The 46,037-nt window shown below is 73.3% G+C and carries 42 protein-coding genes; 12 read left to right on the top strand and 30 right to left on the bottom strand.

The window, feature by feature from the left end:
* Positions 1 to 260 precede the first annotated feature (260 nt).
* Positions 261 to 1,418: an adenosine deaminase gene (locus ABTY20_RS22215; protein WP_351998751.1), complete on the bottom strand. Its 1,158-nt coding sequence runs from the start codon at positions 1,416 to 1,418 to the stop codon at positions 261 to 263.
* 113 nt (positions 1,419 to 1,531) lie between these two features.
* Between ABTY20_RS22215 and ABTY20_RS22210 the strand changes: the two genes are divergently transcribed.
* Positions 1,532 to 2,293, top strand: coding sequence for an alpha/beta hydrolase (locus ABTY20_RS22210; RefSeq protein WP_351998750.1), 762 nt, complete (start codon positions 1,532 to 1,534; stop codon positions 2,291 to 2,293).
* An 84-nt stretch (positions 2,294 to 2,377) separates the two neighbouring features.
* Here ABTY20_RS22210 and ABTY20_RS22205 read toward each other — a convergent pair whose 3' ends face one another.
* Positions 2,378 to 3,340 carry a LysR family transcriptional regulator gene (locus ABTY20_RS22205; RefSeq protein ID WP_351998749.1) on the bottom strand — a complete coding sequence of 321 codons (963 nt, stop codon included), beginning with the start codon at positions 3,338 to 3,340 and terminating at the stop codon, positions 2,378 to 2,380.
* A gap of 63 nt (positions 3,341 to 3,403) precedes the next feature.
* Here ABTY20_RS22205 and ABTY20_RS22200 point away from each other — a divergent pair, with 63 nt between their 5' ends.
* A complete protein-coding gene (locus tag ABTY20_RS22200; RefSeq protein ID WP_351998748.1) occupies positions 3,404 to 4,711 on the top strand; it encodes an MFS transporter in 1,308 nt (435 codons plus the stop codon).
* Between the two features lie 130 nt (positions 4,712 to 4,841).
* A complete protein-coding gene (locus ABTY20_RS22195; protein ID WP_351998747.1) occupies positions 4,842 to 5,858 on the top strand; it encodes a sigma-70 family RNA polymerase sigma factor in 1,017 nt (338 codons plus the stop codon).
* On the opposite strand, the gene ABTY20_RS22190 is transcribed toward ABTY20_RS22195, so the two are convergent.
* Positions 5,742 to 6,140, bottom strand: coding sequence for an STAS domain-containing protein (locus ABTY20_RS22190; protein WP_502991858.1), 399 nt, complete (start codon positions 6,138 to 6,140; stop codon positions 5,742 to 5,744). The two genes, ABTY20_RS22195 and ABTY20_RS22190, sit on opposite strands and share 117 nt — an antisense overlap.
* A gap of 136 nt (positions 6,141 to 6,276) precedes the next feature.
* Here ABTY20_RS22190 and ABTY20_RS22185 point away from each other — a divergent pair, with 136 nt between their 5' ends.
* Entirely contained in the window at positions 6,277 to 7,197 is a 921-nt protein-coding gene (locus tag ABTY20_RS22185) for an AEC family transporter (protein WP_351998745.1), read from the top strand.
* Position 7,198: 1 nt separating this feature from the next.
* On the opposite strand, the gene ABTY20_RS22180 is transcribed toward ABTY20_RS22185, so the two are convergent.
* The 13 genes from ABTY20_RS22180 to ABTY20_RS22120 form a co-directional block, all read right to left on the bottom strand.
* Entirely contained in the window at positions 7,199 to 7,783 is a 585-nt protein-coding gene (locus tag ABTY20_RS22180; protein ID WP_351998744.1) for a Uma2 family endonuclease, read from the bottom strand.
* 95 nt (positions 7,784 to 7,878) lie between these two features.
* Positions 7,879 to 9,156, bottom strand: coding sequence for a thymidine phosphorylase (locus ABTY20_RS22175; RefSeq protein ID WP_351998753.1), 1,278 nt, complete (start codon positions 9,154 to 9,156; stop codon positions 7,879 to 7,881).
* A gap of 90 nt (positions 9,157 to 9,246) precedes the next feature.
* Positions 9,247 to 9,660, bottom strand: a complete 414-nt coding sequence (locus ABTY20_RS22170; RefSeq protein WP_351998743.1) for a cytidine deaminase — start codon at positions 9,658 to 9,660, stop codon at positions 9,247 to 9,249.
* On the bottom strand, positions 9,657 to 10,931 hold the full coding sequence (locus tag ABTY20_RS22165) for an ABC transporter permease (RefSeq protein WP_351998742.1): 1,275 nt from the start codon (positions 10,929 to 10,931) through the stop codon (positions 9,657 to 9,659). The genes ABTY20_RS22170 and ABTY20_RS22165 overlap by 4 nt, the downstream gene beginning before the upstream one ends.
* Complete coding sequence (locus tag ABTY20_RS22160; RefSeq protein WP_351998741.1) at positions 10,928 to 12,052, bottom strand: ABC transporter permease; 1,125 nt, start codon at positions 12,050 to 12,052, stop codon at positions 10,928 to 10,930. The genes ABTY20_RS22165 and ABTY20_RS22160 overlap by 4 nt, the downstream gene beginning before the upstream one ends.
* Entirely contained in the window at positions 12,052 to 13,629 is a 1,578-nt protein-coding gene (locus ABTY20_RS22155; protein ID WP_351998740.1) for an ABC transporter ATP-binding protein, read from the bottom strand. The genes ABTY20_RS22160 and ABTY20_RS22155 overlap by 1 nt, the downstream gene beginning before the upstream one ends.
* 200 nt (positions 13,630 to 13,829) lie before the next feature.
* The gene (locus ABTY20_RS22150; RefSeq protein WP_351998739.1) at positions 13,830 to 14,879 is read right to left on the bottom strand and encodes a BMP family lipoprotein; all 1,050 of its coding nucleotides are present in this window, start codon (positions 14,877 to 14,879) and stop codon (positions 13,830 to 13,832) included.
* Between the two features lie 269 nt (positions 14,880 to 15,148).
* Entirely contained in the window at positions 15,149 to 16,201 is a 1,053-nt protein-coding gene (locus tag ABTY20_RS22145) for a BMP family lipoprotein (protein WP_351998738.1), read from the bottom strand.
* Between the two features lie 382 nt (positions 16,202 to 16,583).
* On the bottom strand, positions 16,584 to 17,813 hold the full coding sequence (locus ABTY20_RS22140) for a M20 family metallopeptidase (RefSeq protein ID WP_351998752.1): 1,230 nt from the start codon (positions 17,811 to 17,813) through the stop codon (positions 16,584 to 16,586).
* Positions 17,814 to 18,399: 586 nt separating this feature from the next.
* Complete coding sequence (locus tag ABTY20_RS22135; protein WP_351998737.1) at positions 18,400 to 19,464, bottom strand: hypothetical protein; 1,065 nt, start codon at positions 19,462 to 19,464, stop codon at positions 18,400 to 18,402.
* A 49-nt stretch (positions 19,465 to 19,513) separates the two neighbouring features.
* A complete protein-coding gene (locus ABTY20_RS22130; RefSeq protein ID WP_351998736.1) occupies positions 19,514 to 20,452 on the bottom strand; it encodes an N-acetylneuraminate synthase family protein in 939 nt (312 codons plus the stop codon).
* A 12-nt stretch (positions 20,453 to 20,464) separates the two neighbouring features.
* Positions 20,465 to 21,682, bottom strand: a complete 1,218-nt coding sequence (locus ABTY20_RS22125; protein WP_351998735.1) for a cytidylyltransferase domain-containing protein — start codon at positions 21,680 to 21,682, stop codon at positions 20,465 to 20,467.
* A gap of 32 nt (positions 21,683 to 21,714) precedes the next feature.
* Positions 21,715 to 23,055, bottom strand: coding sequence for a DUF6716 putative glycosyltransferase (locus ABTY20_RS22120; protein ID WP_351998734.1), 1,341 nt, complete (start codon positions 23,053 to 23,055; stop codon positions 21,715 to 21,717).
* A 198-nt stretch (positions 23,056 to 23,253) separates the two neighbouring features.
* On the opposite strand from ABTY20_RS22120, the gene ABTY20_RS22115 reads away from it, so the two are divergent.
* The 7 genes from ABTY20_RS22115 (at position 23,254) to ABTY20_RS22085 (ending at position 30,649) form a co-directional block, all read left to right on the top strand.
* On the top strand, positions 23,254 to 24,240 hold the full coding sequence (locus tag ABTY20_RS22115; RefSeq protein ID WP_351998733.1) for a glycosyltransferase family 2 protein: 987 nt from the start codon (positions 23,254 to 23,256) through the stop codon (positions 24,238 to 24,240).
* A complete protein-coding gene (locus ABTY20_RS22110; RefSeq protein WP_351998732.1) occupies positions 24,240 to 25,568 on the top strand; it encodes a polysialyltransferase family glycosyltransferase in 1,329 nt (442 codons plus the stop codon). The genes ABTY20_RS22115 and ABTY20_RS22110 overlap by 1 nt, the downstream gene beginning before the upstream one ends.
* Before the next feature lie 137 nt (positions 25,569 to 25,705).
* The gene (locus tag ABTY20_RS22105) at positions 25,706 to 25,870 is read left to right on the top strand and encodes a hypothetical protein (RefSeq protein WP_351998731.1); all 165 of its coding nucleotides are present in this window, start codon (positions 25,706 to 25,708) and stop codon (positions 25,868 to 25,870) included.
* 51 nt (positions 25,871 to 25,921) lie between these two features.
* Positions 25,922 to 26,935 carry a glycosyltransferase family 2 protein gene (locus tag ABTY20_RS22100; protein WP_502991859.1) on the top strand — a complete coding sequence of 338 codons (1,014 nt, stop codon included), beginning with the start codon at positions 25,922 to 25,924 and terminating at the stop codon, positions 26,933 to 26,935.
* A 3-nt stretch (positions 26,936 to 26,938) separates the two neighbouring features.
* A complete protein-coding gene (locus ABTY20_RS22095) occupies positions 26,939 to 28,294 on the top strand; it encodes a polysialyltransferase family glycosyltransferase (RefSeq protein WP_351998729.1) in 1,356 nt (451 codons plus the stop codon).
* A 174-nt stretch (positions 28,295 to 28,468) separates the two neighbouring features.
* Complete coding sequence (locus tag ABTY20_RS22090) at positions 28,469 to 29,557, top strand: acyltransferase (protein ID WP_351998728.1); 1,089 nt, start codon at positions 28,469 to 28,471, stop codon at positions 29,555 to 29,557.
* 165 nt (positions 29,558 to 29,722) lie between these two features.
* Positions 29,723 to 30,649: a class I SAM-dependent methyltransferase gene (locus ABTY20_RS22085; RefSeq protein ID WP_351998727.1), complete on the top strand. Its 927-nt coding sequence runs from the start codon at positions 29,723 to 29,725 to the stop codon at positions 30,647 to 30,649.
* Between the two features lie 529 nt (positions 30,650 to 31,178).
* On the opposite strand, the gene leuE is transcribed toward ABTY20_RS22085, so the two are convergent.
* From leuE to ABTY20_RS22070, 3 genes are read right to left on the bottom strand one after another with little or no spacing between them, the layout of a single operon-like run.
* Positions 31,179 to 31,829 carry a leucine efflux protein LeuE gene (leuE, locus tag ABTY20_RS22080; RefSeq protein ID WP_351998726.1) on the bottom strand — a complete coding sequence of 217 codons (651 nt, stop codon included), beginning with the start codon at positions 31,827 to 31,829 and terminating at the stop codon, positions 31,179 to 31,181.
* Between the two features lie 44 nt (positions 31,830 to 31,873).
* Entirely contained in the window at positions 31,874 to 32,152 is a 279-nt protein-coding gene (locus ABTY20_RS22075; RefSeq protein ID WP_351998725.1) for a Uma2 family endonuclease, read from the bottom strand.
* An 18-nt stretch (positions 32,153 to 32,170) separates the two neighbouring features.
* Positions 32,171 to 33,769, bottom strand: a complete 1,599-nt coding sequence (locus ABTY20_RS22070) for an acyl-CoA mutase large subunit family protein (protein WP_351998724.1) — start codon at positions 33,767 to 33,769, stop codon at positions 32,171 to 32,173.
* Between the two features lie 324 nt (positions 33,770 to 34,093).
* On the opposite strand from ABTY20_RS22070, the gene ABTY20_RS22065 reads away from it, so the two are divergent.
* Positions 34,094 to 34,933 carry a L,D-transpeptidase family protein gene (locus ABTY20_RS22065; protein WP_351998723.1) on the top strand — a complete coding sequence of 280 codons (840 nt, stop codon included), beginning with the start codon at positions 34,094 to 34,096 and terminating at the stop codon, positions 34,931 to 34,933.
* Between the two features lie 198 nt (positions 34,934 to 35,131).
* Here ABTY20_RS22065 and ABTY20_RS22060 read toward each other — a convergent pair whose 3' ends face one another.
* The 11 genes from ABTY20_RS22060 to ABTY20_RS22010 all read right to left on the bottom strand — a co-directional run bounded on the left by ABTY20_RS22060 (position 35,132) and on the right by ABTY20_RS22010 (position 45,921).
* Positions 35,132 to 35,809: a hypothetical protein gene (locus ABTY20_RS22060; protein ID WP_351998722.1), complete on the bottom strand. Its 678-nt coding sequence runs from the start codon at positions 35,807 to 35,809 to the stop codon at positions 35,132 to 35,134.
* 386 nt (positions 35,810 to 36,195) lie between these two features.
* Positions 36,196 to 36,870 (bottom strand): RNA polymerase sigma factor, encoded by a 675-nt coding sequence (locus ABTY20_RS22055; RefSeq protein WP_351998721.1) that lies wholly within the window; start codon positions 36,868 to 36,870, stop codon positions 36,196 to 36,198.
* Between the two features lie 415 nt (positions 36,871 to 37,285).
* The gene (locus tag ABTY20_RS22050; RefSeq protein ID WP_351998720.1) at positions 37,286 to 38,923 is read right to left on the bottom strand and encodes an NADase-type glycan-binding domain-containing protein; all 1,638 of its coding nucleotides are present in this window, start codon (positions 38,921 to 38,923) and stop codon (positions 37,286 to 37,288) included.
* A gap of 3 nt (positions 38,924 to 38,926) precedes the next feature.
* On the bottom strand, positions 38,927 to 39,490 hold the full coding sequence (locus ABTY20_RS22045) for a phage tail protein (protein WP_351998719.1): 564 nt from the start codon (positions 39,488 to 39,490) through the stop codon (positions 38,927 to 38,929).
* A complete protein-coding gene (locus ABTY20_RS22040) occupies positions 39,487 to 41,448 on the bottom strand; it encodes a putative baseplate assembly protein (protein WP_351998718.1) in 1,962 nt (653 codons plus the stop codon). The genes ABTY20_RS22045 and ABTY20_RS22040 overlap by 4 nt, the downstream gene beginning before the upstream one ends.
* Positions 41,448 to 41,870 carry a GPW/gp25 family protein gene (locus ABTY20_RS22035; RefSeq protein ID WP_351998717.1) on the bottom strand — a complete coding sequence of 141 codons (423 nt, stop codon included), beginning with the start codon at positions 41,868 to 41,870 and terminating at the stop codon, positions 41,448 to 41,450. Before ABTY20_RS22035 ends, ABTY20_RS22040 begins: the two co-directional genes overlap by 1 nt.
* A complete protein-coding gene (locus ABTY20_RS22030) occupies positions 41,867 to 42,187 on the bottom strand; it encodes a PAAR domain-containing protein (RefSeq protein WP_351998716.1) in 321 nt (106 codons plus the stop codon). The genes ABTY20_RS22035 and ABTY20_RS22030 overlap by 4 nt, the downstream gene beginning before the upstream one ends.
* Before the next feature lie 41 nt (positions 42,188 to 42,228).
* Complete coding sequence (locus tag ABTY20_RS22025) at positions 42,229 to 44,058, bottom strand: VgrG-related protein (protein WP_351998715.1); 1,830 nt, start codon at positions 44,056 to 44,058, stop codon at positions 42,229 to 42,231.
* The gene (locus ABTY20_RS22020; protein WP_351998714.1) at positions 44,055 to 44,777 is read right to left on the bottom strand and encodes a CIS tube protein; all 723 of its coding nucleotides are present in this window, start codon (positions 44,775 to 44,777) and stop codon (positions 44,055 to 44,057) included. The genes ABTY20_RS22025 and ABTY20_RS22020 overlap by 4 nt, the downstream gene beginning before the upstream one ends.
* Before the next feature lie 59 nt (positions 44,778 to 44,836).
* On the bottom strand, positions 44,837 to 45,262 hold the full coding sequence (locus tag ABTY20_RS22015) for a phage tail protein (protein ID WP_351998713.1): 426 nt from the start codon (positions 45,260 to 45,262) through the stop codon (positions 44,837 to 44,839).
* A 29-nt stretch (positions 45,263 to 45,291) separates the two neighbouring features.
* Positions 45,292 to 45,921 (bottom strand): hypothetical protein, encoded by a 630-nt coding sequence (locus ABTY20_RS22010; RefSeq protein WP_351998712.1) that lies wholly within the window; start codon positions 45,919 to 45,921, stop codon positions 45,292 to 45,294.
* Positions 45,922 to 46,037: the final 116 nt, after the last annotated feature.

Below are 46,037 nucleotides of genomic sequence, written 5' to 3'. Positions count from 1 at the left end.
TGGCGCGAGAGCGTGGTGTGACGGTGTTCATGGTGCTGCAGGCGGCGCTGGCGGTGACGTTGTCGCGGCTGGGTGCGGGTACGGACATCCCGAACCGAGGGTCCTGGCAGCAGACTGCTTCATGAAGTGCGTCCTCGCGTCGGAGTACGGGGGTGAGCGGTGCCGTGAACGTAGACACGGGACCCCTCCCGCCGCAAACACGGACGTACGGACGCAGAGCGGGGGGCCGTCGGCGTCCGGATCTCCCGAGGACGCCGCTGTCAGCTCCCCGCTGCCGGAGAACCGCTGGTGGAAGCCGTCTGGCGGAACAGCCATGCGGATTTCAGTTCGGCGTACCCGGGCTTGATGACGTCATTGATCATGGCCAGCCGTTCATCGAAAGGGATGAACGCCGACTTCATCGCATTGACGGAGAACCACTGCAGGTCGTCGAGCGTGTACCCGAAGGCCTCGACCAGGTGCTCGAACTCCCGGCTCATGCTGGTGTGGGACATCAGGCGGTTGTCGGTGTTCACCGTGGCCCGGAAGTGCAGCCGGCGCAGCAGGCCGATCGGATGCTCGGCGTACGAGGCGGCGGCCCCGGTCTGCAGGTTGGAGCTCGGGCACAGCTCCAGCGGGACGCGCTTGTCCCGGACGTAGGAGGCGAGCCGGCCGAGTTCCACCGTGCCGTCGTCGCGGACCCGGATGTCGTCGATGATCCGCACCCCGTGCCCGAGCCGGTCGGCGCCGCACCACTGCAGCGCCTGCCAGATGGACGGCAGCCCGAACGCCTCGCCGGCGTGGATGGTGAAGTGGTTGTTCTCCCGCTTCAGGTACTCGAAGGCGTCGAGGTGCCGGGTGGGCGGGTAACCGGCCTCGGCGCCCGCGATGTCGAAGCCGACGACGCCCAGGTCCCGGTAGCGGTTGGCGAGTTCGGCGATCTCCAGGGCGCGGGCGGCGTGCCGCATCGCGGTGAGCAGGGCGCCGACCCGGATGCGGTGGCCGTTCTCCCGCGCCTTCCGCTCCCCCTGCCGGAAGCCCTCGTCGACCGCCTCGACGACCTCCTCGAGGGTCAGCCCGCCCTCGAGGTGCTGCTCGGGCGCGTAGCGCACCTCGGCGTAGACGACACCGTCCTCGGCCAGGTCCTCGGCGCACTCGGCGGCGACCCGGACGAGGGCGTCGCGGGTCTGCATGACCCCGACGGTGTGCGAGAACGTCTCCAGGTACCGCTCCAGGGAGCCGGAGTCGGCGGCCTCCCTGAACCACAGGCCGAGCTTGTCGGGGTCGGTCTCGGGGAGCTGGAGGTACCCGCTCGCGCGGGCCAGGTCGACGACGGTGCCGGGGCGCAGGCCGCCGTCGAGGTGGTCGTGCAGCAGAACCTTGGGCGCCCGGCGGATCTGCTCCGTCGTCGGGGTGTTCGCGGTGGTCTGGCTCGTCATTTCCGCACTCTAACTCCTACGCGCGTAGATCACATGGTGGACACAGGGGCCGATATCCAACGGTGACCGCACGGCCGGGTGGAGTACACCCGTACTTCTGAGAATGTTCTGCCATGGCACAGGAAGCGACGCCGGTGCGCACGGCCCGGCTGGGGAGGACGCTCGGCCCGGAGCCGGGGGCGGTGAGCGGAGTGGTGCTGCTGCTCCCCGGCGGCGAGGAGGTGTCCGCCCGCAGACCGTCCGCCGTCATGGCGGCCGCCTCCGTACGCGCCGTGGGGCGCCGCCTCGCCCGCGCGGGCCGGGACGAGAGCCTCGCCGTCCACGTCGTCCACTACCGCTACCGGGGCTGGAACGGCAGCGAGGCGCATCCGGCTCGCGACGCCGCCTGGGCCGCCGACGAGGCCGTACGGCGCTACGGGGACGTGCCCGTCTGCCTCGCCGGGATCGGCATGGGCGGCAGGGCCGCGCTGCGCGCGGGGGGCCACGAGGCCGTCAACTCCGTGTTGGCGCTCGCTCCCCGGCTGCCGGACGAGGACGTGGCGGCGCCACCCGAACCGGTGAAGCAGCTCGTGGGGCGGCGGGTGCTGATCGTGCACGGCACGAACGACGCGCGGAGCGACCCCGAACTGTCGTTCCGGCTGGCGGCGCGGGCGAAGAAGGCGAACCGGGAGGTGTGCCGGTTCGAGGTCCACGCGGACGGGCACGGCTTGAGCCAGTACCGGGAGGAAGTGCTGGCGCTGGCGGAGGACTTCGTGATGGGGGCGCTGTTCGGGCGGGCGTTCTCGCGGCCCGTCCAGGACGCCCTGGCGGCGCCTCCGCCGCTGGGGCTGCGGATGCCGCTCGCCGCGGGGTTCGGAAAGTCCCTGCGGCGGTAGCGCCGGCGGGGTCCGTGTCGTGCGGCGGCCGCGGGCCGTCGGCGGCCGGCCACCCCTCCCCGGGCCGGGAGCGGTCGCCCCTCCTCACCCGGGAAGCAGGGAGCCCCTCTTGGAGAGCAGGAACTTCTTGAAGGCCGCCACCGGGGGTGTGTCCGGGTGGCCGGCCAGCCAGGCCACGCCGATCTCCCTGGCCGCCCTGGGGGCGGTGACCGTCAGCTCGACCACTCCGGGGCGGGGGAAGGCCGGCGGGGGGAGGAGGGCCACGCCCAGGCCCGCCGCCACCAGGCCGCGCAGGGTTTCGGCCTCCTCGCCCTCGAAGGCGATGCGGGGTCCGAATCCGGCCTGGGCGCAGAGGTCGTCGGTGATGCGGCGCAGGCCGTACCCGGGTTCCAGGGTCACGAAGTTCTCCTCGGCGGCCTCCGCGAGGCGGATGCGGCGGCGGTCGGCGAGACGGTGGTCGGCGGGGACGACCAGGCGCAGCTTCTGCTCGTCGAGACGGCGGGCGACGAGGTCGGGGGCGTCGGGCACCGGGGAGGTCAGGCACAGGTCGAGTTCGCCCGCGCGCAGGCGCTCCAGCATGGCCTCGCCGTAGTTCTGGACCAGGCTGAAGCGGATGCCCGGGTGGTCGGCGCGGAAGGCGTGCAGCAGGCCGGGCACGGTCTCGGCGCCCATGGTGTGCAGGAAGCCGAAGGCGACCTTGCCGGTGGCGGGGTCGGCGTCGGCGCGCACCTCGTCGGCGGCGCGCCGGATCTCGGCGAGGGCGCGCTCGACGGAGGTGAGGAAGGTGCGTCCGGCCGGGGTGAGGGAGACCGTGCGGCCGTGGCGGGCGAACAGCTCGACGCCCAGGTCCTGTTCCAGGCGGACCATCGCCCGGGAGAGGGTCGACTGCGGGACCTGCATCTCCTGGGCGGCGCGGGTGACGTGCTCGGTGCGGGCGACGCCGGCGAAGTGGGCGAGGCGCGGGGCCAGCAGTCTCGACATGTCTTCCGTGACGCGTGTGTCACTGGTCCGTGACAGCCGACCCCGTGACCTGTGCTGATGCTCCATGGGAACGATTATGGGCATTCCGTGCATTGGACGGATGAGCGGGGGCGTCCGTAGCTTCGAGGCATGACTCCCGCCAGTACCGGGGCGTCCACCAGGGTGGGCGCCGTCGTATCCGTTCCTCCGACCCCTTCCGCCGCCACCCGGCCCGTCCCCGGCGCCGCCCGCGAGTCCCGGATGTCCCCGGGCGGGCCCGGCTACCGCCGGATGAGTCTCGCCCTGTTCCTCGCGGGCGTCGCGACCTTCGCGCTGCTGTACTCCACCCAGGCCCTGCTGCCGCTGATCTCCGGTGACTTCGCGGTGAGCGCGGGCGACGCGAGCTGGACGGTGGCGGCGGCGACCGGTGGGCTGGCGCTGTTCGTGCTGCCGATGAGCGCGCTGTCCGAGCGCTACGGGCGGCGTGCGGTCATGACGGTCTCGCTGGCCGTCGCGGTGACGATCGGGCTGCTGGTGCCGTTCGCGCCGTCGCTGGGCGCGCTGGTGGCGCTGCGGGCGCTGCAGGGTGCGGCGCTGGCCGGGCTTCCGGCGTCGGCGACGGCGTACCTCGCGGAGGAGGTCACGCCGAAGGCGCTGGTGACCGCGATCGGGCTGTTCGTCGCCGGCAACAGCGTCGGCGGGATGAGCGGCCGGGTGATCACCGGATGGGTGGCGCAGGAGTGGGGCTGGCGGGTCGCCGTCGGGGCGATCGGCGTGGTCGCGGTGGGGTGTGCGGTGGCGTTCCGGCTGCTGCTGCCGGCGCCTCGGCACTTCCGTCCGGGCTCGCTGCGGCCGCGGGTGCTGGCGCGCACCGTCCGCGGCCACCTCGCCGATCCGCTGCTGCGGCGGCTGTACGCGATCGGCGCGCTGTTCATGACGGTGTTCGGCGGTGTCTACACGGTCATCGGGTACCGGCTGACCGGGGCGCCGTTCTCGCTGCCGCAGGGCATCGTGGGCTCGATCTTCCTGGTGTACCTGGTGGGCACGGTCTCGGCCTCGGCCGCCGGACGGCTGGTCGGGCGGCTGGGCCGTCGGGGCGCGCTGTACGCGGGGGGCGGGACGACCGCGGCGGGGCTGCTGCTGTCGCTGGCCGGGTCGCTGCCGGTGGTGCTGCTGGGGCTGGTGCTGATCACGGCGGGGTTCTTCGCGGGGCACGCGGTGGCGTCGTCGGCGGTCGGGAAGACGGCGACGGTGGGGCGGGCGCAGGCGTCGGCCCTGTACCAGTCCGCGTACTACGTCGGGTCCAGCGCGGGCAGCACGGTGGGCGCGCTCGCGTTCCACGCGGGGGGCTGGGCCGGAACGGTGGGGGTCGGGCTGGTGGCGGTGGCCGGGGTCGTGGCGATCACCCTGGCCGGGACGCGGGCGGCGGCGCGGGCGGCCGTGGCCCGGCCGGCCTGATCCTCCTCGTCCCCGCTTCCGCGCCGGCACTCCTGAACTGCGCGTTCGTCCGCCGGAGGGCCGTTGTCAGTGGGCTGCGGTAGCTTCCGAAGTGGTGGACCACGACGACACCACATGGGGTGGGTGGACGATGACGAACGGCACCGCGACGACGACCGACCTGGACGCCAGGCTGGAGGCGCACCGGGTCGAACTGACCGGGTACTGCTACCGGATGCTCGGCTCCTCCTTCGAGGCGGAGGACGCGGTGCAGGACACGATGATCCGGGCGTGGCGCAGCTACGACAGGTTCGAGGGCCGCTCCAGCCTGCGCTCCTGGCTGTACCGCATCGCGACCAACGTCTGCCTGGACATGCTGACGGCGGGCAACAAGCGGGCGAGGCCGATGGATCTGACCGAATCCACCCCCCTGGCGCGGGCGGCCCTCTCCCCCCGCCCGGACAGCACGTGGCTGGAGCCGATGCCCGACTCCCGGGTGCTGCCCACGCCCGCCGATCCGGCGGAGGCGGCGGTCGCCAAGGAGTCGGTGCGGCTCGCCTTCATGGCCGCGCTGCAGCAGCTGCCGGCCAAGCAGCGGGCGGTGCTGATCCTGCGCGAGGTGCTGGCCTGGAAGGCGAGCGAGGTCGCCGAGCTGCTGGACACGTCGGTCGCGTCGGTCAACAGCGCGCTCCAGCGGGCCCGGGCGACGCTCGCCGAGCGGCGGCAGCCGGGCGCCGACGCGTCGGTCTCCGACCCGCTGGACGAGGAGCAGCGGAAGCTGCTCGAGCGCTATGTGGCGGCGTTCGAGGGGTACGACATGTCGGCGCTGACCGCGCTGCTGCACGAGGACGCCGTCATGACGATGCCGCCGTTCGACCTGTGGCTGACCGGCACCGAGGACATCACGGGCTTCATGACGACACTGGGCGCCGCCTGCGCGGGTTCGCGGCTGATACCGGTGGAGGTCAACGGACTGCCGGGGTTCGCGCAGTACAAGCCCGACCCGGAGGCCGGCGGCTTCACACCGTGGGCGGTCCAGGTGCTGGAGATCTCAGACGGCCGGATCACCGGGTTCCACTGCTTCCTCGACACCAAGCGGTGGTTCCCGCTGTTCGACCTGCCCCTCCATCTCGAAGCGGAGGCCGACCAGGTCGAGCAGGGCGCATAGCGCCGGGGAGGGATCGCGCAGCCGTATCCGGCCCCCGGCCCGGCGGGCGGTGAGCTGGAGCCGGGCGAGCAGGTTCACGGCGGCGAGACCGGCCGGCCCCAGCCCGGCGACATCGCACACGACCACCCGGCCGGAGCCGCCGCCACCGCCGCTGTCCATCAGCGCCCGCAGCGCGTCGCAGGGCCCGCTCACCCCGTCCGGGGCGAGGGGGCCGCTGAGCACGAGTACGGGCGGTGTCATGGCGTCCACGACCGGTAGACCGGGCGACGGCGCGCAACTCATCGCGACGTGTCGCGGGACCGGCGCCGCAAGGATCACATTGACCCGGGCACGACCCTCCCCGGAGGGTTGGGTGTATGTGCCATAGATCGTCCCCGCCCCCGGTGTCCGGTGCCCTTCGCGTCCGTGGGGAGCTGCCGTGCAGGGGGTGCTGAGCGGGTTCCTGGTGATCGCCGTCGTCATCGGCGTCGGCTACGTCATCGGCCGCCGGGGGCACCTCGGCGCCCAGGGCCGCGAGGTCCTGACGAAGCTGGCGTTCCACGTGGCGTCCCCGGCGCTGCTGTTCACCACGCTGGCCCGGGCCGACCTGTCGGTGGTCTTCTCCGGCCGGCTCCTGGTCACCGCGCTGAGCACGGCGGCGGTGGCGGGCGTCTTCGTCGCGGTGGGTGTCGTACGGGGCTGGGGCGTGGGCCGCACCACCATCGGCGCCCTGTGCTCCAGCTACGTCAACTCCGGCAACCTGGGGATCCCGATCGCGGTGTACGTGCTGGGCGACGCCTCGCTCGTGGCGCCGGTGCTGCTGTTCCAGCTGGTCGGGGTCACCCCGGTCGCGCTGACGATCCTCGACCTGTCGACGGCGGGCGGGAGGCAACCACTGTGGCGGCGGATCCTGACCCCGTTGCGCAATCCGATCGCGGTGGGGTCGCTGGCGGGGGTGGCGGTGTCGGCGGCCGGGATCGAGATACCGGGCCCGGTGTGGGACCCGGTGACCCTGATCGGCAACATGGCGGTCCCCGCCGTGCTCCTCGCCTTCGGCATCTCGCTGCGCGGCAGCACGCTGCCCCTGCGGGGCGGTGACCGTGGTGCGGTCCTGCTCGCCGTGGGGCTGAAGGCGGTGGGCCAGCCGCTGGCCGCCTGGGCGCTGGCGGTGGGCGTCTTCGGCCTGCGCGGCGCGCACCTGCTGGACGTGGTGGTGACCTCGGCCCTCCCGGCCGCCCAGAACCTCTTCACGTACGCGAGCAGCTACCGGGTGGGCGAGAAGCTGGCCCGGGAGGCGATCCTGGTGTCGACGGTGGTGTCGGTGCCGGTGCTGGTGGTGGTCGCGGCGTTGCTGGGGTGAGTCAGGTCTCCGGGAACTCGCTGGTGTCGATGACGAGGTCGAAGGGGGCGGGGAGCTTGATCGGCTCGCCGAACTTCGCGGTGCTCAAGGGACGGTAGACGTCATCCTTCGGTTCGCCGTAGAGCGTCGCGGTCGGGCCGTCGGGGGCCCACCGGTCGACGAGGAGGTACAGCGGGATGCCCGCGGCGGCGTAGGCGGCGGGCTTGCCGACGCGGTCGTCGCGGGCGTTGGACTTCGAGGTGACCTCGACGACCAGCTCGGCGAGGGCCGCGGGGATGTGGGTGTCCGATTCCGTGTGGTCCCGCCTCGGGGCCACCACAAGATCTGGAATGAGCATGCCCATCCGCGAGGGCACGGCGATCGCCAGCGTCTGGAAGATCCCCCAGTCCGGTGGAATCAACGAGTAGAGGCGACGCTGAATACTTTCCGCGATCAAGTTGTGACGGTAAGCGGGAGCGGGTGACACGGTGATGATCCCCTCGATGATCTCCACCTTGCTGCCCTCGGGCCATTCCATCTCCTCCCAGAACCGGACGAGGTCGTCCCAGTTCTGGTCGGGCTCCTGGCTCACGGTGAGTGCGCTCATGGCGGTCTCCTATCGGTGCGTCACCGAGCACAGCATGCCGAACGGGACCGGTGGGGGTCCACCGGTCCCGTTCACCCGATCAGGGAAACCGCAGGTCAGGCGATACGTTCCAGCACGACCGGCGTGGCGGAGAAGTCCGTGCCGGGGGCCTGGATGTCGTACGAGCCCTCGATCGACTTCAGCGCGTAGTCGAAGCGGTCCGGGGTGTCCGTGTGGAGGGTGAGGAGGGGCTGGCCCTCCGTCACGGTGTCGCCGGGCCTGGCGTGGAGTTCGACGCCCGCGCCCGCCTGGACCGGGTCCTCCTTGCGGGCGCGGCCCGCGCCGAGGCGCCAGGCGGCGACGCCGATGTCGTAGGCGTCGAGGCGGGTCAGGACGCCCGAGGACGGGGCCTTGACGACGTGCTGTTCCCGGGCGACCGGCAGCTCCGCGTCCGGGTCGCCGCCCTGGGCGGCGATCATGCGGCGCCAGACGTCCATCGCGGAGCCGTCGGCGAGGGCCTTCGCCGGGTCGGCGTCCTTCAGGCCGGCCGCGTCGAGCATCTCGCGGGCCAGGGCCAGGGTCAGCTCGACGACGTCCGCGGGGCCGCCGCCCGCCAGGACCTCGACCGACTCGCGGACCTCGAGGGCGTTGCCGGCGGTCAGGCCGAGCGGGGTGGACATGTCGGTGAGCAGGGCGACCGTCTTCACGCCGGAGTCGGTGCCCAGGCCGACCATGGTGCGGGCCAGTTCGCGGGCGTCGTCGATCGTCTTCATGAAGGCGCCGGTGCCGACCTTCACGTCCAGGACCAGGGAGCCGGTACCCTCTGCGATCTTCTTCGACATGATGGACGAGGCGATCAGCGGGATCGCCTCGACCGTGCCCGTGACGTCCCGGAGCGCGTACAGCTTCTTGTCCGCCGGGGCCAGCCCGTCGCCGGCCGCGCAGATCACCGCGCCGGTGGTGTCCAGCACGTTCAGCATCTCCTCGTTGGAGAGCAGGGCGCGCCAGCCGGGGATGGACTCCAGCTTGTCGAGGGTGCCGCCGGTGTGGCCGAGGCCGCGGCCGGAGAGCTGCGGGACGGCCGCGCCGCAGGCCGCGACAAGGGGGGCCAGCGGCAGGGTGATCTTGTCACCGACGCCGCCGGTGGAGTGCTTGTCGGCGGTGGGGCGGGACAGGGACGAGAAGTCCATGCGCTCGCCGGAGGCGATCATCGCGGCCGTCCAGCGGGCGATCTCGCTCCGGTTCATGCCGTTGAGGAGGATCGCCATCGCGAGCGCCGACATCTGCTCGTCGGCCACCTCCCCGCGGGTGTACGCGTCGATCACCCAGTCGATCTGCTCGTCGCTGAGTTCGCCGCGGTCCCGCTTGGTGCGGATGACGGAGATGGCGTCCATGGCCATGGCTGGCGTTCCTTCCGGAGGTGCGAAGGGTGCGGCCCCTCCGGCCGACGGTAACGGCCGTCGGACGAAGGGGCCACGGAGGAATTACTTGGTGAGGTGCTGCGGACCGAAGGCCTGCGGCAGCATCTCCGACAGCGGCAGGATCCCCGCCGGGGTCTCCAGGAGCAGACCGGGGCCGCCGAACTCGTACAGCAGCTGGCGGCAGCGGCCGCACGGGACGAGGATCTCGCCGGCGCCGTCCACGCAGGTGAAGTGCGTGAGCCGGCCGCCCCCGGTGCGCTGGAGCTCCGAGACCAGTCCGCACTCGGCGCACAGCCCGATCCCGTACGAGGCGTTCTCGACGTTGCAGCCGGAGACCGTGCGTCCGTCGTCGACCAGGGCCGCCACGCCGACCGGGTAGCCCGAGTAGGGGGCGTAGGCGTGGGACATGGCGTCCCGCGCCACGGCGCGCAGCGCCTCCCAGTCGACGTCGGCCGCGGTGGACCGGGGGGCGGTCACTTGCCCTGTCCCTTCCGGTACGGCATGCCGTCCGCCTTCGGCATCCGCAGCCGCTGCGCGGAGAGCGCGAGGACGACCAGGGTGATGACGTACGGCGTGGCGGAGACGACCTGGTTGGGGACCTCGTTGGTGCCGGCGTACCAGGCGAAGACGAGGGCGCCGACGACCAGGGTGATCGCCGCGTGGACGTACTTCTTGCGGACCGCCAGCCAGATCGCGCCGATGACCAGCAGCAGCGCGCCGAGCAGCAGCAGGGCGTGCACGTTGGCGGAGCCGCCGCGCAGGTTGAGGCTGTCGGTGTAGCCGAAGAGGCCGGCGCCGATGGCGAGGCCGCCCGGCATCCAGTTGCCGAAGATCATCGCGGCGAGGCCGATGTAGCCGCGGCCGCTGGTCTGGCCCTCCAGGTAGAAGGGGTTGGCCACGATGGACAGGAAGACGCCGCCGAGGCCGGCCAGTCCGCCGGAGATGATCACCGCGAGGTACTTGTACTTGTAGACGTTGACGCCGAGGGACTCGGCGGCGATCGGGTTCTCGCCGCAGGAGCGCAGCCGCAGGCCGAACGCGGTGCGCCACAGGATCCACCAGGTGGCGGGGATGAGCGCGACGGCGATCAGGGTCAGCCAGGAGACGTTGGTGACCAGTCCGCCGAGCAGGCCGGCGACGTCGGAGACGAAGAACCAGCCCTTGCCGTTGAGGTCGCTCAGCGCGTCGGACAGCCCCGGCACGGTGAAGTGGCCGAGGGACTCGACCGCCGGGGACTGCTTGGCGGAGCCGCCCTGGTGGCCCTCGAAGGCGAGCGGGGCGAGGTAGCGGGTGGCGCCGAGGGCGAGGATGTTGAGGGCCACGCCGGAGACGATGTGGTTGACGTTGAAGGTGACGGTGACGATCGCGTGCAGCAGACCGCCGAGCGCGCCGCCGATGACGCCGACCAGGACGCCGGTCCACGGACCCCACTGGAAGCCGGCCCAGGCACCGAACCAGGTGCCGAGGATCAGCATGCCCTCGAGGCCGATGTTGACCACGCCCGCGCGCTCGGCCCACAGGCCGCCGAGGCCGGCGAGGCCGATCGGGACCGCGAGCTGGAGGGCGGTGGACATCTGGCTGACGTTGGTGATGCCGTCCGCGCCGGTGATGATGCGGACGATCGAGACCAGTGCCAGGGCTCCGGCGATGACCAGGAGCAGGACGGGCCACGACATGCGGCGGCCGGTCGGCGGTGCGTGCTCCAGCGACGGCTGGTTGACGTCGGTCGCTGTGGTCGGAGCGGTCATCGGCCGGCCACCTCCTTCGTGGTGTTGTTGTCGGCGCCCAGGACGTGCCCCGCGGCGAGTTCCGCGCCGACCCGGCGCTGCTGACGGCGCAGGCCCCACTCGCGGACGGCCTCGTAGGAGACGACGACCGAGAGGACGATCAGGCCCTGCATGATGACCGCGATCTCCTTGTCGTAGCCGTGGAAGTCCAGCTCGGGCGAGGCCTTGTCGAGCCAGGCCCACAGCAGGGCGGCGAAGGCGATCCCGACCGGGCTGTTGCGGCCGAGCAGGGCGATGCCGATGCCGAGGAAGCCGATGCCGGTGGGGAAGTTGAGGTTGTAGGTGTGGGAGTCGCCGAGGAGGATCGGCAGGCCCGCGAGGCCGGCGATGGCGCCGGAGAGCAGCATGGCGGTGAGGACCATGCGCTTGGGGTCGACGCCGGAGGCGGAGGCGGCGGACTCGGAGGCGCCGGAGGCGCGCAGGTCGAAGCCGAAGCGGGTGCGGTTGAGGACGATCCAGTAGCCGACGCCGAGCAGGACGGCGAGGATCACCAGGCCGTAGATCTCACCGGCCGCGCCCATGCCGATGCCGGGGATCCAGCCGGACTCGTGCATCTCGCCGGTGGTGCTGTTGTTGCCGATCTTGACGCCGAAGACGTCCGGCTTCCACATGTAGACGATGAGCGAGGTGGCGATCGCGTTGAGCATGATCGTGGCGACGACCTCGCTGACGCCCCGGGTGACCTTGAGGACGCCGGCGACGCCGGCCCAGAAGGCGCCGGTGAGGACGGCGGTCAGCAGCAGCAGCGGGACCTGGAGGAACGCCGGCAGGTTCGCGTGCGCGCCGACGACGGCGGCCATCATGGCGCCGAGCTGGTACTGGCCGTCGACGCCGATGTTGAACAGGTTCATCCGGAAGCCGATGGCCACCGCGAGGGCCGCGATGTAGTACATCGAGGCCTGGTTGATGATCAGGACCTGGATGTCGGAGAAACCGGCCTGCTCGAACATGATGGCGAACGGTTCGACCGGGTTCTTGCCGGAGGCGACCAGGACGATCGCGCTGAGCACGAAGGCCACGGCGAGCGCGATGACCGGACCGGCCACCGCGAGGAGCACGCGCTCCTTGTCGAACTTCTTCATCAGCGGGCCTCGTCTTCCGGAGACTCGGCCGACGTGGACGGGTCGGCCGGGGTCTCGGGTGTCTCGTCGTGTTCGAGGTGGCCCTCGGCGGCGCCGGTCATGGCGGTGCCGAGTTCCTCCGGGGTGATGGTGGCCGGGTCGGCGTCCGCGACCAGCTTGCCGTCGTAGATCACCCGGAGGGTGTCGGACAGACCGATCAGCTCGTCCAGGTCGGCGGAGATCAGCAGCACGGCCAGGCCCTCGCGGCGGGCCTCGCGGATGTGGTCCCAGATGGCGGCCTGGGCGCCGACGTCCACACCGCGGGTGGGGTGGGCGGCGATCAGGAAGCGCGGCTTGTGGCTCATCTCGCGGCCGACGATCAGCTTCTGCTGGTTGCCGCCGGACAGGGAGGCGGCGGTGACGTCGATGCCGGGGGTGCGGACGTCGTACTGGGTGACGATCCGGCGGGTGTCCTCCTGGGCGGCCTTCGGGTCGAGCCAGACGCCCTTGGCGTTGGGCTTCTCGGTGACGTGGCCGAGGATGCGGTTCTCCCAGAGGGGGGCCTCCAGGAGCAGGCCGTGGCGGTGGCGGTCCTCGGGGATGTAGCCGATGCCCTGCTCGCGGCGCCTGCGGGTGGCCCAGGAGGTGATCTCCTCGTCGGCCAGCCGGATGGTGCCGGAGTCGGCGTGCTTCAGGCCGATGAGCGCGTCGACCAGCTCGGTCTGGCCGTTGCCCTCCACGCCGGCGATGCCGAGGACCTCGCCCGCGTGGATGGTGAAGCTGATGTCGTCGAGCAGCGCCTTGCCGCCGGGGGCGGCCAGGCGCAGCTTGTCGACGGTGAGGACGGGGCGGTCGGTGACCGTGGACTCGGCCGTCTCCGGCGTCGGCAGTTCGCTGCCGACCATCAGCTCGGCGAGCTGGCGCGGGGTCGTCTCGGCGGGGACGGCCGTGCCGACCGTGGTGCCGCGGCGGATGACGGTGATGTCGTCGGCGACGGAGAGGACCTCGCCCAGCTTGTGGGAGATGAAGATGACCGACAGGCCCTCGGCCTTCAGCTCGCGCAGGTTGTCGAAGAGGGCGTCGACCTCCTGCGGGACGAGGACGGCGGTGGGCTCGTCGAGGATCAGGGTGGTGGCGCCGCGGTAGAGGACCTTGAGGATCTCCACGCGCTGGCGGGCGGCGACGCCGAGCTCCTCGACCAGGACGTCGGGGCGGACGCCGAGGCCGTAGCGGTCGGAGAGCTCCTTGATCGTGCGGCGGGCCCTGCCGCCGATGCCGTGGAGCTTCTCGCTGCCGAGGACGACGTTCTCGAGGACGGTGAGGTTGTCGGCGAGCATGAAGTGCTGGTGCACCATGCCGATGCCTCGGACGATGGCGTCGGCGGGCGAGGAGAAGCTCACCTGCTCGCCGTGGATCGTGATGGTGCCCTCGTCCGGCTTCTGCATGCCGTAGAGGATCTTCATCAGGGTCGACTTGCCGGCGCCGTTCTCGCCGACGAGGGCGTGGACGGTGCCCTTGCGGACCGTGAGGTGGATGTCGTGGTTGGCCACGACACCGGGGAAGCGCTTGGTGATGCCGGCGAGCTCGACGGCGGTCACCGAATCGTTGACCGCCGCTCCGGCCGGAGGGCTGCTGGACGCGTTGATGACGCACTCTCCTGGGGACGGGGGCCGTCTACGCGCGTAGCGCCCCTACGGCATGCAAAGGGGTGGCGCACTCGCCCGACGGGGCACGGGGAGCCGGGCTCCCCGTGCCCCGTCGAGCGGACGCGACCCCGCGGTTACTCGGGGGGTGTCACTCAGCTCGACTTGACCTTGATCTCGCCGCTGACGATCTTCTCCTTGGCCGTCTCGATGGCTTCCTGGAGCTCGGCGTCGTCCGCGAACTTCGGGTTGGAGTTCGACAGGCTCACCTCACCCGTCTTCAGGTCGCCCTTGACGATACCGGTCGCGGGCTTGCCCTCCTCGACCGACTTCGCCAGGTTGTACACCGCCTTGGCGACGTCCTTCATCGCCGAGGTGAGGATCGAGTCCTTGTACTTGGCGAGGGCTTCCTGCTTGTACTGGTCGGAGTCGACGCCGATCGCCCACACCTTGTTGGCGGCGGCGGCCTCGATGACGCCCTGGCCGGACAGGCCGGCGGCCGCGTAGATCACGTCGGCCTTCTTCTCGATCTGGCCCTCGGCCGCGGACTTGCCCTTGTCGGGGCTGGAGAAGCCGCCCTCCTCCGCGGTCTGCGTCAGGAACTGCGAGACCACCTTGACCTTGGGGTCGGTGTCCTTGACGCCCTGCTCGAAGCCGACGCGGAACTTGTGGATCAGCGGGATGTCCACACCGCCCACGAAGCCGACGACGTCGGTCTTGGTGCTCTCGGCGGCGGCGACACCGGCCAGGTAGGAGGCCTGCTCCTCGGAGAAGACCAGGTCGGCGACGTTGTCCGCCTCGATCGTGGCGTCGTCGACGATGCCGAAGGTGGTGTCCGGGTACTTCTCCGCGGCGCCCTTCACGGCGGAGGCGTACGCGTAGCCGACGCCGACGACCGGGTTGTAGCCCTGCTTCGCCAGCGAGACCAGGCGCTGCTCCTTGTCGGCGTCGGTCTCGCCGTCGGTGGGCTCGACGTCGGCGGTCTCGTAGCCGAACTCCTTCTTCGCCTGCTCCAGGCCCGCGTACGCGGCGTCGTTGAAGGACTGGTCGCCCTTGCCGCCGACGTCGTAGGCGATGGCGAGGCCCTTGTCACCCTTCGAGTCCGAGGAGCTCGAGGAGGTGGAGGTGCCGCCGCAGGCGGAGAGGGCGAGGGCCAGGGAGGCGGTCGCTGCGCCTGCGACCGTGATCCGGGAAATCCGGCGCATGTGGGGTGCTCCTAGTCGTACAAGCGCCGGGACGTGTTCAGCTGCGGCGCTGGCTTCGCCGCAGATTAACGCGCGTAGACCTGCCTGAAAACCCCTTCTGTCCACCTTGTTATCCGGCCGTGGCCAACATAACGCCGAACGGCGGCCGGGGCGTTGCCGGGTGCGAACACGGGGTGGCTGTGGGTGAGCGGGGGCGGGGCGGGAGGGGAACGGCAAAGCGGGCGGACACCCGGGGTGTCCGCCCGCTCCGCGCGGGTGTGCCGCCGTTCCTACTGCTCGGTGTCGACCTTGATGGAGCCGTCGACGATGCCTTCCTCGGCCTTGGCCACGGCGTCCGTCAGGCCGGCGATCTGGGCCATCTTCGGGTTGCTCTCCGACAGGCCGACGCCGTTCACCTTGAGGTCGAAGACCTGGGTGCCGGTCAGCGGCTTGCCGTCCTCGACCGACTTGGCCAGGGTGTACACCGCACCGCCGACGTCCTTCAGGGCGGAGGTGAGGATGTAGTCCTTGTACGGGGCGAGGGCTTCCTGCTTGTACTGGTCGGAGTCGACGCCGATCGCCCAGACCTTCGCCTTGGCGGCGGCCTCGATGACGCCCTGGCCGGAGAGGCCGGCCGCCTGGTAGATGACGTCGGCCTTCTTCTCGATCTGGCCCTCGGCGGCGGCCTTGCCCTTGTCGGGGCTGGAGAAGCCGCCCTCCTCCGCGGTCTGGGTGAGGTACTGCGGGATCACCTTGACCTTGGGGTCGGTGGCCTTCACACCCTGCTCGTATCCCGCCTGGAACTTGTGGATCAGCGGGATGTCCACACCGCCCACGAAGCCGACGACGCCGGTCTTGGTGGCCTTGGCTGCGGCGACGCCGGCCAGGTAGGAGGCCTGCTCCTCGGCGAAGACGAGGGAGGCGACGTTGTCGCCCTCGACCACGGAGTCGACGATGCCGAAGGTGGTCTTCGGGTACTTCGCGGCCACGGCCTTCATCGCCGGGCCGTAGGCGAAGCCGACGCCGATGACCGGGTCGTAGCCCTGGCGGGCCAGCGAGGCCAGGCGCTGCTCCTTGTCCGCGTCGGTCTCGCCCTCGGTGGGCTCCACGTCGGCGGTCTTGTAGCCGAACTCGTCCTTGGCCTTGGTCAGGCCGGCGAAGGCGGCGTCGTTGAAGGACTGGTCGCCCTTGCCCCCGATGTCGTAGGCGATGGCGAGGCCGAGGTCTTTCTTGGAGCCGCCGCTGTCGCCGTTGTCACTGCTGGTGCCGCCGCAGGCGGTGGCGGCGAGCGCGAGCGAGGCGACCCCCACCGCGACGCGGGTCAGTGTGGATATCCGACGCATCTGAAGTTCCCCATTCTCCAAAGCCCCGCTGCGGGCGCTCGGTTCGGCGCACATTAACGCGCGTAGAAACTCCTGGGAACGGGATCGAGCGGGGCCGTTATCCATTCGTGCCGGTGGCCGGTTACGTCTTGGTGAACCAGGGGGCCGTACGGGTTCGAACCGGGCGACCGGTGCGGGGATCGTGGGTGCACGCGCCCCACGCTGCCTTCGGGAGGCGGGGCGCGCAAGCGGAACGGGTGGGGGAGGTGACGGTGGTGGCTGGTGGGGCCGGACGGGGTTTCCCGCGCCCCGCCGCCCCCTCCCGTCCCGAACCCGGGGCTCTGGCCCGGACCCGCTCCTCGAACGCCGGAGGGGCCGGATCGGGGTGGAGGGGCTGGAGCGTCTAGCGCAGGGCGTCGAGGAGGGCGGCGCCGGTGAAGAGTTCCACGCCGACGGTGATGGCGTGCTCGTCCACGTCGAAGTCGCCCTGGTGCAGGTCGCGCACGGTGCGCTCGCCGGGGGTGCGGACGCCGAGGCGGGCCATGGCGCCGGGGACGCGCTCCAGGTACCAGGAGAAGTCCTCGCCGCCGAGGCTCTGTTCGGTGCCCTCGACGGAGTCCACCCCGCGCCGGGCGATCATGGCGTCGCGCAGCAGCTCGGTGGCGCCGGCCTCGTTGACGACCGGCGGGACGCCGCGCACGTAGGTGATCTCCGACTTGGCGCGGTGCAGGTTGGCCACCTCGTCGATGGCCGCGACCACGATGTCGGGGGCCTGCCGCCAGGTCTCCAGGTCCAGGCAGCGCACGGTGCCGGACAGCTCGGCGTGCTGCGGGATGACGTTGGGCGCGTGGCCCGACTCGACCCGGCCCCAGGTCACGGCGAGTCCACTGCGGCTGTCGACGCGCCGGCCGACCAGGGCGGGCACGTCGGTGACGACGCGGGCGGCGGCGGTGACCAGGTCGGTGGTCAGGTGCGGGCGGGCGGTGTGGCCGCCTGGGCCGTCGAGGGCGATCTCCAGCCGGTCGCAGGCCGAGGTGATGGGACCCTCGCGCAGGCCGATCTTCCCGGCGTCGACGCGGGGGTCGCAGTGCACGGCGAGGATCCGGCCGATGCCGTCGAGTCCGCCGTCCTCGATGACCTCGGCCGCTCCGCCGGGCAGCACCTCCTCGGCGGGCTGGAAGATCAGCCGCACGGGGCGGGGCAGCAGGCCCTGGCGGTGCAGTTCGGCGAGGACCAGGCCGGTGCCGAGCACGACGGTGGTGTGCACGTCGTGGCCGCAGGCGTGGGCGCGGTCGGGCACGGTGGAGCGGTAGGGGCAGTCGGCCTTCGCGTCGGGGATGGGCAGGCCGTCGATGTCGGCCCGCAGGGCGAGCATCGCCGAGTCCGTGCCGGCCTCGTCGTCGGTTCCGATGTCACAGATCACGCCGGTGCCGCCGGAGAGGACACGCGGCTTCAGACCGGCCCGCTCGAGGCGTTCCTTGATCGCCGCGGTGGTGCGGAACTCCTGGTGGCCGAGCTCCGGGTGCATGTGGAGGTCGCGTCGGAAGGCCACGAGTTCGGCGCGCAGGGCCTCCGGCAGCGCGCCGGGGAGCACCGCTCCCCCGGGGAGATCGATCTCGGACTCCAGTGACATCAGTGGTTTCACCCTTTGAAGAGTAGGGCTCCAGAGCCGTCCACTGACCCCCGATCAAAAAAAATCAGTCCGTTGGGGGGAGAAAATCTGGCCGCCCTACGCATGGCCGTGTTTCGAGGTGGGTACACTCACCTCCTTTTTCGCGAGGGTATAGGCCGTCGGCCTGCCGGTCCATGAAGCCGATCACAATCCGGGACATGGTTCCGGCACCCCTCCACTCCTCACGGTTACCACGATCGGCCGAAGGCACGCGGACCGGTTCATTCGGCGGATGCCGTGCCGCGGTACGGCGTCGACGCCGTCGAGGGGGGATCCGCGTACCGCGGAACGGGCGCGCTCGTCCGTTCCGGGGCCGCGGGGCCGGCCCGCCGACCGCGCCGGTCGGGGCCGGCGGCCCGCCCGGCGCCGGCCGCTCCTCCCCGGGACGCGGCGGGAGGGCCTCGGCGGCCTGTGACCGTTCCTCGTCCTGGGTGACGAGCCGGCGCGGACGCCGCACCCGGGACGGCGTGAGCCGGTCCGCCGGGCGCGGCCGGACCGGGGCGGGGCGGGGCCCATCTTCCACGCCCCGGCTTCCCGCGGTCGGGGCTCAGAGCGCCGGCACCGTGCGCAGGTGGTGGACGGACTTGGCGGTGTCCGTGACGTTGGCCAGGAAGCCCTGGGCGCGGGGGGAGGCGTGCTCGGTCAGCCAGGCGGGGTCTATGTCGCACACCGCGACGCGGACGCCCGTGCCGGCGAGGGCCAGCGGCAGGGTGTGGACGACCGTGGAGGGGAAGCTGAGGACGGTGGCGCCGACGGGGCCGCGCCGGGCGACGATCTCCAGCGGGAGCTCGGGGCGGACGATCTCCACTCCCGTCTCGACGGCGAGCCGGTGGAGCTTCTCCGTGCTCTCCCTGCGGTGGGCGAAGTAGCGCTTGGCGCCGTGCGTCCTCACCAGGGCGCGTACGGCCTCCAGGTAGGCGTCGGCGTCCACCACGCCGGTCTCCACCAGGGACGTGCCGACCATGTCGGCGCCCCGGGTGACGCGGGGCGGGCCGAAGCGGTCCCGGGTCCAGGCGAAGGTGTGGGAGGCGACGGTGACGCCGGGCGGGGTGTCCTCCATGGGCATGGAGGTGAAGACCTCCACCGTGCGCTTCCCGCCGGGGGTGAGCCGGCGCCGGGCGGCGGCGGACACCGGGAGGAGGACGAGTTCGCGGGGGCCCGGCAGGCCGCCCTTGCGGTGCCAGCGCACCAGGCGTTCGCCGCGGGCCAGCTGGCCGACGAACTCCATGGTCGCGGTGCCGTCGTCGACGACGACGACCTCACGGGCGCGGGTGATCGTCAGCAGCAGCTGGACGTAGCGGGAGAAGGGGTCGCCGAGGACCACGCGGTCGGCCCGGCGGAGCGGCCCGGCGAGGCCGCCGACGGTCTGCAGCGGGGCACCCGCTCCCCCGCGCGCCTCCTCCCAGCGGACCTCGTGGCCCTCCTCGCGGGCCAGCTCCGCCATGCGGCGCAGCTGACCGCGGGTCATGGGGTCGACCGGGGACAGGACCACGAGGGTGAGCCCCACGCCGGGCGCGTGCGCGTGCGCCCACTCCAGCACGTTGAGCAGCTGTACCGGGCTCTCTACGAAGGCGAGGGTGTGGGGGCCGGGCCGGCCGGCGCGGGGGCTCATCGACGTACGACCGTTCCCGTCGTCGTAAGGGTGGGAGGGGGTGCGGGGCTCAGACGGTCACGGGCTCGCCGGCGGCCGTGGCGATCTCCGCCTCGGCGACCACGCCGGTGACGCGGCGCAGCTTCTTCATCGGGCCGAGCTCGGAGTCGTAGACCTTCTTGACGCCGTCGCCGAGGGAGGCCTCGATGGTGCGGATGTCGCGGACCAGGCGGGCCAGGCCCTGCGGCTCGACGGAGGCGGCCTGGTCGGAGCCCCACATGGCGCGGTCGAGGGTGATGTGGCGCTCGACGAAGACGGCGCCGAGGGCGACGGCGGCGAGGGTGGTCTGCAGGCCGGTCTCGTGGCCGGAGTAGCCGATCGGGACGTTCGGGTACTCCTGCTGGAGGGTGTTGATGACCCGCAGGTTCAGCTCCTCGGCCTTCGCCGGGTAGGTGGAGGTGGCGTGGCAGAGCAGGATGTTGTCGCTGCCCAGGACCTCGACCGCGTGGCGGATCTGCTTCGGGGTGGACATGCCGGTGGAGAGGATGACCGTGCGGCCGGTGGCGCGCAGGGCGCGCAGCAGCTCGTCGTCGGTGAGGGAGGCGGAGGCCACCTTGTGGGCGGGGACGTCGAACTTCTCCAGGAAGGCGACGGCCTCGGTGTCCCACGGGGAGGCGAACCAGTCGATGCCCTTCTTCCTGCAGTAGGCGTCGATCTGGCGGTACTCCTCCTCGCCGAACTCCACGCGGTGGCGGTAGTCGATGTACGTCATCCGGCCCCAGGGGGTGTCGCGCTCGATGTCCCACTGGTCGCGCGGGGTGCAGATCTCGGGGGTGCGCTTCTGGAACTTGACCGCGTCGCAGCCGGCCTCGGCGGCGGCGTCGATCAGCTTGAAGGCGTTCTCGATGTCACCGTTGTGGTTGATGCCGATCTCGCCGGTGACGTACACGGGGCGGCCGGGGCCGGCCTCGCGGGAGCCGAGGGCGCGGATGCGGGAGTTGGTGCTCATGACCGGGTTTCCTTACTCGGGGAGGGAATCGAGGGAGGGACCGAGGAGCCAGCCGGCGATCTCTCGGATCGCGCCGTCACCGCCGGGAAGGGTGGTGACCGCGCGTGCGGCGCCGCGTACGACGTCGTGGGCGCTCGCGACCGCCACGGGCCAGCCGACGAGGGCGAAGCACGGGAGGTCGTTGACGTCGTTGCCGACGTAGAGCACGCGCTCCGGCGCGATGCCCTGTTCCTCGCACCACTCTTTGAGGGCGAGGTCCTTGCGGTCGATGCCGTGCAGCACGGGGAGCCTGAGCTTGCGTGCGCGGGCGGCGACGACCGGGTTCTGTTCCGTGGACAGGACGAGCAGCTTGAGGCCGCTGCGGCGCAGGGCCGCGATGCCGAGTCCGTCCCCGCGGTGCACGGAGACGAACTCCCGTCCGTCGGAGTCGATCAGCACCCGGTCGTCGGTCTGGGTGCCGTCGAAGTCGAGGACGACCGCGTCGACGTCGTCGGCGGTCGGGAGGGCGCCGGGCCGGTCCGCGTCGAGGAGCGGGGCGAGGGCGCGGGCCCGGGCGAGGTCGTGCGGGTCGTCGATCTCCAGCACCCGGGCCGGGTCGGTGCGCACGAGTTCGGTGCGGCCGAAGAAGCGGTGCCCGTGCTCGCGGAATCCGGCGGCGTCCATGGCGTAGGCGGCGCCGGTCTCCAGGAGGTCCTGGGGGCGGTCCTGGCGGCGGGGGCGGAAGGACTTGTCGTGGTTGACGCCGTACCCGCCGCCGGTCTCCCCGTCGTCGGCGTCGCGCCAGACGAAGCCGTGGAACGGGGCGACGGTCACGGCCGTGTCCGCACCCCCGTCGACGACCGCGGCGGCCACCGCGTCGACGTCCTCGCGGAGCAGGAAGGGGCTGGTGCACTGGACGAGCAGGACGACGTCCACGGGGGCGCCGTGCAGGGCCTCGTGGGCGTCCATGGCGTGCAGGACGGCGGCCTCGGAGGTGGCGGTGTCGCCGGCGATGGCGGCGGGCCGCAGCACGACCTCGGCGCCGGCCTGCCGGGCGGCGGCCGCGATGGCCCGGTCGTCGGTGGAGACGACGACGTCCGTGACGTACCGCGCGGCCCGGCACTCGCGCACGGCGCGCGCCACCAGCGGGACGCCGCCGACGGGGGCGAGGTTCTTCGCGGGGACGCCCTTGGAGCCGCCGCGCGCGGGGATCACGGCGAGCACGCGGCGCACCGTCGGCGGGTGGGACATGGGATCAGCTCCTCGAGCGGGGGTCGGGGCGGTCACAGCTCGCCCATCCGGCGGATCACCGGGGCCACGCGCTGCACGCCGTGCCGGTAGGCGCCGCGCGCCGCCCGGCGCACGATCTGCCGGACCGCTCCGGGCTCCCGGTCGGCTGCGGGCGCGCCGGGCAGCGGGGCGCCGTCCGGGCCGAGGTGGTGGCGGGCGAGGATGCCGGGCAGGTAGCCGGGCGCGGTGACGGGCGTGTAGTACGGGGTCAGCGGGGGGAGGCCGCCGGGACGGCCGAGCAGTTCGGCGATGCGGTCGCGGGCGGTGTCGAAGGCCGTCCCGTACGAGCCCTCCGCCGCGACCCCCTGCCGGGCCACCCACTCCGCGTCGGGCACCGGCCGGTGCCCGGCGTCGAGCTGGTCCCAGGAGGCGAGGCAGCCGGAGCCGACGAAGTGGTGGTTGCCGAGGGACTCCCGGATGCCGAGGTCGGTGAGGACCACGGTGGGGATGCGGCGGTGCAGCGACTCCAGGGCGGCCGTGGAGCTGACGGTGACCAGCAGGTCGGTCCGGTCGAGGACCTCGCCCATGTTCCCGTAGACCAGGCGGAAGTTGGCCGGCGGATCCAGCCGCTGGACGAGCTTCTGGTAGGGCAGTTCCTCGATGTGCGTGGTGTGCTCACCGGGCTTGGAGCGCAGCTTCAGCAGCACCTCGCGCTCGGGGTGCCGACGGGCGTGCCGCACCAGCCGGTCCAGCAGGTACGTGCGGTCCCGGCGGCCGTCCGGGACGGACGGCTGGGCGGCGAACACCACGGTGTAGGGCCGCTGTCCGCCGGTGTAGGCGTCGCCGCCGAGGAACGGCAGCGCGACCTCGGTCACCGACGAGGCGTCGGCGCCCACGCCCTCGTACACGGCGCGGAACCGGTCCGCGTCCTGGCGGGAGTTGGCGAGCACCAGGTCGGCGCCGTGGCGCAGCAGCAGGCCGTCGGCGAGCTTCTCGTAGACGACGCCGACGTATCCGGTGACGACGACGGGCCGGCGCGGCCGGTCCTCCCAGACCCGTCCCAGTCCGTGCAGCATCGCCTGCACACCGCCGCCGACCAGGGCGAGCACGAGGAGGTCGTACGGCTCCTCGCGCATCGCGCGCAGGAACTCGACGGCGGTGACCTCGCGGAGCGAGTCCGCCCGGACGCCGACCTCGCCGAGCTGGCGGGCGGTGGGGGTGGCGCGGCCCCGCAGCAGGTATCCGTCCAGGCGGATGCCCCGGCCGGCCGCGGCCCCCGGCTTCCCGGGTTCCGACGGCGCGATGCGGTTCGCGGTGAGCGCGCCCCATTTCCACCGGGTGTCGGAATCCGCGAGAACCGCGACCCTGAGGGGCTTCGTTGCACTTGCTGGCACGCCGAAGACGCTAGGAAGCGAATTCTAGGCAGGGGCCAACCGTGCCTCAACGAAGAGTTAACAACGCCCCACCGGGAGCCGAACCGGCCCGCGGGAAAGCGGTGCGTAGGCGCGGTACACCGTACGGACGCGGGGAGTTCACCGCCCGGACGGCCATCGGAAAGCCTCCCGGCCGGGCGGCCTCCTAGTGTTCCCCGGGTGCCGAAGCTCTCCGTGATCGTCCCGTTCTGCAATGTCCGGCCGTACGCCCCGGACACCGTGCGCAGTCTCCGCGCGAACGCCCGGCCGGATTTCGAGTTCATCCTGGTCGACGACCATTCCGAGGACGGGACCCCGGCGATCCTCGAGCGCGCGGCCGAGGAGCTCTCGGACGTCGCGCAGGTCCGCCTCGTCCGTCATGACAGGAACCGCGGGATCGCCTCCGCGCGCAACACCGGGCTGGACGCGGCACGGGGCGAGTACCTGGCCTTCCTGGACGGCGACGACTGGCTCGCGCCGGGGTACCTGCCGGGGCTGGTGGCGGCCGTCGAGGGGCTGGGCTGCGACTTCGTCCGCACCGACCACGTACGGGTGACCGGCCGGGCCCGGTCCGTGCAGCGGGTCCCGGTCGGTCTGCGCGACGAGGTGCTGGACCCGCGGGACGCGATCCTGCCCGCGGACCGGACGACCGCGGTGGACTACGTGTACGTCTGGGCCGGCGCCTACCACCGGCGGCTGCTGGAGCGGGGGCTGCTGCACTTCACCGAGGGGCTGCGCACGGCCGAGGACCGGCCGTGGGCCTGGCGGCTGCACCGGGAGGCGGAGTCGTTCGCGGTGGTCGGTCCACCGGGCGTGTTCTACCGGCGCGGGGTCGCCTCCTCCCTCACCCGGATCGGCGACGCCCGCCGGCTGGACTTCATCCACGCCTTCGACCAGATCGTCGCGGAGACGGCGGCGGACCGGGACGCCGGCCGGCTGCTGCCCAAGGCGGTGCGGCAGTACTGCGCGATCATGGCCCACCACCTGGCCGAGGAGGACGCGTTCGAACCGGCCGTGGCCGGGCGGCTGCGGGCGATGTGCGCGGCGGCGCTCGGCCGGCTGCCGCAGGACCTGCTCGCGGAGGTGCTGGAGACGATGGACGTGGGCCGTTCCGCCCGGCTGCGGCGGCTGCGGCGCCGGGCCGGCACGGGGAAGGGAGCCGCGTGATGCCCCGTACCACCCAGATCTTCTGCGCCTCGTCGCTGTACGGCCTGGCCACGCTGGCGGCCGCGATCGAGTCCGGCTGCTTCCCGGCGGCGGAGCGGCGGACGCTGCTGGTGTGCAACGACGCCGCGGTCCCGGAGGGCGCGCCGGCGCTGGAGGGGATGCCCGGCTTCGCGCCGCTGCGCGACCGCTTCGACGACGTGCTCTCCTGGAACGAGGCCATCGCCCCCTTCCACCCGGCGGCCTGGACGCCGCGCGCCGACGACGTCCCGCTCCTGGAGCGGCACCTGCGGCGGCTGTGGGGGCTCGGCGACGACCGCGTGGAACTGGTCGTGGAGTCCCTGCCGGTGCCCCCGGCCCTCACGGTGGCCCGGGTGTTCACCGGGGCCCCGGTCCACGTCTACGCCGACGGGCTGATGAGTTACGGCCCCACCCGCGCCAGGCTCGACCCGCTGGTGGGCACGCGGGTGCGGCAGTCGCTCCACCTGGACCTGGTGCCGGGCCTCACGCCGATGCTGCTGACCGAGTTCGGCGTGCCGGCGCGGGTGGTGCCGGCGGATGCCTTCCGGCGGGCGGTCGGTGAGGTGGCGGACGCGGCGGGCGGGTCGCCCGCGCTGCCGGACGGCTCGGCGCTGCTGATCGGCCAGTGCCTGTCGGCGCTCGGCGTCCTCTCCCCCGAGGAGGAGGACGACCTGCACCTGCGGATGCTGCGGGGGGCGGTCGAACGCGGCCACCGCACCGTCGTGTTCAAGCCGCACCCCCTCGCGCCGCTCCGCCACGGCCGCGCCCCGGCCGCCGAGGCGGAGCGGCTCGGGGTGGACCTCACCGTGCTCGACTCCCCCGTCCTCGCCGAGGCGCTGTTCGAGAGGTCCCGGCCCGCGCTGGTCGTCGGCTGCTTCTCGACCGCGCTGTTCACGGCGTCCGCGCTCTACGGCCTGCCGGTCGCCCGCACCGGCACCGAACGGGTCCTGCGACGGCTGACGCCCTACCAGAACGGCGAACGCGTCCCGGCCGTACTGGCCGACGCGCTGCTGCCCGCCCTGGAGCCCGGCGGTGAGGAGGCCGTCGCCGCCGGTGAACTGGACGGCCTGGTCACCGCGCTCGGCTTCACCATGCAGCCGCGGCTCCACCCGTCCCTGCGCCCGGCCGCCGAGCGCTACCTCGCCCGGCACTTCGGCCCGCGCGCCCGGCTCTGGTTCCGGCGCAAGCGGCTCACCGCGCTGGGGCTCCCCGGCGGCATCCCGAAGCGGCTGGCGTTCCTGCCCCGCAGCACCACCGCACGCCGGGTGGTCCGGCGGGCACGGGCACTGAGGACGGCCGTGCGGCGCTGAGGGGACCGGGCGGGGCGGCCGGGCGGGGCCGAAGTCGGGCGTTGGAGGCCGACTGTTCACCCCTCGTCCATCCGGAGGCCACCGCCGGCCCGCCGCGCTGAGGCACATTCGGCCTCCGACCGGAGGACGGTGGAGGCATGACGAACCCCCTGGCGGGACGGCTCGCGGCACGGCAGGAGGAGGCCGCCGGGCGGGAGCCGCACGGCGTCCGCGAGCGGCGCGTCGAGCGGCCGGGGACCTCCGGCCCGCTGCCCGCCGGGAGCACGGCGGCACGCTGCCCGTGGAGCGGCTGTACGACATGACGAACGACGGGATCCGTGAGCCGTGCCCCGGTGGGGGCGGGCCTCGCACCGATCGCCGCCTCGAGTCCCGAAAGCCCGCGTCCCGAAAGAGAGAACCACGTGCCGAAACTGTCCGTCGTCGTCCCGATGCACAATGTGGAGGCCTTCGCCGAGAGCACCCTGCGCAGCCTCGCCGCCAACGCGCACCCGGACTTCGAGTTCCTGCTCGTCGACGACTGCTCCACGGACGCCACGCCCTGGGTGATCGACCGCTGGGCGGAGAGGCTCCCGGGCGCGCGGGTGATCCGGCACGAGACGAACCTGGGCATCGCCCAGGCCCGCAACAGCGGTATCGACGCGGCCGACGGCGAGCTGATCACCTTCCTCGACGGCGACGACTGGTACGGGCCGCGCCACCTCGCCGGAATGGTGCGGGCCATGGAGGAGCTGGGCTGCGACTTCGCCCGCACCGACCACGTCCGGGTGACCGGCACCGAGCGGGTGATCCGGCGGCCCCCGGCCGCCGTGCGCAACGCCGTGATGGACCCGCGCGACGGGATCGCGCCCGCCGACACGGAGACGATGGTCGACTACCCCTTCGTCTGGGCGGGGATCTACCGCCGGCACCTCTTCGCCGACGGCGGCATGCGCTTCGCGACGGAACTCCGCACGGCCGAGGACCGGTTGTGGATCTGGCGGCTGCACCTGACGGCCCGGACGTACGCGTCCCTGGGACTGCACGGGGTGTTCTACCGGCGGGGCGTGGCGTCCTCGCTCACCCAGGTCAAGGACGACCGTCAGCTGGACTTCATCCCCGCCTACGACGCGCTGCTGCGGGACGTGCGGCAGGACCCGGAGGCCGACCGTTTCCTCCTCAAGGCCGTGCGCACCTACTGCGCCATGATCGCGTTCCACATCGGCAAGGCGGACGAGTACGAGGCCGCGGCGGCCCAGCGGCTGCGGCGCGAGACGAGGGCCGCGCTCCAGCGGATGCCCGAAGAGGCGCTGGAGGAGACCCTCAGGACCATCGACAGCACACGGAGCAGGTTGCTCAGCCGCCTGCGCGACGGGCGGAAGGCTGCCTGACCCATGTCCCGGACGACCCAGATATTCCAGGTCTCGACCCTCTACGGAGCGGCCACCCTCGCCGCGGCGCTGGACGCCGGCCGGTACGGCCCGCGTGACGGGGCGCGGCGCATCCTGCTGGTCTCCAACAACGCCGCGGTCCCCGAGACGGCGCTGCGACTGGACGAGATGCACGGCTACGGGCCGACGGCCGGCCGGTTCGACTCGGTGATCAGCTGGAACGAGACGATCAGCCCGTACCACCCGAGCGCCTGGGGGCCGCGCGGCAACGACACGGCCCTGTGGCAGCGGGCGTTCCGCCTGCAGTGGGGCATCGACGAGGAGGACCGGATCGAGCTCGCCGTCGAGTCGATCCAGGTCAACCCGGCCCGCGCGCTGGCGGCGATCTTCTCCGAGGCCGTCGTCGACGTGTACGCCGACGGTCTGATGAGCTACGGCCCGACCCGGGAGAAGCTGCCGCTGACCCTCGCGCGCCGCATCCGGCGGCTGCTGCACCTCGACCTGATCCCCGGCCTGAAGCCGCTGCTGCTGTCCGAGTACGGCGTCGAGCCCGAGATCGTCCCGGACGAGGCGTTCCGCGGCGTGCTCGACGGGATCTCCGCGGAGGCGGCGGGCGACCCGCGGCTGGCGCCGGTGCTGGAGGAGACGCCGACGGCCGTGCTGCTCGGCCAGTACCTGGCGGCGATCAACGTCCTGAGCGACCGGGAGGAGGAGGAGCTGCACGTCCGCATGCTCACCGGGGCCGTGCGGGCCGGGCACCGGTCCCTCGTCTTCAAGCCGCATCCGACGGCCCCCGCCGGCTACTCGGCGGCGCTGAGCAAGGCGGCGGCGGACGCGGGCGTGCGGCTCACCGTGCTGGACGCCCCGCTGCTGGCCGAGACGCTGTACCACCACTGCCGGCCCGAACTCGTCGTCGGCTGCTTCTCGACGGCGATGGTGACCGCCTCCGCCTACTACGGCGTGCCGGTCGCCCGGGTCGGGACCGAGCTGGTGATGCGGCGCCTGAAGCCCTACCCGAACAGCAACCGCGTCCCGCTGGCCCTGGTCGACCACCTGGTGCCCGACCTGGAGCGGGGGGAGGCCCCGGCGGTCGTCGGCGCGGCGCCGGAGACGTTGTCGCCGCTGGTGCGGGCGATCGGCTTCTGCATGCAGCCCAAGGCGTACCCGGCCCTGCGCGAGCCGACGGCCGACTGGCTGCGCGCCCGCCTGTCCAGTACGCCGGACCACTACTTCCCCGAACTGCGCCTGGCCGAACTGTCCCTGCCCGGCAGCACCCCCCGCACCCGCGCGAGGATCCGGGCGGCCCGGGCCAAGCGCATGGTCGGCAGGAGGATCCGCCGCGGCGCACGCAGGGGGTGAGCGGCGGACCGCCGCGGGCGGGCGCACCGGCCGCCCGGCCCGGCGCTTCCGGGTGCCGCCCGGCCGCGCGGCACCCTCCGCCCCACCCGTCCCGCGGCCAACCGAGACGCACCGGCCACGGCGGTGCCACCCGCCCGTCAACTCCCGTACATCCCACCGTCCGACAGTTGCGCGGTGCCGAACGACATCGCCGTACGCCTGCCGCAGCAACAGGGCGCCCCCGCCACCGAACAGATCCCCGCCCCCGCGCGGGAGCACCGCTTCGACATCGACCTGATGCGGCTCATCTGTTCCGCCACCATCATGCTGGGCCACGTGGGCGCCCAGTTCATCCGCTCCACCGGCAACGACCCGGAGAACGGCGCCGGTACGTACTGGGCCGGCCACATCGCCGAGGCGGTCAACCCCTTCGCCGTCCCCCTGTACTTCGCCATAGCCGGCTGGGCCGTCCTGGTCGGGGCTCCCCCGCGGGACGGCGCCCGCATGTGGCAGCGCGTCGTCCGCAACACCGTCCCGCTCTTCGCGTGGACGGCGGTCTACCTGGTCTGGGCCTGGCTGCGGAACCGCAACGACCGCCCGATGGCCGAGCTGGCGGAGCACTCCCTCTTCGGCTCCGTGCAGCCCGCCTACCACCTGTGGTTCATGTACACCTACATCCCGATCATCATGCTGCTCGCCTTCGCGATGCTGATCAAGGCGGGGAAGCGGCCCTACGGACTCGGGGCGGCCCTGCTCGGCATCGCGGTCCTGCCCAGTGTGCTGACCACGACCGCCGAGGTCACCGGTCGCGAGATGGCCCCGGTGGCCTGGGGATTCGGCACCTACTCCCTGGTGTACGCGGTCGGCGGTGCGCTGCTGTTCGCCCTCCCGGCCGGGGTCGTGCGCACGCGGTGGCCGCTGTACGCGGCGCTGCCGCTCACCGTGGCGGGGGCCCTCTGGTACAACACGCAGGTCCACTACGTACTGCCCAACGCGCACCTCTTCGTCGCCGCGATGAGCATCTGCGTGCTGCTGCTGATCAGCAGGGTCCGGGTGCCCGAGAGGTTCAGGCCGCTGCTGCGGAGGCTGGCCGACGCCGCGCTCGGCGCGTACATGGTGCACGTGCTGTTCGTCGAGGAGATCGTCACCCCGCTGGTGTCGCCGGACCTGAGCGGGCCGGTGGCGGGGCTGCTGCTGGTCGGCCTGGTCGCCGCGGTCATGGCGCTGTCGTTCGCCACCAGCCTGCTGTGGGGGAGGCTGAACCTGCGGCGGCTGCTCGGCTGACCCGGACGGCGCCGCACCCCGTGGACCCCACGCGGAGTTCGCCACGTGTTCGCACGCCGCTCGGCTCCGCGCCCCCTGCCCACCACGGCCGCGCGCCTAGCCTGTCCCCCACCGCGAACCGCACCACTCCCCTCCCCCGCTCCCGACGGATCGAGGTCCCGGTTCATGAACAGCCGCGCCCTGCTCACCAGCTCCGCTTCCCGTCGTCTGCTGCGTCCGGTCGCCGACCTCATCGACCGGCGCATCGACCGGCGGCTGCGCGCGGCCGCCGCCGCCGACGCGGCGGGCAGAGCGGAGCTCCGGGAGGCGGCCGAGACGGTGAAGCGCCAACAGCTCACCCTCGACCTGCTGCTCGGTCCGTCCGGCCGCGGGCTGTCCCGGATCGTGAGCCCCGGTCCGCTGAACCGGCTGCACTCCGAGGTGGCGGAGCTGGCCGGGGACCGGGACGCCGCCGTCCGCAACGTGGCCACCGCGTACCGGCTGCTGGTCGCGCTGGAGTCGCTCGGGTCCGGCCGGATCGCGGGCGGCACCATGAACATCTGCGGCAAGCTCGGCACGATCCCGCTGCTCGACCCGCCGAACGACGAGATCCTGGAGATCGGCACCCTGTACGGCATGTTCTCCGCCGGGCTGATCCGGATGATGGAGCGCGACGGCCGCAGGCCGGGCGTGACGATCGTCGACCCGTTCGCCGGAGTGCAGCTCCAGCCGGGCGCCCCGCGGCGCGCCGACCCCTCCGGCACCCCGGTCGACGAGCACGCCGTGCGCGCCAACCTCGCCCTGGCCGGTCCGGCGGGCGCGGCCGCCCGGATCCTGCGGGGCTTCTCTTCGGACCCCGCGATCCGCGCGGCCGTCTCGGACCGCGCCTACGGGGTGATCGTCATCGACGGCGACCACTCGGCCGAGGGCGTCGCCGAGGACCTGGCGTGGGCGGAGGAGATCGCCGCGCCGGGCGCGATCGTCGTCCTGGACGACTTCGGCGACCCCAAGTGGCCCGGCGTCGAGGAGGCGCTGGACAAGCACCTGGCGGGCGACACCCGCTTCACCTGCCTCGGCAGGGCGGCGCTGTCGGCGTTCCTGCGCGCCTCCTGACCTCAGGACGTCCCGTGCCGGGCCCCGATCCCCGCGATCAGCGGGGCGGGGCCCCTCGACGTGCCGGTCGTGGTCCTCGAAGATCCCCCGCCCGGCCCGGGCCGCGAGGGGGGGAGGAGGTGGACCCCTCCCCCGGAAGGGGTGCGGCAGGTCGTCGCCGCCCACGTGCACTCCTCGGCCGGCGTCCAGGACGCCCACGGCCTGGGCCGGCGGCTGGACGACGGGCGGAGGAGCCGCCGCCGGACACCTGTGAGGAGGAGCGCCGTCCGATCGCCGCGCGGATGCTGGAGTTGCCCACCGGCGCCCACCGGCGCCCACCGGCGCCCACCGGGGCGAGACCCGGCGGGGCCGGGCCACCCCGGGTCCTCGCCCACCGCGGAGACCCGCACGGCGCCCGGTGCACGGCCCCGCGCACCGGACGCACGGGGCGGGGCTGTTCCTCGTCCGCCCGGACGGTTACGTGGGCCGGTCCTGGGACACGCCGGCCGGACTCCCGGAGTACCCGGCCCGGTTCGGCGGGCGCTGACCCCTACGCGCTCGCCAGCGACAGCTTCGCCGCGAAGCCCAGGAACAGGGCGCCGGCCGCCGAGGTCACTCCCGCCGACAGGCGCCTGCGGCGGCGGAAGGCGGCGGCGAGCCGGGTGCCGCCGAAGATCAGCGCGCTGAGGTAGAGCACGCTGGCGACCTGGGCGAAGGCGCCGAGGACGACGAAGGAGAGCGCCGGGTGGGCGTAGGCCGGGTCGACGAACTGCACGAAGAAGGCGATGAAGAACAGGATCGCCTTGGGGTTGAGCAGACTGACGACCAGGGCCCGGCGGAACGGGCGCTCACCGGACGCGGACGCGGCCGGGGCCTCGGCCGCTTTCCCGTCCCGCCGCGTCCGCCACATCCCCCACGCGGCCCGCAGCATCCCGACGGCCAGCCAGGTCAGGTATCCGGCGCCCGCGTACTTCACGATGCCGAAGAGCACGGCGTTGGCCTGGAGCAGGGAGGCGACCCCGGCGGCCGAGAGTGTCATCAGCACGGCGTCCCCGCACCAGACGCCGGCGGCGGCCGTGTACCCGGCGCGCACACCGCGGCGGGCGGCGACGGAGAGGACGTAGAGGGAGTTGGGACCGGGCAGCAGGACGATGAGGATCAGTCCCGCCAGGTAGGTGGGGAGGTCGATGACGCCGAACATGGAGCGGAGTGTCGCACGGGGGTGCGGCATCCCGCTCCGGTGTTTCAGCCGTCGAGAAGGGTGTCCGCCGAGATCTCGACCCGCACGCCGGCCGGATCCGGCACGATCACGTCCCGACCCCCCTTGAAGCGCTGGGGGTCGGGGCACGTGCCGCCGTCCGGCTCGGTGTGGAGCAGGACCTCATCGTGTTCGCGGTCCGCGATCAGGTAGGGCGGGATGCCGGCCTGGGCGCAGCACTCCGCCTCGGGACCGAGATCGTCGGACCAGTTGGACGACGCGATCTCGACGACCATGACGAACGGCTTCCGTCCGTGATCACTCATACGGAGCAACCGGCCGGGTCAGAAGGCATCCGAGGGCACGTATGTGCCCCAGACCTCGCGCAGCGCGTTGCAGACCTCGCCCACCGTGGCGCGGGCCTTCAGGGCGTCCTTCATCGGGTAGAGGACGTTGTCCTCGCCCCCGGCGGCCTTCTTCAGGGCCGCCAGGGCCGCGTCCACCGCCCGCTGGTCGCGTTCCGCGCGGAGCTTCGCCAGGCGTTCGGCCTGCTGGGCCTCGATGGCGGGGTCGACGCGGAGCGGCTCGTAGGGCTCCTCCTCGTCGAGCTGGAAGCGGTTGACGCCGACCACGACGCGCTCGCCGGAGTCGGTCTCCTGGGCGATGCGGTAGGCGGAGCGCTCGATCTCGTTCTTCTGGAAGCCGTGCTCGATGGCGTTGACCGCGCCGCCGAGGTCCTCGACCTTCCGCATCAGCTCCAGCGCCGCCGCCTCGACGTCGTCGGTCATCCTCTCGATGACGTAGGAGCCGGCGAACGGGTCGACGGTCGCCGTCACGTCCGTCTCGTAGGCGAGGACCTGCTGGGTGCGCAGGGCGAGGCGGGCGGACTTGTCGGTCGGCAGCGCGATCGCCTCGTCGAAGGAGTTGGTGTGCAGCGACTGGGTGCCGCCGAGCACCGCGCCCAGGCCCTGGACGGCGACGCGCACCAGGTTCACCTCGGGCTGCTGGGCCGTCAGCTGCACCCCGGCCGTCTGCGTGTGGAAGCGCAGCATCAGCGACTTGGGGTTCTTCGCGCCGAACTCCTCCTTCATCACCCGTGCCCAGATCCTGCGGGCCGCGCGGAACTTGGCGACCTCCTCCAGGATCGTGGTGCGGGCCACGAAGAAGAACGACAGGCGCGGGGCGAAGTCGTCGACGTCCATGCCGGCCGCGACCGCCGTGCGCACGTACTCGATGCCGTCCGCGAGGGTGAAGGCGATCTCCTGGGCGGGCGAGGCGCCCGCCTCGGCCATGTGGTAGCCGGAGATCGAGATCGTGTTCCACCGGGGGATCTCGGCCCTGCAGTACTTGAAGATGTCGGCGATCAGCCGCAGCGAGGGCTTGGGCGGGAAGATGTACGTGCCCCGCGCGATGTACTCCTTCAGCACGTCGTTCTGGATCGTGCCGGTGAGCTGGTCGGCGCTCACGCCCTGTTCCTCGGCGACCAGTTGGTAGAGCAGGAGCAGCAGGGCGGCGGGGGCGTTGATCGTCATCGACGTGGAGACCTTGTCCAGCGGGATCCCGCCGAACAGCACCCGCATGTCGTCGATCGAGTCGATGGCGACGCCCACCTTGCCGACCTCGCCGTGCGCGATCGGGGCGTCGGAGTCGTGGCCCATCTGGGTGGGCAGGTCGAAGGCGACCGACAGGCCCATCGTGCCGTTGGCGATCAGCTGTTTGTAGCGGGCGTTGGACTCCGTCGCCGTGCCGAAGCCGGCGTACTGGCGCATCGTCCAGGGCCGTCCGGTGTACATGGTCGGGTACACGCCCCGCGTGAAGGGGTACGCCCCCGGCTCGCCCAGTTTCCCGGCCGGGTCCCAGCCCTCGAGGGACTCCGGCCCGTAGACCGGTTCGATGGGCAGTCCACTCTCGGTGGACCGGGCACTGCCCGACTCGCGCGCCATGGTGTGATGCCTCCCGCTGAGCGGCTCTGCTCTGCTCTGCTCGACTCGCCCGCCCGGTACCCGTCGGTTACCCGTCGGTACAGGCCGACCCTTCGACGGACTGTAGCGGTGCGCGTGCGATCCGGTGGAGGGGCGCACGCTGGGACCTTCCTCACAGCCTCGGTGGGAGCCCGCTCACAGCACCACCTCGGCGGTCGTCTTCCGGTCATCCACCACCATGCCCCCTTGTTCGCCGGCGGTCACGTCCGGGGAACATTCTCGGGTGACGGCCGGGCGCGGCCGCCGGGACGACGGGGAGGGGCCGGGGTGCGGAGCAGGGGCACGGTGAGGAAGGGGATCGCGGGTCTCGCGGCGCTGGCCGCCCTGACCGCGGGGGCGGCGGGCTGCACGGTGCGGCCCGCCGGGGAGGGCGGGGCGCCGGTGCGCATCGAGGTGCCGGGCCGGACGTCCTCCGCGCCGGCGCCGGAGTCGGATCCTGCGTCACGGGCTCCGGACGACGGCGGGGGGTCCGTCCGCCCCGGCGCCCCGGCGCCGCGCGTGCTGTGGTCCCCCGGTGACTCCGGGCGCGACGTACGGGAACTCCAGGCCCGGCTGCGGCAGGTCGCCTGGATCTTCCACGGCCCCACGGGGACGTACGACGAGCCGACGGTGAAGGCGGTCCGGGGCTTCCAGGGCAAGCGCGGACTGCCGAGGACCGGGGTGACCGACTCCGTCACCTGGCGGCGGCTGCTCGCCATGACGCGCGAACCGGGGAAGTGGGAGCTGTATCTGATGGGCGGCCAGCCGGCCGACGCGCCCGACCCGCGGTGCCGGACCGGCCGCGTGCTGTGCATCAGCAAGTCGAGCCGCACCCTGCGCTGGATGATCGACGGGCGGACGGTGTCGACGACGCCGGTCCGCTTCGGCTCCGCGTACACGCCGACCCGCGAGGGTGTCTTCCACGTCTACTGGAAGTCCCGGCACCACGTGTCCACGCTCTACGACTCGCCCATGCCGTACGCCATGTTCTTCAGCGGCGGCCAGGCCGTGCACTTCTCGGCCGACTTCGCCGCACGGGGGTACGCCGGCGCCTCGCACGGCTGCGTCAACGTACGGGACGAGGCGGCGATCGCCCGGCTGTACGGGCAGGTGCGCGAGGGCGACAAGGTCGTCGTGCACGAGTGAGACGGGGCGCGGGCGGGACCGGGGGAACGTGTCCCGCCCGCGCCGGATGCACGTGCCGTGGGTACGGGGGGAACCCCGGCTCCGTGCGACAGCCGATGACCAGTCGGCTCACTCCTTACTGCGTCACGAGCGCCGAAAGTGTCACACCTGCCGAGAAAGAACTTCAGCGGTCAACGAAAGGGCAGGTCGGAGGCGGTGTCACCGGTTCTTCCCGCCGCCCTTGCCGTGGCTCCCGGCACGGCCCTTGCCGTTGTCGGCGCCGTTGCCCTTGCCGTTGTCGGCGCCGTCGCCCTCACCCTTGTTCGCGCCGTCGCCCTCGCCTCGGCCGGTGCCGTTGCCCTGCCCCTGCCCCTGCCCCTGCCCCTTGTTCCCGCCGTCGGCCTTCCCGTTCCCGTCGCCCCGGTGGGCTCCCCCTCCCGCGCCGGACGCGCCGCCGGACGCGCTCGGCGCACCGGACGTGCCCGACGGGGACAGCACGCCCTCGCAGTACGGGCCGACGCGGGAGGGGGAGCCCGCGGCGTCCTCGAGGAGCCGTGCGCGTGCGCCGTTCAGCGCCTCGCCGTCGCGCCACGCGCGGCAGGCCGCGGCGGTCTGCTTCCAGCCGCGCCCGGAACGGACCGCGCCGTCACCGGTGTCCGCGCCGGGCTCCCCCGGCGCACGGGACCCGTCGGCGTCCCCCGCGCCGTCCTCGGCCGTACCGGCGGTGCTCCCGGAGCGCCGGCCCCCGGGAGCGGCCCCGTCCGGTGCGCCGTCCTCCGGCGGAGGCGACACCAGGGGGTGCCCGGGACGGGTGCCGGTGGCCGTGACGGAGGCGGCGGGGTCGGACGGGGTGGCCGGGAGCCCGGTCCCGGCCAGCACCGCGGCGCCCCCGGCCACGCCGACGACCATCGCGGCGGCCAGCCCGAGGTACGCGGAACGTCCTCGCCGGGTTCCGCCGGCGGTTCCGGAACGATCACCGCGCGGGGCGCCGATACGGATCGGCCCGATCCCGGAGGGGGCCGTTCCGCCGGGGTGGTCCGCACCGCCGGCCGTCCCGGTCCGCCCCTCCCGTTCTTCGCGCGCCGTGCGAAAGGCGGCCAGGGCGGCCGCCTCTCCGGGAAGTTCCCCGCCGTCCGACGGAGGTGGCGAGGAGAGCGCACCCAGTGTTCCGGCGAGCCGTCGGGCCTGGTCACGGGCGACGGGATCGGCAGTTTCCGGAGGCTCTCCGTTCAGTAAACGCTCCGCCTCCCCGCGGTTGAGCCACCTGTACTGCTCGTCGGCCATCACATGTCCTTCTGCGTCCGCGTTCGCATCTGCGTCACACTCGCGGACGTCACCGTACGACGGCGGGGTTGTCTCTGGGGAGGAAGGGCGTCGAGCACCCCGGCGGGTTCCGGATGGGCTTCCGGGTCGGCGCCGAGCAGCTCGGCCAGGCGCTTCAGGCCCCGGTGCGCGGCCGTCCGCACGGCGCCCGGCCGCTTGCCCAGCGTCTCGGCGGCGGACTTGGCGTCGAGGCCCACGACCACCCGCAGGACGACGGCCTCGGCCTGGTCCTGCGGCAGCCGGGATATCAGGGAGAGCGCACGGTCGGTGGCCAGTGCCTCCATGGCCTCGCCGGCGGTGTCCGACTCGGCGGCCCGCCCGGTCAGTTCGGTCTCGTCGCCGCCGATCGCGGGACGGCGTCCGCGCATCCGTATGTGGTCCAGCGCGCGGTTGCGGGCGATACGGGCGGCCCAGCCGCGGAACCGGTCCGCGTCGCCGGTGAAGCGTTCCAGGTCACGGGCTATCTGCAGCCAGGCCTCGGACGCCACGTCCTCGGCGTCGGGCTCGCCGACCAGTGTCCGTACGTATCCCAGCAGCCGCGGGTGCACCGCGCGGTACACGGCCCGGAACGCGGTCTCGTCCCCGTCCCGTGCCGCACGCACCGCGGCGGTCAGCTCCGCGTCGTCCCCCAGCACGCGCGCGCCCTTCTGCGCCTGAACCGGCACCGCTCTCGCGGACCGGGTTGTTCGCCGTCGTGGTTGCTCAGTTGTCGGTTGCGGTCTCGAGGCCGCGGGTGGTTCGTGGTCATGTGTCCGCCACGGCCTGGCGCGAAAGGCACGTTACGGCTTGAATCCCCTTCCCGTCCATGTCCGTCCAAGATGCAACTGACCCGTGACACAGGAGGGTGTGACAGAAAGCGCACGCGTGGCGCTGTAGGGAGTACGGGCCGCCGCGCGGCCCGTGGCGCGCGACGGCCGGGGCCTCTCCTGTGGGGGGTGGCGGCCCCGGCCGTTGCCTTGGCGCCTCCCCCGGACGGGGAGGGGGAGTGGGGCCCCGGCCCGCCGCGGACCGCCTCCGGGGGACCGCCCGCGGCGGCGGGGCGGCGCGCCGTCAGCTCCGCCGGAAGAACTCCACCTCCGCCAGGGCCAGGTGACGCCCCGGGGCCAGCCCGGCGGGTGAACGCAGCACCAGCCGCACCGTCTTCACGTCGCTGATGCCGGTGGGGATCGTCTGCGGGCCCGGCTTGTCGCCGAGGGTGATCTTCTGGCGGTGCTTCGTGCCGTCCTCCGCCGTCGCCTCCAGGTCCACCCGGAGCGCGCGCGCCTGGCGGGCGTACTCCTCGGGGGACCTGGACGCCCCGTTGGTGATGATCAGGTCGACCAGGCGGAACGGCTCGCGGAAGGTGTAGGTCACCGAGGCGCCCGGTCCGGGCGCGCCCCAGTAGCGGTTGTTCAGCCCGTCCGTGGTGTCCTCGGCCGGATGTCCGGGCACCGCGCCGCTCGCCTCGACGTCCACCGGGGTCACGGGGGTGGCCTTGCCCAGTTTGTCCCGGGTGTCCTCGAACAGGGCCCGTCCGGCGGGCAGCAGCAGGAGACCGGCCGCGCACAGCGCCAGCACCACGGCCAGGATCACGAGGAACCGGAACGCCGCGCCCGAGCCGGTACGCCTCCGGCGCCGGAACGGCCACACCGTCCGCCACCACGGCAGCGGGGCGGGCTTCTCGGCGGGCCTCAGCTCCGCCGCGCAACGCCGGCAGAACCGGCGCTCGGGCCGGTTGGGCGTACCGCAGGCGGGGCACGTCCGCCCCACCACGCCGCCCTCCTCCACCACCACGGGCCGTACGACGGGCCGGGGGGCCACCGGCTTCGCCGGGAGGACGGGGAGCACGGGGTCGGAGTCGGGGTGCGGCGCGGCCGGGGGGCGGGGGGCGACCGGGGAGGACGGGGCGGTGGGGGGCCGGGGAGCCGTCGGGGAAACGGTGGGAGCGGCTGCCGCGGGGGCCTCCGGAGAGGGGGCCCCGGCCTCCTCTTCGCGCACGGGATCCGGGGAGCCCGTGCGGGAGGCGCCGGGCGCGGCGGGGGGCGGAGGGCTTGTGGTCACCGGGTGGGCGGGGGCGGCGCCGTGACCCTCGGCGGTGCCGGATCCCTGCTCGGTGCCGGGCCTGTCGCCGGTGCCTGGTCCGTCGTCGGCGCCGGGCCCGTCGTCGTCGGCGCGGGAGTCCGCGGTGGCCGCGGCCAGGAGGTCCGCAGGCGCGGCCGGGACGTCCGGGACGTCCGGGACGTCCGGGATGCCCGCCTCGTCGAGCGCACGGCCCGTGAGCCGGGAACGCAGCGACGCCCCGAGGGCACGCGCGGCCGACAGGGGGCCGCCCTCCGAGAGGTCGGCCGCGGACGCCTCCGGGGAGGTGACGTCCGGGAGGGCCGGGGCGGCCGCCGAGAGGCCGGTGGGGACCGGGTCCGCCTCGGGCTCCGCGGCGGCCGGACGAGCGGCCGGACGAGCGGCCGGACGGTCCGGGGCGGCCGGACGGTCCGGGCCCACCCCGGGCGCCGGGCCGGCCTGGGACTCCACGGGCGCCGGGCCGGCCGGAGGGCCCGTCGGTTCCGCGGCCGCCGGAGGCGCCGGGGCCGTCGGGGTCGTGGCGCGGTCCGCCGCGGGCGGGGCGTCCGACCAGCCCAGGTAGGTGCCGCAGTTGCCGCAGAAGTCGTCCGCGGGGTCGTTGGACGCCCCGCACGCGGGACACGCACGCATGCGTCAGTTCCCTTCCTCGGCGGGTGGGCCGGACAGGACCTCCACCCGGAACGCCGTGTGCACCGGGCACATGGCCCGGACGATCTCGTGGGCCCTGTCCGCGTCCACCGGTGTCCCGCCGGCCGGCCAGACCCGGACCAGCACCTCGGCGGGCGGCTCCGGCGGCAGAGCGGAGCCGGCGGTGTCCGACCACACCGCGCCGCCGTCGCCGGTCACCTCGGCGCGCGCGCCGAGTGCGAGCCCCAGGGCCTCCACCAGCCCGCGCCGGGTGCCGCGCCACCGGTGCAGGTGCACCGCGCGGACCACGGCCTCACGGCGCCGTTCCACCGGCCACCGCGAGTCGTCCGAGGCGCCCACCCAGGACGCCAGCCAGGCCAGGAAGTCGACCGGCGTCACCCGGGGGTCGAGGTAGGCGGGCAGGTTGTCGAGGGTCGAGAACACCGGCGCGAGGACGGTGTCGAGCCCGGCGGTGAAACGCTGCGCGAAGTCGTCGTCGGCGTACAGCGCGGGCAGTTGCCCGCCGATCGGGTGCCTGCTCGGCAGACCGGGTATCGCGGCGCGGCTCATCCCCGGCCCTCCGCCCCGGCCGCCGTCACGACCACCTGGTGCTGGTGGGAGAAGACCAGCGCGCCCGCGGACAGGTCGATGCGGTCCGTGGGGGCGCCGCGGCGGCCGGTGACGGGGTCGGCGGGGAACAGCCGGACCTCCTCGACCAGGGCGTTGCCGGTGGCGCGTTGCAGGACGCCGAAGACCTCGCCGTACTGGACGGGCCGCCCGAAGGGCCATCCGGTGCCGTCCGGGCCGCCGACGAGCGGGTTGAGGTGGCCGAAGAGCGCGTCGAGCGCGGCGGCGCGGACCCGGTCGGTGTCGCCGGGGGCCGCCGAGAGCCGGGCCACCACCGTGACGCCCTGGTAGACCGGCGGCTCCACCACGAGCCGGGTGCCGATCAGCCGCCGTTCGTCGAGGCTCGCGGTGATCGCCGCGAGCACCTGGTCCGAGGGGATCAGCTGCTCGAAGCGCAGCCGGTCGTCGCCCTCGTCGGCCACCGCGTCCGGCACCACCAGGACCCGTACCGCGCCGGGCGCGTCCGCGGCCGGCAGACAGCGCACCCGGCGCACCGAGGGCGCGGCCCGGCGGCTGATGGCCTCGTAGTCCTCGGCGGTCACCGCGCGGTCCTGCATGCGGAGCGCCTCCGGCGCGCGCAGCCTGGCGTTCTCGACGGTCTCGCCGGCCACGCCTCCGCGCGCCGCCTCCCGGTTGACGACCCGGGCGACGTACGGCACGGAGCTGAGCAGCACGGAGATCGCGCCGCGGGCCACGTTGCCCGCGGGGCCGCCGCCGGTGCGGTAGCGGGCCACCCGGATCCGGGCGCCCTTGGGCGGCACCGCGCCGCACTGCCGCAGCGTGCCGTCGGGTTCGCGCAGCGCCGGGGGGAAGAGGAACTCGCCGGTGGTGGCGTCCACCCGGACGTGCCGGTCGGCGGGTCCGGAGCGGCCGAAGTGCTCCACCACCTCCCAGCGCTGCCAGCCCTCGTCGGAGGACACCTCCACCACGGGCGGCCCGGCGTCCAGGAGGACCGGCGGGCGGCCGAGCCGGAAGGTCTGCCCGGCGACCCCCTCCGAGGTGCCGAGCGGCACGTCGGTCACGGTCTCGGCGTGCTCGACGGCCATGGTGCCGCCGACGGTGAACACCGCCGCCTCGCGCACCGTCGGGGACTCCGAGTAGAACGGCTGGCCCGGCTCCGCCTCGGTGACCCGGCAGCGCAGCCAGCCGGCCCGGGTGCCGCCGATCACCGACGCCGTGTGTCCGGCCGGCACGTGCACGATGACCTCGCCGGGCCGGTTCAGGCCGCCGGTGGTGTCGGCGCCGGTCTCGCACGGCCGCCAGCCGCCGCCGTCCCAGGCCTCCCACACCAGCGGGGGCTGGCGCGGGTCCACGCCGATGCCCTCGACGCGGCTGTCCAGGCGCACCGCGACGATGCAGCGCGGCACCGCCGTCGGCAGGCCGAACAGCAGCGCGTCGCCGGGCTCCGGCGTGGTCTGGAAGCAGGGGATGTCGAGGCCGTCGGCGAGCATGCCGGTCCGGTCGCTCTGCTCGCCGGTCCTCGGCGCGGTGACCAGGCGGGTCAGCTCGCTGGGCAGGATGCGCAGTTCGCCGGTGGTGGTGAAGACCACGGGCTCGTCGGACTCGCCGCCCGCGGTGGTCACCTCGGTGCCCGCGGGCAGCGCGACCGTGTCGGCCTGCGGCGCCGAGAGCCAGAAGTCGACGTCGGCACGGGCCGCCGTCGGCGGGAACAGGCGGATGCCCAGCAGGTCGAGGAACGCGGTGTAGTTCTTGTCCGGGACCCGGTTCAGCCGGTACAGCAGCTGGTCCACGAGGTAGGCGAACGTCTCGATCAGGGTGACGCCCGGGTCGGAGACGTTGTGGTCGGTCCATTCCGGGGCGCGCTGGCGCACGTACCGCTTCGCCTCGTCGACGAGTTGCTGGAACCGCCGGTCGTCCAGGTTCGGGGAGGGCAGGGCCATCAGTCCGCGCCCGCTTCCTCGGCCCCCTCCTCGGAGGGGATCGTGTAGAAGGGAAAGACCAGGTTGCGCCGGTCGTTGGTGGATCGCAGGGTGTAGTGCACGTCGATGTAGAGGGTGCCGTCCTCGACCGCGTCGAAGGCGACCACCACGTCGTCCACCGTGATCCGCGGCTCCCACCGCTCCAGGGCCTCGCGCACCTGCTGCGCGATGCGCCCGGCGGTGGCGCCGTCGCCGGGGGCGAAGACGTGGTCGTGGATGCCGCAGCCGAACTCCGGGCGCATGGGGCGCTCGCCGGGCGCGGTGCCGAGCACCAGACGGATCGCCTCCTCGATCTCCCGTTCCCGTTCGACCAGGGCGATCCCGCCGGTGGGCCCGACCCGCAGCGGGAACCCCCAGCCGCGGCCGACGAACCGCTCGCTCACACCGCACCGCCGATCACGACGTTCATGGCGCCGGGCAGGACCCTCGCGCCGCACGCCGTCCGGTCGCGTGCCCGCGCGGCCGGCAGCCCGCCGATGAGGACCTGTCCCGAGGTGATCCCGGCCGGGTCGGGCACGATCACGTTGGCCGGGCCCATGGCCGCGTGCTGGGGCATCGCGCAGACGTGCAGGCTGCCCACGACGGCGGCGGAGCGGCCGCCGATCAGGACGGTCGCCGCCGCCCGCGCGGCGGCGGGCGGCGGGGTGGTGATCCGGCCGCCGTGGTCGGTGGGGTCACCGGTACGGGCTGCGGCTGGCATGCGGTACTCCTCGGAGGATGTCGGGGGACGGCGGGCGGGGGTCAGTTGATGTGGATCATCTTGGCCTTCAGGACGCCGAGCAGGCCGCCGTCGACGGTGACGCCCGAGCGGCCGGTGACGTTCACGTCGCGGCCGTCGACCTTCACGCCGGCCAGGCCCCGGATGTCCACGTTCCGGCCCGACACGCTCACGTCGCCCTCCCCCGCGTCCAGGGTGATGCCCTGCTCGTCGAGCACGACGGAGCTGAGGGGCTGCCGGGCCCGGCCCTTCCCGGAGTACACCGTCAGCTCGATCCGGTCCCGGCGGTCGTCGAGGAACACCTCCAGGTGCTCGTCGGCGGTCATCAGCCGCACCCCCGAGCGACCGGGCGCCCGCGCGTCCAGCAGCTCCACCCGGTGCCCCGAACGCGACACGAAGGAACGGCGGTTGACCTTCCCGGTGGTGCCGTCGACCAGCGGCACGTCGTGCGGCGAGGGCTCGTCCACGCCGTTGTAGAGCCCTCCGATGACGTACGGGCTGTCCAGCAGGCCCTGTTCGAAGCCGACCAGGACCTCGTCGTTGACCTCGGGGCTCACCACGCCCCCGCCGCCCCTGCCGCCCCACTGCACGGTGCGCACCCAGTCGGTGACGTAGGTGTCGTCCAGCCAGGGGAACCTCAGTCTCACGGCGCCGCTCTCGGCGCCGCCCGGCTCCCGCACGTCGGTCACCACGCCGATCGCCAGCCCGGGGATGCGCGGGCCGCGGGAGGGCGCGTTGGCTCCGGTGACCAGGCCGGTCAGGGAGCGGTCCGGGCTGGCGCTCACCCACACCGTCGTACGGTATCCGCCGTGCGGTTCCAGGACGTGCTGGACCGCCGTCGCCGTGTACTTGCCGGTGAAGGCCTGTCCGACGTTGCCGAGCGCCACGGGCTTGCCCGCCCGCAGCCGCGGGTTGCCCTCGACCAGCGCCTCCAGTTCGCCGAATCCGGCGCTCACCTGGCCGGCCACCGCGTCGGCGACCGCCCTGGTCTCGGCCTGGGTGCGGTACGGGGTGTCGGTGACCGTCAGCTTCGACCTGCCGAACCGGGCGGCGAACGCGGGGCTCAGCCCCGGCAGCACCGTGTCGCTGTCCACCGAGGGGCGGTCGGCCACCAGCGGCCGCTTGGTGGTGACGTCCCAGCCGCGCACCTCCACCCGCTGTGCCCCGTCCGCGGCCGACAGGGAGGCCCGCAGCGCCAGCAGGTTCCGCCCGTACTCCAGCACCATCGGGTTCCGGGTGGCGGACGTGGACGGCGCGGGCGCGCCGGACGCCTTCTCCGGCTTCGTGAACTGGAGCAGCCCCTGGTCGTCGACGCGCACCTGCGCGCCGCTCTCGGCGGCCAGGAACTGGAGGAAGTCCCAGTCGGAGACGTTCGCCTGCGACAGCTGCTTGTAGGTGACCGGCGCGGCCTGCACGGTGCCGCAGGCCAGGCCCGCCCCGGCGGCCACCTTGCGGACGATGGCCGCCGCCGTCATGTTCCGGTACGCCACCACCTTCCGGCCGCGCTGGAGGCGGTGCGCCTTGGAGTAGGCGCGCACCACCGTGAACGAGCCGGTGCGGTCCCGGTCCAGTTCCAGGGCCGTCACCTCGCCGTTGAACAGCCGCTCGCGCGCCTGGCCGGACACGGTCACCACCGACACCCTCAGCGGGGTGCCGATGGTGATGCCGGTCTCCTGGAGGAACTCGTGGTCGGGGTCGCGGAAGGTGAGCACCGCCGCGTCCGGCAGGCCCACGTTCTCGTCCACCACGCAGCTCACCAGCTGGGCGGCCCAGACCTGCGGGAGCTCGGCGGGCGTCTCCACGATCGGGTCCGCCGCGAAGGACCGGCCGCCCTGTTCCACGGCGGTGCTCACCGCTCCCCCTCGGCGTCCGCGTCCCGCAGCCCCGGCACCACCAGTTCGGTGCCGGGCTCCAGGGCCATCGGGTCGTCGATCCCGTTCGCCTCCGCGATGACCCGCCAGGCCGTCGCGTCGCCGTACTCCCGCCAGGCCAGCAGGGCCAGGCTGTCGCCCGCCACGACGGTGTGCGTGCTGCGGGCGGTGCGGGAGCCGGAGGTCGGGTTCTGCCCCGCCGGGTCGACGCTCGCCTCCTCGATCGACAGCCGGCAGGTGGCCCGCAGCGGCTTCCCGTCCACGTCGAACAGCGTGTACGACACCGACAGGCTGGAGAGGACCCCGTCGAACGAGGTGGTCCGCGCGGTGCCCCACTCGAACCGCACCCACGGACTGGCCGGCTTCTTGCGGCCGAGGCTCACCGGGGTCGGCACGCACGCCTTCATCAGCTTCTCCACCGCCTGCTCCACGGAGTTGTCGTGCTTGGCGGTGGCGTCCAGGAACACTTCCAGGCTCAGCGTGCGCGGGCCGCTGCCGACGAACTCGGGCAGCGCCGACTGCCCCGCCATCCGGGACGGGGTGCGCCGCCACTCGGTGGTCTTCTGCAGCTCCAGGCTGTTGGGGTTGAACTGGAGGTCCAGCCGCGCGATCGTCCCGCCCGGCTTCGCGCCGACGGAGGCCGGGGGCTCCTTCAGCGTCAACTGGGCCCTGGCCCGACTGGAGCGGAACACTGTGGACACGCCGGGACTTCCTTTCCGGGGCGGGGTGCGGGTGGTGCGGGACGGTGGGCGGGTGCGGGTCAGGAGGGGCGCAGCCCCTCGTGGGCGATCTCCAGGGTCTCCACCGCGGCCTGCGAGTTGCTGGGGTCGAAGGACGGGCCCTGCCAGCGCACCGGCACGATCCCGAACACCTGCCAGCCGATGATCCGGCTGAGGTTCGGCTTCAGCGCCACGATCTCGCCGTCCTTGGGCTCCACCCGCTTCAGCGTCTCGTCCAGCCAGCGGCCGATCTTCGCCGTGTCGGCGGTGACCGGCCGGGTGAGCGTGATGTTCGACCAGGTGACGCGGCCGGGCAGCTGCCAGGCGAAACCGTTGTTGCCGCCCTCCGCGTAGCTCTCGATCTCCACCTCGGCGCCCATGCCGGAGCAGGTGTTGAAGGCGCCCAGGTCGTTGCCGCCGATCGTGAGCCGGAAGAACACGCTGCTCGCGAAGATGTTGTCCGTCATCCGTCCGTCATCCGTTCCGTGCCGTGCCCTCAGCGGCGTCCGTCGTAGGGGCGACCCGTGCGTTCCCGGCCGCGCCGCAGTTCGGTGCGCAGCAGGCGGGCCACGGGGTCGAGCAGGCGGCGCGCCAGGTCGTCCAGGTCGGCGCCGGGGTTCTGCGGGGAGTCGGCCGACCGGTCCGCGCGCCCGGCGGAGCCCTGGGGCACCGCGAGGTCGCCGGCGGCGGAGACCGACGACGAACGGGCCCGGTCCGGCCCCGTCCTGGCCGGTACGGCCCTGACCGGTACGTCCTTGGCCACGGCGAGGTCACCGGCGGGGGAGGTGTCGCGCTGGACCGGGGTCGTCGTGCGGCCGTTTCCCCCGCCCGTCCCCGGCCCCGGCGTCACGGTCCTCGGGCGGACCACGGGGACGGGTCCCGCCGGCGCCGGCGCCGTCGTGGCGGACGGGCCGTGGGCCAGGGGCGCCCTCTGGAGGCCGGTCACGGGGAGGGACCGCGCCGGGGCGGGGGCGACCGCCGTACCGGGAGCCGTGCGGGGCGGCGCGGGCCTGACCACGGGGACGCGCCGGACGGCGCCGGTGTCCCGCGGGACGGCCGGACCGTCGGCCGGTGCCGCGGGGTCGGGGCGCCGCGGAGCCGGGTCGTGCGGCCGGTGCGTCGTCACGGCCCGCTGGATGTGCGGGGATGGAAAACCGTGAAATCATTATCCCAAATTATGAAGAGCAAGATGACAGTACCTTGATTGCCTCATCTAAATCGGCTGGCAGCGTTTACACCTTA

Origin of the sequence: Streptomyces sp. NPDC126497 (assembly GCF_040302425.1) — a bacterium.
Classification (GTDB): Bacteria; Actinomycetota; Actinomycetes; order Streptomycetales; family Streptomycetaceae; genus Streptomyces.
This window is presented reverse-complemented; position numbering and strand designations above follow the sequence as displayed.

Coding starts and splice junctions, on each gene's coding strand:
- ABTY20_RS22215 (WP_351998751.1), bottom strand. CDS start 1,418: ATGACGAGCCAGACCACCGCGAACACCCCGACGACGGAGCAGATCCGC.
- ABTY20_RS22210 (WP_351998750.1), top strand. CDS start 1,532: ATGGCACAGGAAGCGACGCCGGTGCGCACGGCCCGGCTGGGGAGGACG.
- ABTY20_RS22205 (WP_351998749.1), bottom strand. CDS start 3,340: ATGGAGCATCAGCACAGGTCACGGGGTCGGCTGTCACGGACCAGTGAC.
- ABTY20_RS22200 (WP_351998748.1), top strand. CDS start 3,404: ATGACTCCCGCCAGTACCGGGGCGTCCACCAGGGTGGGCGCCGTCGTA.
- ABTY20_RS22195 (WP_351998747.1), top strand. CDS start 4,842: ATGACGAACGGCACCGCGACGACGACCGACCTGGACGCCAGGCTGGAG.
- ABTY20_RS22190 (WP_502991858.1), bottom strand. CDS start 6,140: ATGAGTTGCGCGCCGTCGCCCGGTCTACCGGTCGTGGACGCCATGACA.
- ABTY20_RS22180 (WP_351998744.1), bottom strand. CDS start 7,783: ATGAGCGCACTCACCGTGAGCCAGGAGCCCGACCAGAACTGGGACGAC.
- ABTY20_RS22175 (WP_351998753.1), bottom strand. CDS start 9,156: ATGGACGCCATCTCCGTCATCCGCACCAAGCGGGACCGCGGCGAACTC.
- ABTY20_RS22165 (WP_351998742.1), bottom strand. CDS start 10,931: ATGACCGCTCCGACCACAGCGACCGACGTCAACCAGCCGTCGCTGGAG.
- ABTY20_RS22160 (WP_351998741.1), bottom strand. CDS start 12,052: ATGAAGAAGTTCGACAAGGAGCGCGTGCTCCTCGCGGTGGCCGGTCCG.
- ABTY20_RS22150 (WP_351998739.1), bottom strand. CDS start 14,879: ATGCGCCGGATTTCCCGGATCACGGTCGCAGGCGCAGCGACCGCCTCC.
- ABTY20_RS22145 (WP_351998738.1), bottom strand. CDS start 16,201: ATGCGTCGGATATCCACACTGACCCGCGTCGCGGTGGGGGTCGCCTCG.
- ABTY20_RS22140 (WP_351998752.1), bottom strand. CDS start 17,813: ATGTCACTGGAGTCCGAGATCGATCTCCCCGGGGGAGCGGTGCTCCCC.
- ABTY20_RS22135 (WP_351998737.1), bottom strand. CDS start 19,464: ATGAGCCCCCGCGCCGGCCGGCCCGGCCCCCACACCCTCGCCTTCGTA.
- ABTY20_RS22130 (WP_351998736.1), bottom strand. CDS start 20,452: ATGAGCACCAACTCCCGCATCCGCGCCCTCGGCTCCCGCGAGGCCGGC.
- ABTY20_RS22125 (WP_351998735.1), bottom strand. CDS start 21,682: ATGTCCCACCCGCCGACGGTGCGCCGCGTGCTCGCCGTGATCCCCGCG.
- ABTY20_RS22110 (WP_351998732.1), top strand. CDS start 24,240: ATGCCCCGTACCACCCAGATCTTCTGCGCCTCGTCGCTGTACGGCCTG.
- ABTY20_RS22105 (WP_351998731.1), top strand. CDS start 25,706: ATGACGAACCCCCTGGCGGGACGGCTCGCGGCACGGCAGGAGGAGGCC.
- ABTY20_RS22095 (WP_351998729.1), top strand. CDS start 26,939: ATGTCCCGGACGACCCAGATATTCCAGGTCTCGACCCTCTACGGAGCG.
- ABTY20_RS22085 (WP_351998727.1), top strand. CDS start 29,723: ATGAACAGCCGCGCCCTGCTCACCAGCTCCGCTTCCCGTCGTCTGCTG.
- leuE (WP_351998726.1), bottom strand. CDS start 31,829: ATGTTCGGCGTCATCGACCTCCCCACCTACCTGGCGGGACTGATCCTC.
- ABTY20_RS22075 (WP_351998725.1), bottom strand. CDS start 32,152: ATGAGTGATCACGGACGGAAGCCGTTCGTCATGGTCGTCGAGATCGCG.
- ABTY20_RS22070 (WP_351998724.1), bottom strand. CDS start 33,769: ATGGCGCGCGAGTCGGGCAGTGCCCGGTCCACCGAGAGTGGACTGCCC.
- ABTY20_RS22050 (WP_351998720.1), bottom strand. CDS start 38,923: ATGCGTGCGTGTCCCGCGTGCGGGGCGTCCAACGACCCCGCGGACGAC.
- ABTY20_RS22045 (WP_351998719.1), bottom strand. CDS start 39,490: ATGAGCCGCGCCGCGATACCCGGTCTGCCGAGCAGGCACCCGATCGGC.
- ABTY20_RS22040 (WP_351998718.1), bottom strand. CDS start 41,448: ATGGCCCTGCCCTCCCCGAACCTGGACGACCGGCGGTTCCAGCAACTC.
- ABTY20_RS22030 (WP_351998716.1), bottom strand. CDS start 42,187: ATGCCAGCCGCAGCCCGTACCGGTGACCCCACCGACCACGGCGGCCGG.
- ABTY20_RS22015 (WP_351998713.1), bottom strand. CDS start 45,262: ATGACGGACAACATCTTCGCGAGCAGCGTGTTCTTCCGGCTCACGATC.